59 protein-coding genes and 1 pseudogene (1 of these 60 cut by a window edge) are annotated in these 55,978 nt (G+C 58.4%); 32 read left to right on the top strand and 28 right to left on the bottom strand.

The window, feature by feature from the left end; all coding sequences use genetic code 11:
• Positions 1-53, top strand: partial view of a hypothetical protein gene (locus V8G57_RS14255; protein ID WP_342829967.1) — the 3' portion only. 148 nt of this gene lie to the left of the window's left edge; 53 of the gene's 201 nt are visible here — the last part of the coding sequence; its start codon lies off the left edge, out of view; the stop codon is at positions 51-53.
• Here V8G57_RS14255 and V8G57_RS14250 read toward each other — a convergent pair.
• Positions 50-796 carry an SDR family NAD(P)-dependent oxidoreductase gene (locus tag V8G57_RS14250; RefSeq protein ID WP_342829966.1) on the bottom strand — a complete coding sequence of 249 codons (747 nt, stop codon included), beginning with the start codon at positions 794-796 and terminating at the stop codon, positions 50-52. The genes V8G57_RS14255 and V8G57_RS14250 overlap by 4 nt on opposite strands.
• Positions 797-928: 132 nt before the next feature.
• On the opposite strand from V8G57_RS14250, the gene V8G57_RS14245 reads away from it, so the two are divergent.
• Positions 929-1,258, top strand: a complete 330-nt coding sequence (locus V8G57_RS14245; protein WP_342829964.1) for a helix-turn-helix domain-containing protein — start codon at positions 929-931, stop codon at positions 1,256-1,258.
• A 38-nt stretch (positions 1,259-1,296) separates the two neighbouring features.
• Here the strand turns inward: V8G57_RS14245 and V8G57_RS14240 are convergent, their stop codons facing one another.
• Entirely contained in the window at positions 1,297-2,205 is a 909-nt protein-coding gene (locus V8G57_RS14240) for a LysR family transcriptional regulator (RefSeq protein WP_342829962.1), read from the bottom strand.
• A 92-nt stretch (positions 2,206-2,297) separates the two neighbouring features.
• Between V8G57_RS14240 and V8G57_RS14235 the strand changes: the two genes are divergently transcribed.
• From V8G57_RS14235 to V8G57_RS14215, 5 genes are read left to right on the top strand one after another with little or no spacing between them, the layout of a single operon-like run.
• The gene (locus V8G57_RS14235; protein WP_342829960.1) at positions 2,298-3,533 is read left to right on the top strand and encodes an acyl-CoA dehydrogenase family protein; all 1,236 of its coding nucleotides are present in this window, start codon (positions 2,298-2,300) and stop codon (positions 3,531-3,533) included.
• Complete coding sequence (locus V8G57_RS14230) at positions 3,530-4,621, top strand: phosphotransferase family protein (protein ID WP_342829959.1); 1,092 nt, start codon at positions 3,530-3,532, stop codon at positions 4,619-4,621. The genes V8G57_RS14235 and V8G57_RS14230 overlap by 4 nt, the downstream gene beginning before the upstream one ends.
• A 30-nt stretch (positions 4,622-4,651) precedes the next feature.
• Entirely contained in the window at positions 4,652-5,374 is a 723-nt protein-coding gene (locus V8G57_RS14225) for a histidine phosphatase family protein (protein ID WP_342829958.1), read from the top strand.
• Positions 5,375-5,398: 24 nt separating this feature from the next.
• Positions 5,399-6,169, top strand: coding sequence for an SDR family oxidoreductase (locus V8G57_RS14220; RefSeq protein ID WP_342829956.1), 771 nt, complete (start codon positions 5,399-5,401; stop codon positions 6,167-6,169).
• Between the two features lie 22 nt (positions 6,170-6,191).
• Positions 6,192-7,028: an SDR family NAD(P)-dependent oxidoreductase gene (locus V8G57_RS14215; protein WP_342829955.1), complete on the top strand. Its 837-nt coding sequence runs from the start codon at positions 6,192-6,194 to the stop codon at positions 7,026-7,028.
• Positions 7,029-7,075: 47 nt separating this feature from the next.
• On the opposite strand, the gene amaB is transcribed toward V8G57_RS14215, so the two are convergent.
• From amaB to V8G57_RS14185, 6 genes are all read right to left on the bottom strand, one after another.
• Positions 7,076-8,596 carry an L-piperidine-6-carboxylate dehydrogenase gene (gene amaB, locus V8G57_RS14210; protein ID WP_092400693.1) on the bottom strand — a complete coding sequence of 507 codons (1,521 nt, stop codon included), beginning with the start codon at positions 8,594-8,596 and terminating at the stop codon, positions 7,076-7,078.
• 300 nt (positions 8,597-8,896) lie between these two features.
• The gene (gene gcvA / locus V8G57_RS14205; protein ID WP_144739316.1) at positions 8,897-9,781 is read right to left on the bottom strand and encodes a transcriptional regulator GcvA; all 885 of its coding nucleotides are present in this window, start codon (positions 9,779-9,781) and stop codon (positions 8,897-8,899) included.
• Between the two features lie 134 nt (positions 9,782-9,915).
• Positions 9,916-11,334 carry an FAD-binding oxidoreductase gene (locus tag V8G57_RS14200; protein ID WP_342829954.1) on the bottom strand — a complete coding sequence of 473 codons (1,419 nt, stop codon included), beginning with the start codon at positions 11,332-11,334 and terminating at the stop codon, positions 9,916-9,918.
• 8 nt (positions 11,335-11,342) lie between these two features.
• Positions 11,343-12,377 carry a DUF1338 domain-containing protein gene (locus V8G57_RS14195; protein WP_425458281.1) on the bottom strand — a complete coding sequence of 345 codons (1,035 nt, stop codon included), beginning with the start codon at positions 12,375-12,377 and terminating at the stop codon, positions 11,343-11,345.
• A gap of 166 nt (positions 12,378-12,543) precedes the next feature.
• The gene (ggt, locus tag V8G57_RS14190) at positions 12,544-14,295 is read right to left on the bottom strand and encodes a gamma-glutamyltransferase (protein ID WP_342830062.1); all 1,752 of its coding nucleotides are present in this window, start codon (positions 14,293-14,295) and stop codon (positions 12,544-12,546) included.
• Positions 14,292-14,633 (bottom strand): hypothetical protein, encoded by a 342-nt coding sequence (locus V8G57_RS14185; RefSeq protein WP_342829952.1) that lies wholly within the window; start codon positions 14,631-14,633, stop codon positions 14,292-14,294. The genes ggt and V8G57_RS14185 overlap by 4 nt, the downstream gene beginning before the upstream one ends.
• 99 nt (positions 14,634-14,732) lie before the next feature.
• Here V8G57_RS14185 and recA point away from each other — a divergent pair, with 99 nt between their 5' ends.
• From recA to V8G57_RS14125, 12 genes and pseudogenes are all read left to right on the top strand, one after another.
• Entirely contained in the window at positions 14,733-15,842 is a 1,110-nt protein-coding gene (recA, locus tag V8G57_RS14180; RefSeq protein WP_092400709.1) for a recombinase RecA, read from the top strand.
• A 125-nt stretch (positions 15,843-15,967) separates the two neighbouring features.
• Positions 15,968-16,426 (top strand): recombination regulator RecX, encoded by a 459-nt coding sequence (recX, locus tag V8G57_RS14175; protein ID WP_144739311.1) that lies wholly within the window; start codon positions 15,968-15,970, stop codon positions 16,424-16,426.
• Positions 16,427-16,670: 244 nt separating this feature from the next.
• Positions 16,671-17,297 carry a DUF2889 domain-containing protein gene (locus V8G57_RS14170; protein ID WP_342829951.1) on the top strand — a complete coding sequence of 209 codons (627 nt, stop codon included), beginning with the start codon at positions 16,671-16,673 and terminating at the stop codon, positions 17,295-17,297.
• A 14-nt stretch (positions 17,298-17,311) separates the two neighbouring features.
• Positions 17,312-18,484: pseudogene (gene sucC, locus V8G57_RS14165) on the top strand (ADP-forming succinate--CoA ligase subunit beta); the annotation flags it as partial.
• Positions 18,485-18,503: 19 nt separating this feature from the next.
• Positions 18,504-19,385, top strand: a complete 882-nt coding sequence (gene sucD, locus V8G57_RS14160; RefSeq protein WP_092355167.1) for a succinate--CoA ligase subunit alpha — start codon at positions 18,504-18,506, stop codon at positions 19,383-19,385.
• Positions 19,386-19,635: 250 nt separating this feature from the next.
• Entirely contained in the window at positions 19,636-20,400 is a 765-nt protein-coding gene (locus tag V8G57_RS14155) for a Stp1/IreP family PP2C-type Ser/Thr phosphatase (RefSeq protein WP_342830061.1), read from the top strand.
• A 229-nt stretch (positions 20,401-20,629) separates the two neighbouring features.
• Entirely contained in the window at positions 20,630-21,232 is a 603-nt protein-coding gene (locus tag V8G57_RS14150) for an FHA domain-containing protein (protein ID WP_342829950.1), read from the top strand.
• A 375-nt stretch (positions 21,233-21,607) separates the two neighbouring features.
• Positions 21,608-22,114, top strand: coding sequence for a pilin (locus V8G57_RS14145; protein ID WP_425458280.1), 507 nt, complete (start codon positions 21,608-21,610; stop codon positions 22,112-22,114).
• Positions 22,115-22,208: 94 nt separating this feature from the next.
• Positions 22,209-22,727, top strand: coding sequence for a pilin (locus tag V8G57_RS14140; RefSeq protein WP_342829948.1), 519 nt, complete (start codon positions 22,209-22,211; stop codon positions 22,725-22,727).
• 142 nt (positions 22,728-22,869) lie between these two features.
• Complete coding sequence (gene tfpZ / locus V8G57_RS14135) at positions 22,870-23,643, top strand: TfpX/TfpZ family type IV pilin accessory protein (RefSeq protein WP_342829947.1); 774 nt, start codon at positions 22,870-22,872, stop codon at positions 23,641-23,643.
• Positions 23,644-23,728: 85 nt separating this feature from the next.
• Positions 23,729-24,028, top strand: coding sequence for a hypothetical protein (locus tag V8G57_RS14130; RefSeq protein WP_342829946.1), 300 nt, complete (start codon positions 23,729-23,731; stop codon positions 24,026-24,028).
• Positions 24,029-24,096: 68 nt separating this feature from the next.
• The gene (locus tag V8G57_RS14125; RefSeq protein WP_342830060.1) at positions 24,097-26,139 is read left to right on the top strand and encodes an O-linked N-acetylglucosamine transferase, SPINDLY family protein; all 2,043 of its coding nucleotides are present in this window, start codon (positions 24,097-24,099) and stop codon (positions 26,137-26,139) included.
• A 3-nt stretch (positions 26,140-26,142) separates the two neighbouring features.
• Here V8G57_RS14125 and V8G57_RS14120 read toward each other — a convergent pair whose 3' ends face one another.
• Genes V8G57_RS14120 through V8G57_RS14075 form a run of 10 tightly spaced genes read right to left on the bottom strand, consistent with a single transcriptional unit; the run spans position 26,143 to position 34,216 of the window.
• Complete coding sequence (locus V8G57_RS14120; protein WP_342829944.1) at positions 26,143-26,766, bottom strand: LbetaH domain-containing protein; 624 nt, start codon at positions 26,764-26,766, stop codon at positions 26,143-26,145.
• Positions 26,756-27,904, bottom strand: coding sequence for an aromatic ring-hydroxylating oxygenase subunit alpha (locus tag V8G57_RS14115; RefSeq protein WP_342829942.1), 1,149 nt, complete (start codon positions 27,902-27,904; stop codon positions 26,756-26,758). The genes V8G57_RS14120 and V8G57_RS14115 overlap by 11 nt, the downstream gene beginning before the upstream one ends.
• Before the next feature lie 23 nt (positions 27,905-27,927).
• Positions 27,928-28,608 carry a DapH/DapD/GlmU-related protein gene (locus V8G57_RS14110; RefSeq protein WP_342829940.1) on the bottom strand — a complete coding sequence of 227 codons (681 nt, stop codon included), beginning with the start codon at positions 28,606-28,608 and terminating at the stop codon, positions 27,928-27,930.
• Positions 28,605-29,708, bottom strand: coding sequence for an aromatic ring-hydroxylating oxygenase subunit alpha (locus V8G57_RS14105; protein ID WP_342829938.1), 1,104 nt, complete (start codon positions 29,706-29,708; stop codon positions 28,605-28,607). Before V8G57_RS14105 ends, V8G57_RS14110 begins: the two co-directional genes overlap by 4 nt.
• A complete protein-coding gene (locus V8G57_RS14100) occupies positions 29,708-30,337 on the bottom strand; it encodes an LbetaH domain-containing protein (RefSeq protein ID WP_342829937.1) in 630 nt (209 codons plus the stop codon). The genes V8G57_RS14105 and V8G57_RS14100 overlap by 1 nt, the downstream gene beginning before the upstream one ends.
• Positions 30,338-30,346: 9 nt before the next feature.
• The gene (locus V8G57_RS14095) at positions 30,347-31,090 is read right to left on the bottom strand and encodes an SDR family NAD(P)-dependent oxidoreductase (RefSeq protein ID WP_342829936.1); all 744 of its coding nucleotides are present in this window, start codon (positions 31,088-31,090) and stop codon (positions 30,347-30,349) included.
• A 7-nt stretch (positions 31,091-31,097) separates the two neighbouring features.
• Positions 31,098-31,847 (bottom strand): SDR family NAD(P)-dependent oxidoreductase, encoded by a 750-nt coding sequence (locus V8G57_RS14090; RefSeq protein ID WP_342829935.1) that lies wholly within the window; start codon positions 31,845-31,847, stop codon positions 31,098-31,100.
• Positions 31,848-31,851: 4 nt separating this feature from the next.
• Positions 31,852-32,889, bottom strand: coding sequence for a ketoacyl-ACP synthase III (locus tag V8G57_RS14085; protein WP_342829934.1), 1,038 nt, complete (start codon positions 32,887-32,889; stop codon positions 31,852-31,854).
• Between the two features lie 6 nt (positions 32,890-32,895).
• Positions 32,896-33,120, bottom strand: coding sequence for an acyl carrier protein (locus V8G57_RS14080; RefSeq protein WP_342829933.1), 225 nt, complete (start codon positions 33,118-33,120; stop codon positions 32,896-32,898).
• Between the two features lie 7 nt (positions 33,121-33,127).
• A complete protein-coding gene (locus tag V8G57_RS14075) occupies positions 33,128-34,216 on the bottom strand; it encodes a DegT/DnrJ/EryC1/StrS family aminotransferase (protein ID WP_342829932.1) in 1,089 nt (362 codons plus the stop codon).
• A 397-nt stretch (positions 34,217-34,613) separates the two neighbouring features.
• Here V8G57_RS14075 and V8G57_RS14070 point away from each other — a divergent pair, with 397 nt between their 5' ends.
• A complete protein-coding gene (locus tag V8G57_RS14070) occupies positions 34,614-36,083 on the top strand; it encodes an O-antigen ligase family protein (RefSeq protein WP_342829931.1) in 1,470 nt (489 codons plus the stop codon).
• A gap of 18 nt (positions 36,084-36,101) precedes the next feature.
• On the opposite strand, the gene moaC is transcribed toward V8G57_RS14070, so the two are convergent.
• Positions 36,102-36,602 (bottom strand): cyclic pyranopterin monophosphate synthase MoaC, encoded by a 501-nt coding sequence (moaC, locus tag V8G57_RS14065; protein WP_342829930.1) that lies wholly within the window; start codon positions 36,600-36,602, stop codon positions 36,102-36,104.
• 161 nt (positions 36,603-36,763) lie between these two features.
• On the opposite strand from moaC, the gene V8G57_RS14060 reads away from it, so the two are divergent.
• Positions 36,764-38,239, top strand: a complete 1,476-nt coding sequence (locus V8G57_RS14060; protein ID WP_342829929.1) for a M48 family metalloprotease — start codon at positions 36,764-36,766, stop codon at positions 38,237-38,239.
• Positions 38,240-38,325: 86 nt separating this feature from the next.
• On the opposite strand, the gene V8G57_RS14055 is transcribed toward V8G57_RS14060, so the two are convergent.
• The 5 genes from V8G57_RS14055 to V8G57_RS14035 form a co-directional block, all read right to left on the bottom strand.
• Positions 38,326-38,916, bottom strand: a complete 591-nt coding sequence (locus tag V8G57_RS14055; protein WP_342829928.1) for a DUF2946 family protein — start codon at positions 38,914-38,916, stop codon at positions 38,326-38,328.
• Entirely contained in the window at positions 38,916-39,887 is a 972-nt protein-coding gene (locus V8G57_RS14050; protein WP_342829927.1) for a YheT family hydrolase, read from the bottom strand. Before V8G57_RS14050 ends, V8G57_RS14055 begins: the two co-directional genes overlap by 1 nt.
• Positions 39,888-39,909: 22 nt before the next feature.
• Complete coding sequence (locus tag V8G57_RS14045; RefSeq protein WP_092400743.1) at positions 39,910-40,341, bottom strand: YybH family protein; 432 nt, start codon at positions 40,339-40,341, stop codon at positions 39,910-39,912.
• A 95-nt stretch (positions 40,342-40,436) separates the two neighbouring features.
• Positions 40,437-40,649, bottom strand: coding sequence for a zinc-finger domain-containing protein (locus V8G57_RS14040; protein ID WP_092400746.1), 213 nt, complete (start codon positions 40,647-40,649; stop codon positions 40,437-40,439).
• A 56-nt stretch (positions 40,650-40,705) separates the two neighbouring features.
• Positions 40,706-41,632, bottom strand: coding sequence for a branched-chain amino acid transaminase (locus V8G57_RS14035; RefSeq protein WP_342829924.1), 927 nt, complete (start codon positions 41,630-41,632; stop codon positions 40,706-40,708).
• Positions 41,633-41,890: 258 nt separating this feature from the next.
• On the opposite strand from V8G57_RS14035, the gene V8G57_RS14030 reads away from it, so the two are divergent.
• The 9 genes from V8G57_RS14030 to msrA all read left to right on the top strand — a co-directional run bounded on the left by V8G57_RS14030 (position 41,891) and on the right by msrA (position 51,203).
• Positions 41,891-43,081, top strand: coding sequence for a phosphoglycerate kinase (locus V8G57_RS14030; RefSeq protein WP_342829922.1), 1,191 nt, complete (start codon positions 41,891-41,893; stop codon positions 43,079-43,081).
• A gap of 81 nt (positions 43,082-43,162) precedes the next feature.
• Positions 43,163-44,596, top strand: a complete 1,434-nt coding sequence (gene pyk / locus V8G57_RS14025; RefSeq protein ID WP_144742722.1) for a pyruvate kinase — start codon at positions 43,163-43,165, stop codon at positions 44,594-44,596.
• A gap of 100 nt (positions 44,597-44,696) precedes the next feature.
• Entirely contained in the window at positions 44,697-45,761 is a 1,065-nt protein-coding gene (gene fba / locus V8G57_RS14020; RefSeq protein WP_092400756.1) for a class II fructose-bisphosphate aldolase, read from the top strand.
• 107 nt (positions 45,762-45,868) lie between these two features.
• A complete protein-coding gene (locus V8G57_RS14015; protein WP_092400759.1) occupies positions 45,869-46,765 on the top strand; it encodes a phosphoribosylaminoimidazolesuccinocarboxamide synthase in 897 nt (298 codons plus the stop codon).
• A 2-nt stretch (positions 46,766-46,767) separates the two neighbouring features.
• The gene (gene purE / locus V8G57_RS14010; protein ID WP_342829918.1) at positions 46,768-47,274 is read left to right on the top strand and encodes a 5-(carboxyamino)imidazole ribonucleotide mutase; all 507 of its coding nucleotides are present in this window, start codon (positions 46,768-46,770) and stop codon (positions 47,272-47,274) included.
• Between the two features lie 5 nt (positions 47,275-47,279).
• Positions 47,280-48,485: a 5-(carboxyamino)imidazole ribonucleotide synthase gene (locus V8G57_RS14005; RefSeq protein ID WP_342829917.1), complete on the top strand. Its 1,206-nt coding sequence runs from the start codon at positions 47,280-47,282 to the stop codon at positions 48,483-48,485.
• Entirely contained in the window at positions 48,486-49,520 is a 1,035-nt protein-coding gene (locus V8G57_RS14000; RefSeq protein WP_342829916.1) for an L-threonylcarbamoyladenylate synthase, read from the top strand.
• Positions 49,521-49,795: 275 nt separating this feature from the next.
• Positions 49,796-50,512, top strand: coding sequence for an OmpW/AlkL family protein (locus tag V8G57_RS13995; RefSeq protein ID WP_092400765.1), 717 nt, complete (start codon positions 49,796-49,798; stop codon positions 50,510-50,512).
• Positions 50,513-50,669: 157 nt separating this feature from the next.
• Positions 50,670-51,203 carry a peptide-methionine (S)-S-oxide reductase MsrA gene (msrA, locus tag V8G57_RS13990; protein ID WP_342829915.1) on the top strand — a complete coding sequence of 178 codons (534 nt, stop codon included), beginning with the start codon at positions 50,670-50,672 and terminating at the stop codon, positions 51,201-51,203.
• Between the two features lie 43 nt (positions 51,204-51,246).
• Here msrA and V8G57_RS13985 read toward each other — a convergent pair whose 3' ends face one another.
• The 4 genes from V8G57_RS13985 to V8G57_RS13970 all read right to left on the bottom strand — a co-directional run bounded on the left by V8G57_RS13985 (position 51,247) and on the right by V8G57_RS13970 (position 53,926).
• Positions 51,247-52,461: a class I SAM-dependent methyltransferase gene (locus V8G57_RS13985; RefSeq protein WP_342829914.1), complete on the bottom strand. Its 1,215-nt coding sequence runs from the start codon at positions 52,459-52,461 to the stop codon at positions 51,247-51,249.
• A 63-nt stretch (positions 52,462-52,524) separates the two neighbouring features.
• Positions 52,525-53,178, bottom strand: a complete 654-nt coding sequence (pdxH, locus tag V8G57_RS13980) for a pyridoxamine 5'-phosphate oxidase (RefSeq protein ID WP_342829913.1) — start codon at positions 53,176-53,178, stop codon at positions 52,525-52,527.
• Entirely contained in the window at positions 53,175-53,717 is a 543-nt protein-coding gene (locus V8G57_RS13975; RefSeq protein WP_342829912.1) for a hemerythrin domain-containing protein, read from the bottom strand. Before V8G57_RS13975 ends, pdxH begins: the two co-directional genes overlap by 4 nt.
• Before the next feature lie 20 nt (positions 53,718-53,737).
• Positions 53,738-53,926, bottom strand: coding sequence for a hypothetical protein (locus V8G57_RS13970; protein WP_342829911.1), 189 nt, complete (start codon positions 53,924-53,926; stop codon positions 53,738-53,740).
• Here V8G57_RS13970 and tcdA point away from each other — a divergent pair.
• Positions 53,925-54,773: a tRNA cyclic N6-threonylcarbamoyladenosine(37) synthase TcdA gene (gene tcdA, locus V8G57_RS13965; protein WP_342829910.1), complete on the top strand. Its 849-nt coding sequence runs from the start codon at positions 53,925-53,927 to the stop codon at positions 54,771-54,773. The genes V8G57_RS13970 and tcdA overlap by 2 nt on opposite strands.
• Positions 54,774-55,084: 311 nt before the next feature.
• Entirely contained in the window at positions 55,085-55,789 is a 705-nt protein-coding gene (locus V8G57_RS13960) for an MgtC/SapB family protein (RefSeq protein ID WP_092400783.1), read from the top strand.
• Positions 55,790-55,978 lie beyond the last annotated feature (189 nt).

Genomic DNA, 55,978 nt, shown 5'->3' with positions numbered 1-55,978 from the left:
CAAATTCAAAAGCAACCGCAAATTCAAAAGCAACCGCAACCCCTCGCTGCTAGCGACAGGCCGGTCCCGCATCAATCACCAGTTCACTACCCGTAACAAAACGGCTTGCATCCGATGCCAGATACAAGATCGCTGCAGCCACGTCGGCAGCCGAACCTTGGCCCGTCAGCATCTGCAACTCCGCACGGTCCGCCAGGAGCTGGGTCAGGTCGTTTTGCTTGCGCCTGGCGGCAGCCAGCGCGGGCGGCCGCACTACGCCGGGATGGATGGAGTTGACACGGATATTCTGCATCGCGTAGCGCATTGCATTCATGTTGCCCATCCGCAGCGCCGTTTTCGCTGCGTGGTCGGCGGCTTCCTGCTGAGCGCCGTCCATGGCGCGCAGCGCCAGCACGTTGACGATGGAGCCGCCGCCTGCGCGTTCCATCGCGGGCGCCACGTGTTTGCTGCACAGGATGCTGCCGTTGACGTTAGCCTGCATGGACCGGTCATCGGCATCGACACCGGCGCTGTTGACCAGGATATCGATGCGGCCGAAGTGCGCCTCGACCGCCGCCATCACCCGTTGCACCGCGTCGTTGTCGCTGACGTCGACTTGCCAGAACCGGACCTTGTCTTTTTTACCGTCGAGCAGCCTGGCAATGATGCGTCCTTCCTGCTCTCGGTCATCTAGAATCGCCAAATGTGCACCAGCGGCCGACAGCGCGCAGGCGATGTGCAGAGCGATGCCGCCTGCAGCGCCGGTGACCAGGGCGACCTTGTTTTCGAGGGAAAAATAGGCGGTGAGTGGATTCATGCAGCCAGAATCATTGTCGGTTTTTACACGCCAATTAAAGCATTCTTTAGTGCACATTGCAACCATGCTTTAAATGATTGAAAGTATTCTTTACCGATGGTGAATAATTATGGGGCGCGACTCGCAGAAGCTTTGCACATAGCCCAAAAAGACAGGCAAGAGCTCGCGGACGGCATCGGCGTCAGCGTGCAGGCGATCGGGCAGGTGATTGCCGGCAAAACCAAGGCGCTCACGGCGGAAAATTCGGCGCTTGCCGCAAAATTCCTGGGCGTCGACATATTCTGGCTCGCCACCGGGGTGGGCAGCCCGAAGATCGTGGCCCAGGCTTCCGGCCAGTGGCCTTTCAGCATCAGCGTCGATTCCTTCCTTGCCATACCGGAGGAGGAACAGAACCGCATAGGCGAATACATCGAGTTCTGCGTCAAGAAGTGGCAAACGGCGCATCCGGCAAAAAGAACCTGAATCAAGGTCTCCGCCTCCGTCTCTCCCTCCCGCTGCGGTCAATCCGAGCGGGGAAACAATAATTCCAGCACCCCACGCAACCAGCGGTTGGCCGGATCGAGTTCGGCATTTTCATGCCAGTACAGGTACACATCCAGCGGCGGCGTAGGCAGCGGCAGCGGGTGGATTTTGTTCGGCAGGTTGATGTTGGCAATGTGCGCGTAGTGTTGCGGCATGGTGGTCAGCAGGTCGGACGTGCTGACCACCTGGCAGGCAGCGTAATAGTGCTGGCAGCGCAGGCCGACGTGGCGCTGGCGCCCGATGCGCGCCAGCTCCATATCCTCGACGCCGGGGCCGGTGCGGCGCGAGGAAACCAGGATGTGGGTTTGCGCCAGGTAGGTTTCCAGGTCCAGCCCATCGTCCAGCGCCGGATGATCCTGGCGCGCCACCACCACCAGCGTATCGCGCGACAGCGAAGCACTGCGGATTTCTCCGGGACGCTGCAGGAGGACGTCGACCGCGATGTCCAGCGTGCCGGCCGCCAGCTCCGATTCCAGCTGCCGCCGTTCCACCCGCACCGAATTGATCTCCACCATGGGCGCCTGGGTCTGCAGCAGCTGCATCAACGGCGGCAGCAGCCGTGCCTCCAGCACGCCCGGCAGGCCCAGGTTGAAGCTGCGCCGGCTGGTGGCGGGATCGAACTGGTTGCCGTGCTTGACGCTGACTTCCAGCGTTTGCAGCGCCTGCCGCACCGGGCCGATCAGCGAGCGCGTCATCGGCGTCGGCAGCATCTTGCTGCCCTGGCGGATAAACAAGGGATCGCCCAGCAGCTCGCGCAAACGCGCCAGGGCGTGGCTGACGGCCGGCTGGGTCAGGCTGAGCGCCTTTGCCGCACGGGTGATATTACCTTCCGCGTAGATGGTGTCGAGCACCACGAACAGGTTCAGGTCGATCCGGCTAATATGCATGAGATTAATTATTCTCTATATAAATCATTCATTTGATGAATTATAGCGGTTGCGGCAAACTCCTTGGAACGATTACACAGTTGAGGAACGCCATGGATTTCGCCTACTCCCCCCGAGCCCGCCAATATATGGAACGGCTCAATGCTTTCATGAACGAACATGTGCTGCCGGCCGAAGCCGAATATTTCAGCCAGCTCAAGCGCGGCCCGCTGCCGTGGAATGTGCCGCCGGTGATGCTGGCCTTGAAAGCCAAGGCCAAGGAGGCGGGTCTATGGAACCTGTTCCTGCCGGACGAAGAGTTTGGCGCGGGACTGAGCAATACCGATTACGCGCCGCTGGCGGAAATCATGGGCCGTTCGTTCATCGCGCCGGAAGTCTTCAACTGCAACGCGCCCGATACCGGCAACATGGAAGTGCTGGCCAAGTACGGTTCGCCGGCGCAGCAGGAGCAATGGCTCAAGCCGCTGCTGGCTGGCGACTGCCGCTCGGCGTTCTGCATGACCGAACCGGACGTTGCCTCCAGCGACGCCACCAACATGCGCGCTACCGCGATTGTCGAGGGCGGCGAAGTGCTGCTCAACGGCCGCAAATGGTGGAGCACCGGCATCGGCCATCCCAACTGCAGGTTCGTGATCTTCATGGGCCTGACCTACCAGGACGGCCCCAAGCATGCGCGCCATTCGATGGTGATCGTGCCGATGGCGACGCCCGGTGTGAAGATCGAACGCATGCTGCCTGTATTTGGCGCCCTGGATGAACCTTACGGCCATGGCGAGGTCAGTTTCACCAATGTGCGCGTGCCGCTGGCCAACATCATCGCCGGGCCGGGGCGCGGTTTTGAAATCGCCCAGGGCCGTCTGGGGCCGGGCCGGATCCATCACTGCATGCGGGCGCTGGGCGCGGCCGAAGTGGCGCTGGAAATGCTGTGCAAACGGGCTTTGACGCGCAGCGCTTTCGGCAAGCCGCTGGCCGATCTCGGCGGCAATGCCGACATCATCGCCAATGCCCGCATGGCGATCGAACAATCGCGGTTGCTTACCCTGAAAGCGGCATGGATGATGGATACGGTCGGCGCCAAGGCAGCGATGAGCGAAATCTCGCAAATCAAGGTAGTGGCGCCCAGCGTGGCGCAGCTGGTGATCGACCAGGCGATCCAGATCCACGGCGGCGCCGGCGTCTGCGACGACTTGCCGCTGACGGCCCTCTTTGCCTACGCCCGGGTGCTGCGCCTGGCGGACGGGCCCGACGAAGTGCACCGCGCCCTGATCGCCAAGCTGGAACTGAAAGCACAGGCAGCCAAAGCGCTTGCACAAGGAGAGCCGGCATGACGCTGATCGACCAGGCCGGCGCGGTGCGCAGCGGCGAGGAGCTGGATGTGGCAAAGATCGCCGCCTTCCTGAAAGGCGTCGACGGCAGCTTGCAAGGCACGCCGGCCGTGAGCCAGTTCCCGGGCGGCGCCTCGAACCTGACTTACCTGCTGACTTATCGGCTGAGTGGCGCCGACCGCGAACTGATCCTGCGCCGGCCGCCGTTCGGCGCCAAGGCCAAGTCGGCGCACGACATGCTGCGCGAAGCCAATATCATGGCCGAACTGAAGCCCGTCTACCCATACGTGCCAAAGGTGTTTGCGACCTGCCAGGACCGGGCGGTGATGGACAGCGATTTTTATGTGATGGAACGGCTGCGCGGCATCATCCTGCGCGACAAGCTGCCTGCGGGCCTGGTGCTGAGCGAAGCCGGCACGCGCCAGCTGTGCCTGAATGTCATCGACAAGATGATCGCCTTGCACCAGGTCGACTACCAGGCCGCCGGCCTGGCGCACCTGGGCAAGGGCGAGGGCTACGTACAGCGCCAGATCAGCGGCTGGAGCGAGCGTTACCGCAAGGCGCGCACCGACGACGCCGTCGATTTCGAAGCGGTGATGCGCTGGCTCAACGACAAGATGCCGGCCGCCGACGTTGCTACCTGCCTGATCCACAACGACTTCCGCTTCGACAATGTAGTACTTAATGCTGACAATTCGCCAGACAACCCGCTGCATGTGATCGGCGTCCTGGACTGGGAAATGGCGACCCTCGGCGATCCGCTGATGGATCTCGGCAATACCCTGGCCTACTGGGTGCAGGCTGACGACGAGCCGCAGTTCAAGCAGATGCGGCGCCAGCCGACGCACCTGCCGGGCATGCTGACGCGCAAGGAAGTAATCGCCTATTACGGTGAAAAAACCGGCTACCGCACCGACCATTTCGATTTCTACGAAATCTACGGACTGTTCCGCCTGGCCGTGATCGTGCAGCAAATCTACTATCGATTCCATTACGGGCAAACCAAGAATCCGCAATTTGCCTTCTTTGTCCACGTTACCAATTACCTGGAGCAGCGATGCAAGAACCTGATTGCGCAATCGAGCATTTGACCGAGAACACGTCATTGGAGTGCGCTTAAGATGGGCTCTATCTATCTGGTGCGCCATGGCCAGGCCAGTTTCGGCGCCGCCGACTACGACCAATTGTCGGAACTGGGTTTGCGGCAGTCCGCCTTGTTAGGAAAGTGGCTGGCCCAGACCGGCCAGGAAATTCCCTTGCTGGTGACCGGCAGCCACCGCCGGCAGCTGCAGAGCAGCGCGGCCTGCCTGGCGGCCATGTCGCCGGACGCTGCGCGGCCGGAGCTGCAAGTGCTGGAAGATCCGGGATTCGATGAGTTCGATCACAAACAAATATTGTTGCGCTTCATGCCGCGCTTTGCCGACAGCCTGTTTTCCGCCTACCTGGAGCAGCAAGAGCATCCCGAACGCGCCTTCCAGAGGGTGTTCGTGAACGCGGTGGCGCGCTGGATCAGCGGCGAACATGACGCCGAATACAGCGAACCGTGGCCGGTGTTCAAGGAACGCTGCAACGCCGCCCTGGCGCGTCTCCTGGCGCAGCTCGGCAAGGGACAGACGGCCTGGGTGTTTACTTCCGGTGGCCCGATCAGCGTGATCTGCCAGCAGCTGCTGGCGATCCCGGACCGGCAGATTTTCGATTTGAACTGGTCGCTGGTCAATACCGGCGTGACCAAGCTGTTGTACCGCTCGGGGCGCGACGGCCCGGAGCGTGTCAGCCTGAGTTACCTGAATAATTTTTCGCATCTCGTCAGTGCGCGCGACCCGGCCTTGGTGAGTTATCGCTAAGTCAACCAATTAAACGGAGACAATATGAGCAGCACAACCATTTTTGACTTGAAGGACAAGATTGCTCTGGTGACGGGCGCCAGCCGCGGCATCGGCGAGGCCATCGCCAAGCTCCTGGCACAGCAGGGCGCGCACGTGATCGTGTCCAGCCGCAAGGCGGAGGCATGCGAGAAAGTCGTGGCGGAAATCAAGGCGGCGGGCGGCTCGGCCGAAACCATCGCTTGCCACATCGGTGAAATGGCGCAGATCGAAACGCTGTTCCAGGCCATCGCCAGCAAACATGGGCGGCTCGATATCCTGGTGAACAACGCCGCCGCCAATCCGCATTTCGGACCGATCACCGAGACCGACGTGGGCGCTTTCCAGAAAACCGTCGACGTCAATATCCGCGGCTATTTTTTCATGTCGTCCTACGGCGCCAAGCTGATGGCGCAGAACGGCGGCGGCGCGATCGTCAATGTCGCCTCGGTCAACGGCGTCACGCCAGGCGTGTTCCAGGGCATCTATTCGATCACCAAGGCGGCAGTGATTTCGATGACCAAGTCCTTCGCCAAGGAGTGCGCCGCCGGCGGCGTGCGCGTCAATGCCTTGTTGCCGGGTTTCACCGAAACCAAGTTTGCCGCCGCCCTGATCGACAACCCGGCGATCCTGAAACAGGCGCTGCAGCATATCCCGATGAACCGCGTCGCCCAGCCGGCGGAGATGGCGGGCGCCGTGCTGTACCTGGTGTCGCCCGCGGCTAGCTACACCACCGGGGTCTGCCTGAATGTCGACGGCGGCTATCTGCTCAACTGATACGGAAGCGACAGGAAACCATATGAAGAATCTGCAAGGCAAGGTCGCCGTCATTACCGGCGCTGCTGAAGGCATAGGCAAAGGGATCGCGGCGCGGGCCGCGGCCGAGGGAATGAAACTGGTGCTGGCCGATATCAACGCCGCCAAGCTGGAAACAACGGTGGCCGGCTTCAAAGCCATGGGCGTGGAAGTGATCGGCGTGCCCACCGACGTCGCTAGGGAAGAGCAGGTCAATGCCCTGGCGGACCAGGCATTCGCCAGGTTCGGCAACGTGCATTTGCTGGTGAATAACGCCGGCGTCGCGGTAGCCAAGCCGGCCTGGGAAACCACCCAGAAAGATTGGGACTGGGTCATGGGCGTCAATTTTTATGGCGTCAGCCATGCCTTGCGCGCCTTTATCCCGCGCATGTTGAAGAACGGCGAGGACGGCCATATCGTCAACACGGCTTCCATGGCCGGTCTGACTTCACAGCCAAGCCTGGCCAGCTATAACGCCAGCAAGCATGCCGTGGTGACGCTGTCGGAGGGTTTGCATCACGACTTGACGCTGCGCCAGTCAAGCATCAAGGTTTCGGTGCTGTGTCCGGGCTGGGTCAAGACCGGCATCGGGCATTCAGAACGCAACCGCGAAAACGGCGGCGACAGCGGTCCGACCGATGCGGTGGCGGCCAAGGTCGGCATGTCGGTATTGAACGCGGTGGAGAACGGGATTGCGGTGACGCAGGTGGCTGATGATGTGTTTGATGCGATCGCTGCGGGGCGCTTTTATATCCTGACGCATCCAGAGATGAAGCAGGCGATCCAGGTGCGCATGGAAGATATCTTGCAGCAGCGGGCGCCGACTTTGCTGAAGATCTGACGGCAAGGCAGGGCGGGCTGGGCCGCCCTGCAATACTGCTTAGTCGCTTAGTTGATGTCGAACTTGACGCCTTGCGCCAGCGGCAAGGTACGGCTGTAGTTGATCGTGTTGGTGGCGCGGCGCATGTAGGTTTTCCACGAATCAGAACCGGATTCGCGGCCGCCGCCGGTTTCCTTTTCGCCGCCGAAAGCGCCGCCGATTTCCGCGCCGCTGGTGCCGATGTTGACATTGGCCAGGCCGCAGTCGCTGCCGCTGGCAGACATGAAGGCTTCCGCTTCACGCACGTCGTTGGTGAAGATGGCCGACGACAGGCCCTGCGGCACGGCGTTGTTGAGACGCACCGCATCCTCGAAATCATCGTAAGGCAGCACATACAAGATAGGCGCGAAGGTTTCGTGATGCACGATGTCGCTTTGCCGCGGCATGCGCACCAGCGCCGGACGGACATAGAATGCGTTGCCGTTGTCGCCGACCTGGACCCGCTCGCCGCCGGTCACCACGCCGCCTTCGGCCTTGGCTTGCACCAGCGCGCTTTGCATGGCTTCGAAAGAGTGCTGGTCAACCAGGGGACCGACCAGCGTATCGGCTGCCAGCGGATCGCCGACCTTGACGCTGGCGTAGATGCGTTCGATGCGGTCGACCACATCCTGGTAAATGCTGCTATGGACAAACAGCCGGCGCAAGCTGGTGCAGCGCTGGCCGGCGGTGCCGACGGCGGAAAAGGTAATGGCGCGCAGCGCCAGGCTGAGATCGGCGGTAGGGGTGACGATCATGCCGTTGTTGCCGCCCAGTTCCAGCAGGCTGCGGCCCAGGCGCTCGGCGACCGTGGTGGCGACCTTGCGGCCCATGCGCACGCTGCCGGTGGCGCTGACCAGCGGCACCAGCGGCGAAGCGGACAGTGCGGCGCCGATTTCAGCGCGGCCCAGCAGCACCTGGCACAGGTCGGCCGGCAGCAGGTCCGGACGCTGTTGCGAAAAGCGTGCTGCGGCTTTCTCGAACAAGGCATGCACGGCGAGCGCAACCACTGGCGTTTTTTCCGACGGCTTCCAGATCACGGCATTGCCGCAGACCAGCGCCAGCGCCGCATTCCAGGCCCATACCGCAACCGGGAAATTGAACGCGGTGATGACGCCGCAGACGCCCAGCGGATGCCAGGTTTCCATCATGCGGTGGCCTGGACGCTCGGAAGCGATGGTCAGGCCGTACAGCTGGCGCGACAGGCCGACCGCGAAATCGCAGATGTCGATCATTTCCTGCACTTCGCCTATGCCTTCGGACAGGATCTTGCCGGACTCCAGCGTCACCAGCTTGCCCAGCGGTTCGCGGTGTTCGCGCAATACTTCGCCCAGGATGCGCACCAGCTCGCCGCGCACCGGCGCCGGCACCACGCGCCATTTTTCGTAGGCTTGATGGGCGTTCTTGATGGCGCTTTCCGCTTCCGCCGCGGTGTGCGCGCGCAGCGAGGCAATCGCTGCGCCGTCGCGCGGTGAGCGCGAATGGAGGTCGTCGCCGGCATGCGCGGAAAAATCGAAGCCGAGTTCAGCGAAGATGGTGGAGATTTGCGTCATTGGAAGGCCTTTGTTCCGAAGTCAATCTGGTCGCCCTGGAATGGGCGAGGGGTAGCATCGAGTATAAGGAATAAACTGAGATTTCTTAAAATCAAAAAAGATCAGAACATCATTACCTTTGATCATGCTGGTGCAGTGCTTCGCAAGTAATGAAACTTCATAAACGGCGTCTTTTCGCGCCATGCGTCGTTGCAAATCCTCGCGATAGTCTCGCTATCGCTCCGGTTTGCGCCTAGCCTGGCACGAAAACCCACCATTTCTGAAGCTCCATTACTTGCGAACCACTGCACCGAGCGCTGCTCAGGCTTCCGCCAATTCGCCCAGTATCCATTCCTGGAATTTGATCACGGCCGCCTTGCTGGCGTTTTTTTCGGGATAGGTCAGGTAATAGGATTGCGGGCTTTTGACGGCGAACGGGAAAGGCACGTGCAGCTGGCCGAGGGCGATTTCGGTTTCCACCAGGAATTTCGGCATCAACGCCACGCCGAGACCGGCGGCGGCGGCCTGGATCACCATCGACAGTTGTTCGAAACGCGGACCTGAGAGGGCGTCCGGGCAAGCCACGCCGACATGGTTGAACCAGTCGTGCCAGGCTTGCGGTCGGGTGGTGTGTTGCAACAACGTCATTTCCGGCAAGTCTTCGATGCGCTTGATTTTGCGGCTCAGTTCCAGGCTGCACACCGGCAGCACTTCCTCGCCCATCAGCCGCACCATGACCGCGCCCGGCCAGTTCGGCTCGCCGAAGTGGATTGCGGCGTCGACCGCGCGGCTGTTGAAATCGAAGGGCAGCACCTCGGTGCTCAGGTTGAGGATCACATCGGGGTGGGCGGCGGTGAACTTGGCCAGGCGCGGAATCAGCCACTTGACGCCGAAAGTCGGCAATGTTGCCAGATTGAGCACGCCGCCGGAATTCTTGTGCGCCATCACCTGGAAGGTCGCCATCTCGATTTCCTTGAGGATGGCGGCGACCTGGACCGCATATTCGGCGCCAGCCGCGGTCAGTATCAGGCGGCGATTGATGCGCTCGAACAGTTTTACGCCCAGGTAATCCTCCAGGATGGCGGCCTGGCGGCTGACCGCGCCCTGGGTCATGTGCAGCTCGTTGGCGGCTTTGGTGAAGGACAGGTGGCGCGCGGCCGTATCGAACGCGATCAGGCAGGACGTGGAGGGGATGAATCTGCGCATTTTTCTTGGTGCCGAGTAGGTATGTGCTGCCGTGCTTGCTGCTGAGCAGGCACTATACCAAACGCGGCGGCGCTTTTCAGCATTACCTGCAATGCCGATGTCAGCCTGGCTGCGCGGGGAGTCAGGCATGAGCGTTATGGCGCCGGACCGAAGCGCGTTACTCCCAGCAACCGGGCCGGGTCGAATACGGTTTGCATCCTGGCGGCCAGCGCCTGCGATTCGGCCACCGTGTAGCGTTCGTAAAACTGCTGGTTGAACGGTCCTACGCCGTGCTCGGCGCTGAAGCTGCCGCGGTACTTGTGCACCGCCAGGTCGTAGATTTCCTGGCGCAGGGCGTCGATGCGCTGCGGCGGGAAGTCGTCCGCCAGCCGCTGCGGCAGCACCAGGTTGAAATGCAGGCCGCCGTCGCCCCAATGGCCGAAGTCGAATACCCGGACCCCCGGATAGCGGTGTTCCAGCAGCGCGATGGCTTCATCCCGGAAGGCGCCCAGTCTTGAACGCGGCACGGCGATGTCGAAGGCGATTACCTTGCCTTCCTGGCGCACGCTGTCGGTAATGGCGTGGCGCATGCGCCACAGCACCTCGGGTTTGTCGATCACGGCATCCAGGATCAGGTCGCCGAAACAGGCTTCCAGCCAGGCGCCGAATATTTTCTCCAGGTCAAAGTCGGCGCTGCGCGGCCGCGCGCTGCTCAGTTCGATCAGGAAAGCGTAGGGCGGCAGCGGCTCGAACGGCGCCTGGATGGCGGGGATATGCTGCAGCACGGACTGCATGGCATTGTGCGAGATGCCCTCGAATGCGCTCAGGAAATCCGAGAAATTGCGTTCGGCGTCGCGCAGCAGCGAGGCAGCGGCCTGCAGCGAGGCGGGCACTACCAGGGCGGTGGCGCATTGCTGCGGCAGCGGATGCACTTGCAGCACCGCTTGCGTGATGATGCCGTAGGCGCCGCCGCTGCCGATGAAGTTCTGTTTCCAGTCAGGGCCGGTATTGTTTTTCCTGAGGCGGTTGGTCAGGTCAAGGCGCTGGCCGGGCGGATCGATCAGCAGCGCTTCCAGTCCCAGTACGTTGTGCCGCACGTCGCCGTAGCGGATCAGGCGCGCGCCGCCGGTGTTGGCGGCCAGCATGCCGCCCAGGGAAGGGTCGGCGGCAAGGTCGATCGGGAAACAGAGCTCGTGCTGCCTGAGCGCCTGGTTCAGGTCCGACAGGCGGGTGCCGGCATAAGCCTGCACCACGCGATCGACCGGATCGATGTCTATCACGCCCTTGATGCGCTCCATGCTGAGCACCACGTCCAGGCCGGAGCGATCAGGCGATGACGCTCCTACCAGGCCGGTATTCGCGCCCTGGGCCACGATGCGGATTTTTTCGCTGGCGCACAGGCGCATCAGCTCGGCCGCTTCTTCGACGTTGGCCGGACGTGCGATGCACAGGCTGCGGCCGTCGCCGTAACGCGCGCCCTTTTCGTAGGGCTGGCGCTGGTCGGCGGCGACCAGGCAGCCTTGCGGCCCCAGCAGGTCGCTGATCCGTTGCTGGAGCTGGATTGAATCGCTCATGTCAGTTTTCAGCAGGATGCGGCGTCGGCCGAGGCGGTCATTTTGAAGATGCCCTGGGCGTTGCCGCTGTCAAAAGTCAGGTCCAGCTTTTCGCTCTGGGTTTCTGCATCGAGGTAGCGGTCGCGTGAAATGAATTCGTAAAACGATCCCGGCACTTTCATCTCGACCATGGCGCCATTCTCGTCGCGCATCAGGCGCGTGACGGTGCTGGCGCGGAAAGCGGTCTGCCGCACCCGGCCGTTCCTGGAAACCTCGATCTTTTCCTTGATGGCGCGGCCCAGCGCGCGCTGCGCATCGGCGACTTGCTCCACATTGGCGACGCGGTCGGTGGCGTGGTTGAAGGCGTTGCCTTCGGTCGAAATCCAGGCCATTTCGGCCGATTCCGCCAGCAAGACCTGGTATTCGGCGACGCTGGGCAGCGCATGCTGGCGGTCGAAGCAGGCGACCAGCACCGGCAGCAAGGCCAGGGCATCGGCGAGCGGCAAGGCCTTGTCGTTGCCGAGCTGCTGCAACAGCTGAGCCGAGTGCGCATCGACAGGGTCTTGCGAGGTCGACAAGACTTTATTGACGGTGGCCTGGAATTCGCTGGAAAAATGGTGCGGATGCAGTTCGCTCAGGAAGAACTGGGCGATTTCTTCGGCATCGTCTTCGTGCGCGTAAGCGCGGCCGGTCATGCTGATCCGTTGCAGGGGGTAGATGCCGTTCACCTGGTAGCCCAGCGGCCGCAGGATACGGGTGAACGCCGCTTCGCCGGACGGCAGGGTGCCGGTGCTGATGCCCAGCACAGTGCGCAAGGCGCCGTGGTCGAAGCGGATCTTGTTACCCGCGCGCACCGAGTCCTGCACATAGTCGTTCCCTTGCGGGACGGCTTTCAGCAGTTTCTCGAACAGCAGCATGTTCAGCGCCTGCGCTATTTCGATGCGGGAAACCGTGTCGGCGCGCGGCCGCAGCGTGCTGGCCGGGATTTGCAGCAGGTCGGATAGCTGGTTGGCATGCTCGGCGCCCAGCAGCGACGTCAGCATATATTGCAGATTAGTGGGCAGGTTGGTGGAGGACATGCGCGCTCTTTATCGGGGGAGGATAGGCGCAGTGTAAATTTGATTTGGGGCGGGATAAAACGATTAATACTGATGCATCAATGCTTTTTTCTCATGACCAGGCGAAAAAAAACGGGTGCAAAGCACCCGTTTTCGGATCAAGCCGGTAATTTTAGTAACCGATAGCAGCACCGGCAGGGCGGCGGGTATCGTTGGCGCCGTAATACAGGCCCGGACGGACAACGCCCGATACGCCTGCATCGTTGCCCGAACTGGCGCCGGCGACGCCGGCTGCGCCCGGCAGGCCGATCATGATCAGCTCAGCCGCGCCCCAAGGGGTTTGCTCCTTCATCTTGTAGCCCATGCCGTCCAGGATTTTCAGGGTGTCGGGCGACAGGCCGCGGGTTTCGTAATACACCTCGTCCGGCAGCCATTGATGATGGATGCGCGGCGCATCGACCGCTTCTTGCGGCGCCATGCCGTAGTCGATCACGTTCAAGGCCGTTTCCAGGGTAATGGTGATGATGCGCGAACCGCCGGGCGAGCCAAGCACCATGTAGGTCTTGCCATCCTTGGTGACCAGGGTCGGCGCCATCGACGACAGCGGACGCTTGCCCGGCGCGATCGAGTTGGTGGCGCCTTGCACCAGGCCGAACAGGTTTTGCACGCCGGCCTTGACGGTGAAATCGTCCATTTCATCGTTGAGGAAGAAGCCGGTGCCCGGCGCGATCACCACGGCGCCGAAGCGGCCGTTGATGGTGTAGGTGGTGGACACCGCATTGCCGTCCTTGTCGACGATCGAATAGTGCGTGGTTTCAGGCTTTTCATGCGGCGCCATGCCCGGCTGTACTTCCACCGATGGCGTGGCTTTGTCGGCCGCGATTTTCGCGCGGATGGATGCCGCATATTCCTTGCTCAGCAAACGGTCGAGCGGATTCTTGACGAAGGCCGGGTCGCCGAGGAAGGTATTGCGGTCCATGTAGGAATGGCGCATTGCTTCGGTCATGTAGTGCACCGCCGAGGCCGAATGGAAACCGAGCGCCTTCATGTCGTAACCCTCGAGGATGTTGAGGATCTGGCACATGGTGGCGCCGCCCGAGCTGGGCGGCGGCGCGGAGACGAACACGTAGCCGCGGTAAGTGCACGACAGCGGCGCGCTTTCGCTGATCTTGTAGCCGGCAAAGTCGGCCGCGGTGATGATGCCGCCGCCAGCCTTGGATGCACGTTCCACTGCGGCCGGGATCGCGCCTTTATAGAAAGCGTCGGGGCCGTTGCGCGAGATCGCTTCCAGCGTCTTGGCCAGGTCCTTTTGCACCAGGCGGTCGCCCGGCTGCAACGGCGTGCCGTCGCGGCGCAGGAACAGGCGCGCTGCTTCCGGGTCTTTCTTGAACTGGGCGATGGTGGTGTCGAGGATGTCGGTGTCGCCGCGGTTCAGGATATAACCGTCGCGCGCCAGCTTGATCGCCGGCTGCATCACCTGGGCGCGGGTCAGCTTGCCGTATTGGCGCTGCGCGGTGTCAAGGCCGAGCACGGTGCCCGGCACGCCTGCCGCCAGGTAGCCGAACAGGCTGGCGTTGGTGATCGCCTTGCCGTTGGCGTCCAGGTACATATTGGCGCTGGCCGCGGCTGGCGCGGTTTCACGGAAGTTGATGAAGGTGTCGCGGCCGTCGGCCAGGTGGATGGTCATGAAGCCGCCGCCGCCGATATTGCCGCAGCAAGGGTTGACCACCGCTTGCGCATAACCGACCGCTACCGCCGCATCGATCGCATTGCCGCCCATCTTCAGGATATCGACGCCGACCTGCGAAGCCAGGTGCTGGGACGTCACCACCATGCCGTTCTTCGCTTCGACCGCAGGCGCGGAGGCTGCCTGCACCGAGCCTAGCAGGCCCAGCAGCAGCGCCGAGGCCGCCAACGGTTTCATCCAATATGTAATACGCATACCTTCTCCCTGTTATTAGTGGGCAAGCCGCTTGCCCTTACCTCGAAATATGACGCATTGTCCGGCGGCGGAGCGGCTGCCGGCACGGAAATGCGCGTCACGATTATTGCATCCTCTTGCGTATCCGGCATGCTTTTTACTTTTCCGGATGACGATATGCGCAATAAGCATAAAATGCGCCCGATGCATCCGGGCCGACACAACAAAATTTGCGATAAGTTCGCACCTAAAGCGTGATTCCAGTCGATGAATTTTGGGCGGTGTGCATCCCTGGCAGCGATATCTGCACATACAATATGCACCAGGTTTTCAAAAAACATGCGACAGTGCTTGCATAAATCACTGTTTTTTTATACAGTACTACCTGAAGTTTCAGATCAGGTCCCGAATTACTCACCATTTTTGCCGAAAGAACAACCATGGACGATAAAAAATCCGCACCCAATCCGGATAAAAGCAAGGCCCTTGCCGCGGCCTTGGCGCAGATCGAGAAACAGTTCGGCAAAGGTTCGGTCATGCGCATGGAAGACGGCGCCGTGGTCGAAGAAGTGCAGGTTGTCTCGACCGGTTCGCTCGGCCTGGATATCGCGCTGGGCGTCGGCGGTTTGCCGCGCGGCCGGGTGGTCGAGATATACGGTCCGGAATCGTCCGGTAAAACCACACTGACGCTGCAGACCATCGCCGAAATGCAAAAGCTGGGCGGCACCTGCGCATTCATCGATGCGGAACATGCGCTGGACGTCGGTTATGCGCAGAAGCTGGGCATCAACCTGTCCGAGCTGCTGATCTCGCAGCCGGACACCGGTGAGCAGGCGCTGGAAATCACCGACGCGCTGGTGCGCTCGGGCGGCGTCGACCTGATCGTGGTCGACTCGGTGGCTGCACTGACGCCGCGCGCTGAAATCGAAGGCGACATGGGCGATTCCCTGCCCGGCCTGCAAGCGCGCCTGATGTCGCAAGCGCTGCGCAAGCTGACCGGCAGCATCAACCGCACCAACACGCTGGTGATCTTCATCAACCAGATACGCATGAAGATCGGCGTCATGTTCGGCAATCCTGAAACCACCACCGGCGGCAACGCTTTGAAGTTCTACGCTTCGGTGCGCCTGGACATCCGCCGCACCGGCTCGATCAAGTCGGGCGATGAAGTGATCGGCAACGAAACCAAGGTCAAGGTCGTCAAGAACAAGATCGCGCCGCCGTTCAAGGAAGCGCATTTCGATATCCTGTATGGCGAAGGCACATCGCGCGAAGGTGAAATCCTCGATCTCGGCTCCGACGCCAAGATCGTCGAGAAGTCGGGCGCCTGGTACAGCTACAACGGCGAACGCATCGGCCAAGGCAAGGACAATGCCCGTACCTACCTGAAAGAACGGCCAGAGCTGGCGCGTGAGATCGAGAACAAGGTGCGTGCTTCGCTGGGCGTGCCGCTGCTGGGCGAGATCAAGTCGGACAGTAGCGACAAGGCAGCCGAAAAAGCCGCAGCCAAGGCAAGCAAGGCTGCTGCCAAGGCAGAAGAGCCGGTCTGATAGCTCTCGCTGCATAGCGATATAAGCCGGCCCGGTTCGGCAAACGCCTTTCATACATATCCGCCAAACGGATTGTTGAAAGGCGTTTTTGTTTCAGACATGTATTCGGATTACAGGAAGCTGCCATGGCAAAACTGCAGATCAGCCTCAAGGCCAGGGCGCTGCGCTATCTGTCGGCGCGCGAACACAGCCGCTTGGAGCTGGCGCGCAAGCTGGCGCGTTATGCGCAGGAAGGCGACGATATCGAAGCCTTGCTGGATACGCTGGAAGCCGCAAAACTGCTGTCCCAGGCGCGTTTTTCCGAATCGCTGATCCACCGCCGCGCCCACCGTTTCGGCAACAGCCGCATTCTTTCGGAGCTGCAAAGCCACGGCATTGATGCCGAAGCGCTGGTGGATATCAAGGCCGGCCTGGCCAGCGGCGAAGTCGCCCGCGCGCGCGAAGTCTGGCGCAAGAAATTCAACCAGCCGGCGGCCGATGCCGCCGAGCGCGCCAAGCAAATGCGGTTCCTGCTGCAACGCGGGTTTTCTCATCGCGCAATCCAGGCCGCGGTGAAGGGCGGCGATGACGATGAGGATTATTGAGGCAGGAAAGCAGGCAACCTTGATTGCCCGGAACCTGGGAAAACTGCGGTCTCCAAACCATCGTTTTCACTCCCATTTTTAGCGATGACCCCCGTCCCGGGGGCTTTCGATGGCTGTTTTGCAATTGTCGATCTAAATCGCTAAGGTGCGTAAGCTGTGCTACACTTTTGGGGTTTTTTGCAAACCGCAGGAGCGGCAGTTACCATAGAAACTGTGGTAACGACACGCAAATCAGTCCACCATTATGTCTCTGACACCTTCCATTTCCCGCCGAGCGTTAAAGCACACCCGCGCGATTCACATCGACGCGTTCGTACGTGACGACGGCCTGTGGGAAATCGATGCGCATGTTACCGATACCAAACCCTTCGATCTTTCTTTGCCATCCGGCAATTTGCCGGCAGGCCAACCGCTGCACAGCCTGTGGCTGCGGCTGACGCTCGATCGCCAGTTCGTCATTGTCGACGCCGAGGCGGATTCCGAAGCGGTGCCGTATCGCGGCCATTGCAATACCATCGAACCTGATTACAAGAAATTGATCGGCTTGAGCCTGGTCAAGGGCTTCCGCCACACTCTGAGAGAGAATATCGGCGGCGCGCTAGGCTGTACGCATCTGACCGAGCTGGCGCAGATACTGCCGACCGCGGCGTTGCAGGCTTTCGGCGGCGAGATCAATCGCGCTGCCGACCAGAAGCCGCCCCAGCTCGATCGTTGCCATGCATTACGCAGTGAAGGCGCAGTTGTCGCCAAATATTATCCGAAGTGGGCAATCAGCCCTCCAGCAGGAATCGGCACCGAATCTGTTTTAGAAACGTCGCATGTAGAATCGCCGCAATCGCATTTATCCAACCAAGCAATTTCATTTAATTAAGTGTCAGAAGGGAAGCTCGCATGAAAATCCATGAGTATCAGGGTAAAGAAATTCTCCGCCAGTTCGGAGTGACAACACCGCGTGGCATCCCGTGCCTGAACGTCGATGACGCGGTCAAGGCAGCTGAAACCCTCGGCGGTTCGGTTTGGGTCGTCAAAGCCCAGATCCACGCCGGCGGTCGCGGCAAGGGTGGCGGCGTCAAGGTTGCCAAGTCGCTGGAACAGGTGCGCGAATACGCCAGCCAGATCCTCGGCATGCAGCTGGTGACACACCAGACCGGCCCGGAAGGCCAGAAAGTCCGTCGCCTGCTGATCGAAGAAGGCGCTGACATCAAGCAAGAACTGTACGTCAGCATGGTTACCGACCGCGTCAGCCAGCGCGTGGTGCTGATGGCTTCCAGCGAAGGCGGCATGGACATCGAAGAAGTCGCAGCCAGCCATCCGGAAAAGATCCACCAGGTCGTCATCGATCCGGCTACCGGCCTGACCGATGCCGAGGCTGACAGCATCAGCACCCTGATCGGCGTTCCTGCCGGTTCGATCGCCGATGCGCGCGTCCAGTTGCAAGGTCTGTACAAGGCTTACTGGGATACCGATTGCTCGCTGGCTGAAATCAACCCGCTGATCGTCACCGGTTCTGGCAAGGTCATCGCCCTGGACGCCAAGTTCAACTTCGACGCCAACGCCCTGTTCCGCCATCCTGAAATCGTCGCTTACCGCGACCTGGACGAAGAAGATCCAGCCGAAATCGAAGCTTCCAAGTTCGACCTGGCTTACATCTCGCTCGACGGTAATATCGGCTGCCTGGTGAACGGCGCCGGCCTGGCCATGGCGACCATGGACACCATCAAGCTGTTCGGCGGCGAACCAGCCAACTTCCTCGACGTCGGCGGCGGCGCAACGGCTGAAAAAGTCACCGAAGCATTCAAGATCATGTTGAAGAACCCAGGCTTGAAAGCCATCCTGGTCAACATCTTCGGCGGCATCATGCGCTGCGACGTGATCGCTGAAGGCGTCATCACTGCATCCAAGGCCGTTTCGCTGCAAGTGCCGCTGGTGGTCCGCATGAAGGGCACCAACGAAGAAATCGGCAAGAAAATGCTGGCCGACTCCGGCCTGCCGATCATCGCGGCGGACAGCATGGAAGAAGCGGCGCAGAAGGTTGTTGCTGCGGCCAACGGTAAGTAACAAATAACAAGGAACAGATATGTCGATCCTGATCAACAAAGACACTAAAGTCGTCACCCAAGGTATTACCGGCAAGACCGGCCAATTCCACACCCGCGGCTGCCGCGACTACGCAAACGGCAAGAACGCTTTTGTCGCAGGCGTGAACCCGAAAAAAGCCGGCGAAGACTTCGAAGGCATCCCGATTTTCGCTAACGTTTCCGAAGCCAAGGCCGCCACCGGCGCCAACGTCTCGGTGATCTACGTACCGCCGGCAGGCGCTGCCGCAGCCATCTGGGAAGCGGTTGAAGCCGAGCTCGACCTGGCCATCTGCATCACCGAAGGCATCCCGGTACGCGACATGCTGGCGCTGAAAGACCGCATGGCAAAAGCCGGCAGCAAGACCTTGCTGCTCGGACCAAACTGCCCGGGCCTGATCACGCCGGATGAAATCAAGATCGGCATCATGCCGGGCCATATCCACAAGAAGGGCCGTATCGGCGTGGTTTCGCGTTCCGGTACCCTGACTTATGAAGCAGTCGGCCAGCTGACCGCACTGGGCCTGGGCCAATCGTCGGCAGTCGGCATCGGCGGCGATCCGATCAACGGCTTGAAGCACATCGACATCATGAAGATGTTCAACGACGATCCTGAAACCGATGCCGTCATCATGATCGGTGAAATCGGCGGTCCGGACGAAGCCAATGCAGCTTACTGGATCAAGGACAACATGAAGAAGCCAGTGGTCAGCTTCATCGCCGGTGTTACCGCTCCTCCGGGCAAGCGCATGGGCCATGCCGGCGCGCTGATCTCGGGCGGCGCCGATACTGCGCAAGCCAAGCTGGACATCATGGAAGCGTGTGGCATCACCGTGACCAAGAATCCATCGGAAATGGCGCGTCTGCTGAAGGCGATGCTGTAATCGCCGCCTGACAGGCAAAATAGGGCGGGTGCTTATCGTATAGACGATTACCTGCCTGACCATGAAAAGGGAGCTTCGGCTCCCTTTTTTATTCTCGTGCACAATCAAGGTCTGGCTGCGGGTGTAGCATCCAGGAGCAGGGGCGGCGCCGACTTTGCAATTTATCTTGCCGTCCCCAGCAGAACCAAGGAAAATACTTGTAACTAGGCAATCACCTGATCTGCCATAACTTTTTATCGTGTCTCGACATATGCCGCTTGAGTTTGCCGCCAAAACGGATATTGGTATGGTGCGAGTACAGAACGAAGACACCGTCGTGGTCGACGATGTCTTGCAGCTGGCGATCCTGGCCGACGGCATGGGCGGCTACAACGCCGGAGAAGTCGCCAGCAGCATCGCCACCGTCGCCATCCAGGAAGAAATCGAAAGCCAGCTGCAGGAGTACCGCCGCCTGCAGAAGCCGGAAGACGAGCTGCCGGTGCGCCTGTGGCTGATGCAGGCTGTGCGCCAGGCCAACAGCACCATCATCAACGCCGCCCGCCGCGAGCCGGAATACCGCGGCATGGGCACCACCCTGGTGGTGGCCTGGTTCGAGCCGCAAGGCAGCCTTGCCATCGCCCATGTCGGCGATTCGCGCGCGTATCGCATCCGCGACGGTTTGCTGGAACAGCTCACGCGCGACCACTCCCTGCTGCAGGAACAGATCGACGCCGGCCTGATCCGCGCCGAAGATGCGCAATTCGCCAACAACCGCAACATTGTCACGCGCGCCGTCGGCATCGATTACCAGCTGGTGGTGGAAGTCCACCAGCACCAGGTGCAGCCCGGCGATCTTTACCTGCTGTGTTCGGATGGATTGTCGGACCGGATCGGCGACAATGATATCTTCAATATTGTCAGCGACGCCCAGGGCGACCTGAAGATGGCATGCACCATGCTTATCAATGCCGCGAACCAATCAGGTGGACAGGATAATGTGTCGGTGATCCTGGTCAGAGTGCCGGAGAACGAATAAGCGTGTTGCGATTGCCGGTGAAAATTGAAGGCAAGCGCGATATGCGGGCCCGCGATATAAATCCCGAAATTTGAGTATCATTGCCCCGAAACAACATTAAACTGGGGGTTTGCTGAAGTATGCAAGACCGATGTATGAGCAACGCCAATACCAGTAGCTGCGGACGTGGCCGGATCTGCAGCATGGTTTTAAATTAACTTACAAATAGCGTTTCCCGAGAGAGATAGGAATGGCGAAGATCATCCTGACCAAAGGCGGCACCGTGATACAAGAGATGACGCTCACCAAAGAGCGCACCACCATCGGCCGCCGCGCCCACAATGACATGGTCATTGATAACCTTGCCATCAGCGGCGAACACGCGGTCATCATCACTATCTACAACGATTCGTTCCTGGAAGACCTCAACAGCACCAACGGCACCCAGGTCAACGGCCATCCGGTCACCAAGCATTTCCTGCAGCATAACGATGTGATCCAGATGGCCAGGTACAAATTGCTGTACCAGGTGGATACGGATGAGGAAATCAAGGACAACCGGCCGAAGATGTTTCCGGTGCCGCGGCCGGATGCGACCATTACCGTGCTGGATGGGCCTAGTGCTGGCAAGGAAATGCTGTTGACCAAGGTCCTCACTACCATCGGCCGTCCTGGCATCCAGGTTGCGATTGTCACGCGCCGTCCTCATGGTTACGAACTGACCCATGTCGAAGGGCAGACTTATACCCGGGTCAATGACACGCCATTAAATGCCGGAGCCCGGCCGCTCAAGGATGAGGATGTGATTGATATTGCCGGGACTTTGATGAAGTTTTCCTGGAAGACTGCTTAACCCCCTCAGTTCTGCCAGGCGCCGGCTGCGCGTCTGGCTTCTCACCTCCGCGAATCTCTTTCGCGCATCTGTAATTTAAGACTATCGCCAATTTCCCATCTGTCGAGAATCGATAACACTGGTTTGTCATCTTGTTAGTGTGTTGATTGCTGGCCGTTGAGGACTTGGGGCAGGACAAATTGCTGCAAGAGTGAAGATGGCATTTTCATAGTTTCTTCATGACAAAATTTGTCAGCGCAACATCGAAAATCTGCCAAATTTCCTCACTTTTCCAGATGCAAATCCGGGAAATCGCGGGATTTTCCACTGGCACAGACATTGCTCTAAGTCATAGGCAGTGAAACCCCTTTTTATCAACCGGAGAAACACATGAAAATGATGCAACGCGCTCAGCGCGGTTTTACCCTGATCGAATTGATGATCGTTGTGGCAATTATCGGTATTCTGGCAGCGATTGCTTTGCCTGCTTACCAAGATTACACAGTTCGCGCTAAGGTTAGTGAAGGTCTGGTCCTTGCTGACACCGTCAAACTGGCTGTTTCCGAGACTTTCCAATCTAATGGCGTTGTTCCAGGAACCAATACAGCTGCTGGCTATACGTTCTCTGGTTCTAAGTATGTGTCCGATATCGAAGTCAGTGGTGCTGGTGTCATCACAATTACATACCAAACAGCTGCTGGCGGTATTACAGCTTTGTCAGGCGCTAATACGCTTGTATTGACTCCTTTCGTTAATAAAAACGCTTTGGTAGCAGGCACTAGCGGCACAATTGATTGGGCTTGTGCTTCGTCGACAAACACAGCGGCAACTGCTCACGGCTTTGCAAGCGGCGTTAATGCCGGTACTCTGCTGCCAAAATACGCACCTGCAGAGTGCCGTTAATATTTGTAGTGTGGCTGCAAGTGGTAATTCGTTAAAAAAGGCGCTGCGGCGCCTTTTTTACTAGATGATTAGATTGGCGAGACGAGGTAATTATATGAATTATTTCAATTTCCGGCGACGAAACCAGCTCGGTTTTACATTGATTGAATTAATGATAGTTGTTGCTATTATTGGTATTCTTGCCTCCGTTGCTTTACCTGCTTATCAGGACTTTACCGTTCGCACGAAAATTAGTGAAGGGCTGGTCTTGGCCGACGATGCAAAGATAGCGGTCGTTAGTGCATTTCAATCTACCGGTTTGGTCCCGACGCAAAATTCAGATACTACATATGGTGGTACAACTACCAAATATGTATCGAGCGTGCAAATTGGTGCCGGAGGTGTGATCACGATTAGTTACAACTACGCGCCGACAGGCATCACCGCTCTGTCAAGTACCACCAATATAATTTTACTAACACCAAACGTTAATAATTTGCCATTGACGGCCAATGCCAGCGGATCAATTGACTGGGCATGTACGTCGGCAACCAAGGCCGCTGCATCTGCGCATTTGCTGGTCGCGAATCTCGGCACCGTACCTCCAAAATATGCACCTGCAGAATGCCGTTGAAGATTTGAACAGCTACGTGAATTTCCCCGATAGCAGCGTCAAATTCAAATGATCCAAGTAATGTTTTCTATTGCTTGCCATATGCAGTCATAGTCAAACTGAAATACGCATTCATAAATAACTCATTGCTCCAAGGAAGTATATGCAGCAAACAATCAAAAAGCGTTTGCAGGCTTTTGCCATACACTTAGCAATTAGTGCACTGATCGGCGCATTTATATTTGCCCTGATTTATTTTGTCTGGTTTCCTTCGCCGTACTTCCTGCTTACCAATGGTCGCGAATTGTTTTTATTGTTGCTGGGATGCGATGTAGTGCTGGGGCCGCTGCTGACCCTGGTTATCTTCAATATCCTGAAGTCGCGACGTGAATTGCGACGCGATTTGATGCTGATCGCTTTCATCCAGCTCGCTGCGTTGGGCTATGGCTTGCATGTGATTTTTGAGGTTCGACCTCTGTATGTCGTTTTTTATGGCGATCAGTTCAATGTGGTGGCGGCGGACGAAGTGACCACAGATCCAAAGTTGAGCGGGACGCCCAAATTGTCGCTGCGCTCGTTGCTAGGGCCGCAGATTGTCGGAGCGAAAATGCCCGATAATAAGGACGAACGCCAGGCGATCCTTTGGTCGTCCGTCGGTGGCGGAGCTGATATTTTTGGCATGCCAAAATACTTTGTGCCTTATCAGCAAATGAAAGACGCAGTGCGCCAGAAGGCTGTTACAGCCCAAGGCTTTGCAGAGCAAAATAAGATCGCTGCATTCAATCTGGCACGCCTTGAGGCCGATTACCGTGCGCAACGCAATCCGGTCGGGTTTGTACCAGTAGTGGTACAGAGCAGATTCAAGTATGCTGCTGGCGTAGTGTCGTTGGCAACAGGGGAGTTGCTGCAAGTGGAGCCGGTAGAAGAGAAAAAATAGCGTATTTGTTTGCCATGGGCAAAAAGAGCTTGCAAGACAGGTGAGCTGGATAGCCAATTAATCGGATTTTTGCGGGAGAAAATGGATGTGGTTCAGCTGGTTTGATGCACGTGAGGAAAAGCAGTTTGGGCAGTCGCTTGCTGCAATCCTGATCGAGAGGCTTTCCCTTGAAGGGCCAGCTCGCAATAACAGGTTAATGGGCAAGAAGCATGATGCGATGCTGCATAACATGATGCAGCAGATAAGCAGCTTCACGCGCGACCGCAAGATGAATACCTACAAGAAAGCCCAGGTCGGCAATGCATTCAAATGGGCATTGAAAGACAAGGGATATGATTCCGAATATGTGGATCAGTTAACCAATTGGCTGATGTTGAAGATCTAGCCTATCCTTGATTTGTTGCAAGCAGCGGCTTGTGCAAACAGGTTTTGCGCAAGTCAAATTTGGCAGAAATGATCGCATATCTGATTGCGTTCGCTGAATCAATAACAATTCTTGAAGAACTACGTTCAAGATTCGCAGCCCTCCGATTTTTCCTCGAGCTCATGTTCAAATCCTTTAAAAATCTGTTTTCCTCGACCGAAAAGAAAGCCGCAGTCGCGGTGCCGCCAGCCGGTGCCGCGGTCGGGCAGGACATAGGCGCTGCCCGTACGGCGCATCTGGTGCGGGGCACCTCGTTTCTTGGCAAGGGAGATGTCCGCAACGCAGAAATGTGCTACCGGCAGGCGTTGGCGATCGACCCGGCGCATGTGTCCCCCTATATAGCTCTGGGATATGTGCTTAGAGAACAGCGGAAATTTGATGAGGCGAATGAAATACTGACGCAAGCGATAGAGCTTGACCCGAAAAATGTCGATGGTCTTTACATGTTGGGGACAATCGCTAAAGAGAACGGCGACAAGAGCGGCGCAATCGATAATTTCAAGAAGGCGCTCGCCGTCAAGCCGGATTTTGAGCCGATATACTGTGACTTGTGTTTGCTGATGTTTGAACAGGGCCAGCACGATGCCGCCAAAGACCTCCTCAGAAAAGGGACTGCAATTTTCCCGCAGAATCCCGACATCCATCACTACCTGGGAAATTTATATTCCATGGAGGGCAATCAAGATGCGGCGATTGCCTCCTATAAGAAAACCTTGGCTATTAAACCGGAGTTTGCGGAAGCGCTCAGCAATCTCGGCAACGCGCTGCAGGCAGGAGGGCAGGTCGAAGATGCCGTGGCCAGCTATCGGGCCGCACACGCCCTCAGGCCCGATTACGTTCCGGCTTTCACCAGCATGCTGTTGGCAATGCAGTACCACGCCGCATATACACAAACGGAAGTGTTTGCCGAGCACCGGCGTTTCGCGCAATTGTATGAGTCGCCGCTGAAATCGCGTTGGCCGCGGCATCGGAATACGCGTGACCCGAACAAGCGGCTCAAGATCGGTTATGTGTCCGGAGATTTTCGCAATCATTCCGTAGCGTTTTTCATTGAGCCTGTACTGAATACGCACGACAAGTCGCAGTTTGAAATCTTCGCTTATTACAATTATGTGATACACGATGACGTCACCAAGCGCCTGAGCCTGAAGATGGACCATTGGCTGTCTTGTGCCGGCATGTCGGACGACCAGCTTGCCGAGCGTATCGCCGCTGACGGGATCGATATTTTGGTCGATCTGTCCGGTCACACCGGCTACAACCGCCTGCTCACCTTTGCGCGCAAACCCGCACCGGTGCAAATGACCTGGATCGGCTATCAAGCTACCACCGGGTTGACGGCCATGGACTATCGCATTACCGACGCGTCGATGGATCCGCCAGGGACCACCGAACAATTTCATACGGAAACGTTATTGCGGATCCCCGCGTCGGCGCAATTCCAGCCGTCAGTCGATTGTCCGCCGGTCAACCCTTTGCCCGCCCTGACATCTAAGCAATTCACGCTGGGTTGCCTCAATAATCTGGCAAAAATCAACCAGGAAACTGTGCACCTTTGGGGGCGCATCCTGAACGCTCTGCCGCATGCCAAGCTTATGCTGGGGAACGCGACCGGGCCGCAAGCGAAGCAGCGTCTGGTCGACATGTTTGCACAGGAAAATATCGCGGCTGATCGATTGATTATCCAGCCAAAGATGTCTTTAGCGAATTACCTGAAGTTACATCACCAAATCGACCTGGCGCTGGATACTTTTCCGTATAACGGCGGCACAACCACCCTGCATTCTCTGAGCATGGGAGTGCCGGTGATCGCTTTGTCGGGCGATACGCCGGTATCTCGTGCCGGTGTTTCCATTCTTGCAGGGGCGGGTTTGCCCGAGTTCCGTACATACAGTGAAGATGAATATGTGGCGAGGGCGATAGAAGTTGCTCAAGACCTGCCAAAGTTGAATGAGATCAGGCAATCGCTGCGTGAGCGGGCGGCGCCGTTATTCACTTCGGCTCCCGAGCAGGTAACCCGGCCGCTTGAAGATGCCTATCGCACGGCCTGGAGAAAATGGTGCAGCAATTGATTGTCACAGTTCGACGATATTGATCGATGTGTCGAACGAAGCATGCAGAAAAGTCTTGGCCGCGATATTTTTCGTTATTTTTCCTGCGACGTCGACCACACAAAATTTACCTACCTCGATAGCATCGCCAATGATCACTCCTAAGCCGAGCGTGGCGTTGGCGCCGATTTTTGCAGCGCGGCCAATTACCACGCCTGCTTCAATCCACGCTGAATTACCTATTCGGCAAGCGCTGCCGATATTGGCGCCGCTGCCGATCACGGTATTGAAGCCGATCTGGCAATCATGACCTACGATGGCGCCTGCGCCAATCATGACATTCTCCCCGAGGCTGGCCGTATTGGCTACCAGCGCGCCTGGGCAAACCAGCGCGGGCATCGAGAAGCCGCGTTCTTTTAATTTTGCCATCAGCTCGAAGCGGCGGAAATTCAGGAATTGATCGTCGTATGCGGCAAAGGCGGTGGCGCCGTCGACCACCAGGTTGTCCAGCACGCTTAGATCGAATACATAGGCGGCATCCTGATCTAGCCTGACCGGCCTTAAATCGAGGCCGGGATCCACTTCGCGCCAGGCTGCCATGGCCCAGTCAAGGAGGGCGCCGCTGCCTATCACATATTTAGAGCGCAATTTTTCCCTCCATCACGTCGAGATACCAACGCTCAATGCTGCCGTTTGCGAATTCGTAGTCACCGAGTCGGGCCGACGGTGCGCCAGGGTGCAACTGTTTTTGTATGTTCTGCATGACATCGATATCTTCCCGCAACACCCGTTCCGCTCCCATCATGTGTGCATGTAACACAGCGGGCGAGGCGGCATAGCGGCGTTTCTTTTTTGCAGTCACGTAGTGAACCATCATATCGGTGCGGTCCGGGGAAACAGGAATATGGTGCTCGATGATGAAAGAGTAACCGCCGCCGGAAGCGATATGTAAATTGGGGAAGGCCAGCCAGTTGTAATACCAGTCTTTGCTGCCATATCGTTCGACATTGTCATGCCAGGAAAACGGCAGCACTTCTTTCATCGGGGTATCCGGGCCGCCGTTGCTAAAACTGCGTAATCTGGACATCGTCGTGCTGCGGTCATTTGCGGTCGATTCCTCCAGGTTTTTAAAGGCGGCAAGCCCGGCTTCGTCAATGTTGACCTCGAATTTCACCTTTTGGTACAGGGAGCGTGCGTGCACATAACGGGGATGGTGGGCGTCGCGCAGGTTTTCATAAGCGAGCTTCCAATTGGCCTGCATTTTAAAGGTCGTCAACATTACTTCGCCGTCGAAAGCGTCGGAACATTCTTGTAATGATGTAAGGAAGTCGGCACCGAACTGCTCGCCGATAGGAATGGGATTGCTGGATAGATTGATAAATACAAGATTGCCAATTGTCTCCAGCGCAAAGCGCTGCAAGTGCAGGCAGGCACGCTCTTCCGGAGGGTAGCGAAAGGCCTCGGCTTCGAACGGGATGTTATCCGGTGCTCCGTCCTTACCGTAGCCCCATCCATGATAGGAACATACCAGTGGCCGCACGCCGTTGGCCAGTGTTTGCACCGGATTCTGCCGATGCACGCAAAGATTTTCAAAGGCGCGCAACTCGCCGTTAAAGTTCTGCACCACGATCGGCAACCCGCATAACGTACGCGTGATAAAAGCATTATGTTGCGACAGCATCATTTTGAGGCCGATGAACTGCCAGAGCGGTTTGAAAAACAATTCGCGCTCGCGCTCGAACCAGCCTTGGTCGATATAAGCTTGCGGGGGCATACGTGAAAGCATTTACTTTCCTTATTTCTTACTTTTTATCCGGTCGAGCGGACGGTGTTGCCAAATATATGCACAGGGAACGCGAACAACGGATCTATAAATGTGCCATCCGGCAGCGAGGTCGCATAGGCGCCTGGCACATCGATCACGCAATGGCGGCCCAGCGTGACATTGGCCGCGATTTTCACATCAGCGCCGACGATGGAGTGCATGCCGATGCGTGCGTGGTTGCCGAGCGCTGCGCCAAGTCCGATCCATGCATTGTTGCCGATCTGCACGTTGGCATCGATACGTGTACCGGCAGCGATGAAGGTATTGTTGCCGACGCGTACGCCGGAGCTGACGATTGCACCGGCACCGATCCAGCAGTTTTCTCCGAGCTGTACATCAGGTTCTACCATCGCGTCTGGATGTATCAGCGTCGCGCATTTGAATCCTCTCAACCGGACGCAGGCATAGGCATCCAGCCGGGCATGGTTCAGCGCGTTATGGTCTACGGCAGCGAATACCCGTACCTTGGCTGGGTCCATTCCAGCAAGATATGCAGTAACATCGGAAGAAATTGTGTCGGTTGAGGTTAGCGGCATAGTCAGCAGATCGTACTCGGCCACGTCCAGGCCGTGCTTGTTTCCGAGACGGGTCCATGCGGCCTGCGCAGCGTCAAAAATGCTGCCGCATCCGATCAAGGCCAGCTGCATATTTTCTCCGGCGCTCAAGCTTTATCTCCCATTAACCGCAGATACACGTCAGCGACGCGTCGCAGCTGTGTTTCATAGGTACCGTGGCAAGCAGGCCGCCCGCCGGCATGCAGTCGAGCCTGAAGTGCTTCCAACAGCACCAGGTCTTCATCCAGGACGCGTTTTTCGCCTTTAAGGTGACCCCACAAAATGGCGGGCAATGCAGCGATCCGCTGTTTTTCTTTGGCGGTCATCAATGTGAACCTGACTTCGGTACGGTCGGCGGCGACCGGATCGAATTGCTGTATCAGAAAAACCAGACCCCCTACCGAAATGAAATTCACATTCGGATAAATAAAATAATTGTGATAAGTATCCTCTGGTCCGTATTGCTCGACCATGGCATGCCAGGGCCATGGCTGAACGCTCATCGCCATGGTGGAGCAAAAGCTCAAACTGGATAATTCGCTGTCGTCGACCGAAGTCTCAGATGCGATTTCTGCCGGTTGCGCGGCGACGTTCTTTATCAAAGGCCGGAATGTGCGCGGGTGGACGTAGGCAACATGGTTTGCATCCAGTACATTCTCGAAATTGAGTTTCCAGTTGTAGCGCGCCGGGACGCAAGTGTGGATTGCCTGCGAAGAGAAGTGGCTGGAAATGTCGGCCAGTTGTTCTCGAAATTCTTTGGTAAATTGTTGTTCGATCGGTATCGGGGTTTCGTGGACATTAACGAATACCAGATTGCCGATTACCTCTATGGCGAACTCTCGCAGGCACAAGCTGGAACGTTCTTCTGAGGTAAAACGGTACAAGGTTTGTTCATCAGGGATGGTCTTGGCGCGTCCGTCTGCATCGTAAGTCCAGCCGTGGTAACGGCAGGCGAGCCGGCGTTGACCGTATTCTTCGAACTGCAATGGCATCTGGCGGTGCGCACATTGATTTTCAAATGCCTTGAGCACGCCGGAAAGATTCTGGATCACGATCGGTATTCCCCCAATCGTTCGTGTCAGGAATGCGTCCGGTTCAGCGAGCAGCGTACGCAGCCCGGCGAATATCCAGAGTTTGCTAAAGATATGGGTTTGCTCGCGTTCGAAAACAGCAGGGTCGATATAGTGGCTGGCTTGAAGTTCCGAAAGCATTATTTGAACCTGAAGCGCTTTGCCGGATTGCCAAAAACGGTAATCCCGGCTGGTACATTGCCGATGACGACGCTGCCGGCGCCAATAGTTGCGCCATCGCCGATCTTGACCTTGGGCAAAATGGTTGCGTGCGGATGTATTACAACGTCTTCCCCAATCTGGGCGCCGCCGCCGATAAAGACGAAGCTGCTGACTGTGGAGTAGGAACCCACCGTAACATCGTAGCCGATGATTGCATTCGACAAGACAGTCACGAAGCTGCCAAGCTTCGCATCGGCGCCGATCGATACATGACGCTCGAACACACAGCCGATGCCCATGCTGGCGCGGTCGGCCAGATGCAGATCCGGCATCAGGTTCATGAATTCCGCTCCCTGCTCCCGCAGAGGGGTGGAGTACTGGCGTTTCATTGCCGGCTTGCCAAGTGCACAAACGAAGAGATCGGGAGCTTGATAGCGATAAGTCAGCGGATCGCCGACCACTGGCAGGCCGGGGACCGGCATGAGATCGGAGCGGCCGTCTAGAAATCCTCTGACTACCCATTCTTTTCCGTGTGCCGGATCGGACTTTGCAACCACTGCCGTATTGCGGCCAAAGCCGCCCGCACTAATGATATAGACGTTTCTCATTCCTGGACCTTAGGTAAACGGGATGCCGCCGTCCAGGTTGAAACTGGTGCCGGTGATCTTGCGGCTTGCGTCCGACAGGAAATAAACCGTGGCATAAGCTACATCCTCAGGACGACCAATACCGAGTGGGTACATCTTGTCTTTTTCATCCAGCCAGGCGCGAATTTTATTCACTAACGGCGTATCGACCAGCCCTGGCGATAATGAGTTGACCCGGATTCCCCGCTTGGCGACTTCTAACGCCAGGCAGCGCATCAAACCGATCAAGGCCGCCTTGGAAGCTGAATAAGGACCGACGCCAACCGTACCCGTGTGGGCGGCGATCGAGGTCATGAATAGAATGGAAGCCCCGTCGCGAATGTTTTTCTTGTACAGCAATCGCTGCGTTAACAAGACAGGGGCGTTAAAATTTGCTGAAAATACCCGGTCCAGAAATGTCTCGCTGACCATTCTGATCGGTATTACTCCATCGATGCCTGCGCCATGCACTACACCATCGACTTCCCCTGCCTGATCAACTAAAGCGTATAACTGCTCCTGATCTGTCAGGTCGGCACATATGGCACTATGGCCACTGCCCGAGAGGGCCGAAAGCGTTTCATTGAGACGTGTTTCGTCGCGCCCGCTAATCACTAGCCGCGCGCCCACCAGTGCGCACTGGATTGCTACTTCGCGGCCAATGCCGCTCGATGCGCCAGTAATAAGAATGGTCTTGTTTCGAAGATGAAAAGGGTTGTTGGTTATCATGTTCATGACCGGTCTATCCCCTGGCTCGAAGAGAGAGACCGCCGTCAATCACCAGGCTGCTGCGCGTTACCCAGCGGCTCGCCGGTGCAAGAAGATAGGCGATGCCGTTCGCAATATCAGTCGCTTCAATTGCGCCAAGGGGAACGAGATCGACCTTGCTCTCTATTGAAGACACACCTTGGAGTTTTTCAAGCATCGGGGTGTCTACGTAGCCGGGAGAAATGCAATTCGCGCGTATTCCCTGTTTGGCATGTTCCAGTGCAATGGTGCGTACCGTTGCGGTCAATGCTGCCTTGACACCGGAGTAGATGCCTGTGGCGATAGGTGAAAAGTGCTCTGCACGTGCGGTGACAAAAACCAGGGAGGCGTCATTGTTGATTTTTTTCTTGGACAGTAAGCGCTGTGTCAGCATTACAGGTGCTTCGTAATTCACAGAAAACATCGCGTGCAGGTGCTGTTCAGACACCATCCGCATGGGGACTAAGGCTGCTACGCCTGCGCTAAACACGCAGCCGTCGAGCGGCGGTACGGCATCCACCAAAGCGTGCCGTGCTTCGGCATTGGTCAGGTCGCCGGGAATGATCGTATGGCCAGTACCAGACAGGGAGGTCAAAGTGGCGTTCAGGCGGTCCATGTCACGCCCGCAAAGCACTACAGTCGCACCAAGCTCCGAGCACAACAGGGCCGCAGCGCGACCGATACCGGAAGACGCCCCCGTCACCAGAATAATCTTGTTCTGGAGGCTGAAAGGTGAATCGTTCATACGCTCATACTTCGATTAATTCAGGAAATTTCGCTTTCTCCAGATCCACGATACAGCTCCCCCAGGATAATCCGATACCAAAGCCGGATAACAGTACGCGTTTGGGCCCATCCTGCAGCGACTCGCGGATGCGCGCGGTCATGGTTACCGGTATGGATGCCCCGCTGGTGTTGCCGAAGTCATGCAGGGTTGAGGGAACTTTCTCGGGCGGCAAGCCTAGTTTTTTGCGTATGGTCTCATTGATCATGCGATTGGCTTGATGGAAGAGGAAGTAGTCGATTTGGTCCGACGACTGTCCGGCATATTCGAGCAGGCGGTTTACCGCTGGAGGCACCTGCTGTGTTGAAAAGCTCAGCACTGCTGGACCGTCCAGAATCAATTCGTCAGGACGCCGCAATACTCCGTCCTCATCCTTGTACGGAATCAAGTGCTGAATGTCCACAGGCTCGCGATGACCTCCTACGGGCATAATGATTGCGCGGTAACCGCTGCCGTCGCTGTTCAGGTCGAAGTGCATGGGCGGGGCGCCCGGAATGTATTCAAGAGCGGTGGCCGTACCAGCATCAGAAAACAGCGGATCGATGACCGTCGCAGCCTTATCGCCGACCAATACCAGGCCTTTCTTGATGGTGCCGGCTGAGATCATGCAACCCAGGATATATAGCGCGAACGGATAGCCAGAGCAACCAAGATTGACATCGAACGCGACGGTAGCCTTGGTCAGCTGCAAGCGGTCCTGAAGAATGATTGCCGTGGCAGGAATTAAATAATCGGGTGACTGTGAAACGATAATCAATGCATCGACTTCTTCGCGTTTCCAGCTGAGTTCGTCTAGCAGGCGCTCGGCAGCAACGAAAGCAAGATCAGAGAAACATTGCCATTCCGGGCACATGCGGCGCTGAAATATGCCGATGTTGCGCACCAGCCGTTCGCGGCCAGATCGCATCTGGGGCGGGCAATCGTCGACGTTCGAAATGATGCGCTTGGGAACGCAGGTCGTCATCCCTGCATATCTGACATTGTTTAGCGTTGATTGAGTCATGGAATGTCAGCAGACAAGTGCGTAAATATCATTGATGGCGCGGCACGTGACAAGATTATCCCCGGTAATGGTCTTGCTATATTCCATGTCGCACATGACGATAACGCCCAAGGCTGCCAGCGAATCCCATTCAGGCAGGCTGAGCAGTTCGGTAGTCGCGGTGATCTCCACCGGTTTCTGAAAATCCACTGCGTTACTAAATTTCTCAATAAACTGCTCGATCGTATCCATATGGCTCTCAGGTGGTTTGATGTAAAGATGGTGTGTGTGAAACAGCGCGCTGGACAGCAGTTGCGACCAGTTCAATCTGTGTATCGCTCATGTTTAGGAAAAATGGCAAGCCGATAAGGTCGGTGGCGACTTTTTCGGCATCGGGAACCGGTAATACTACTATCTTTCCAATTTCGGGAGCATGTCGATGCAGCAAAGGCTGGTACCAACGCCGAGTGGCAATCCCCTGTTCCTGGCAAAGAGTTTCAAGGTTCGTGCGTGCAGCTTCCGATCCTAATCGAAGGCAAAAGGAAGTGGGGGCTGTCGGTGCCGGACCTGTTTGCCATGTCAGAACTTCACCACAGGTTTTTTCCAGGACCGCACGATAACGCTGGTACAAGCGCTGGCGCTGGATGGCTTGCTCGTCCCAACTATCCAAGCTAGCCAAGGCCACCGCAGCATGAAATTCCGACAGCTTTGCATTTGTCCCGGCGGACGACAGGTAGCCGACCGGCACGCCGGCATCGGGCGTCAGGTTAATACCGAAATTGCTTTTTTGGCAAACAAGCATATTGATCGATGCATCGCCGGAGACGATAAACCCGCCTTCTCCTGCGGGCAGCGATTTGGTGGCATGCATGCTGAAGACAACCGGGACGTCGGCGGCGTCAACCCATTGGTTGCCGAAGGCTGCAGCCGCATCTATCACGATGCGCACGCCGGTTTGTTTTTGAAACTCGCTCCAGCGTTTGGTGTCTTGGGGGTAGCCGAACGTTGCAACTACAACCGCGGCGCGGGCGCCGGTAGCCTTGACAGCCGCCGCAGCGATTTCGGGCGTCAAGAGCCAGTTGTCCGGATCGATGTCAGCAACAACCGGGACATAGCCGGCACGGATGACGGCGGTAATGGTTGCTACAAAGGTAAGCGCCGGGACCAGAACCGGGGAGCCTGCGGGCAAATTCAATGAATTTAAGGTTAGTTCAATGCCTAGGGTAGCGTTACTTACCGTCGTAACGTACATCTGGTGTTCGGTATGCGACGCAAATCGCTGCCTGAGGCGCGATTCCAGTTCCCTGACCAGCGGGCCGAAATTGGTGTAATGGCGTGCCTCGTCCATGCGTCCCAGATAAGGCCACAGTGCCGACCGATCTGGCACCATGGGTACCAGCAGCGGCACGCGAATTGGGGGTACATTCATCATTTAATTAAGTAGACAAGACTTTGTTAGTGTTTCGAATGCCCGGAGTTCGCCGCGATTGCCGTAATTTAGGGTGCCAATGAATTAGTGCTGCAGTATACCTGTAGCTTTGTGGCAATTTCCCATAAAATTCGTCAGGTGTTGCATAAAATTTTCATTGCAAGCGACAATTTCCGTCATACAGTTCATTGCGGCCTAGCCTGGTGTGCTTTTCGCGCACGGAGTTTTGGATAAGGCAAGCAAGTTCTGGGCCGAAAGTGCCGCAGATATATGACGCGCCACAAATAATGGTTGATTAAACACAAGCGGCGATCTCATGGTGCTTCGGTTCCCCTCGGTAGTCCTTTTCCCCTCGATATTGGTTGTCTTCGCTGCTGCAATCAGTCCATTGTGGCCATTTTCCATCGCAGATGGCGGCGGTTTCCATGACAATCAGCGGATTATAGAGATTTCGTGTTTGGTGCTGACCGCCCTGTTTGGCGCAACCCTCCTGATCCGCTTCGGGCGCGAGGACCTGCGGCAAATATTTGATCGCCGGATAACCTTTTTCCTGTTCTGGTTTTTCTTGCTTGGCCTGGCATCCAGTGTTTTTGCATATTCTCCCCGCCATGCTCTATTTGAATGGGCCGGTTTCCTGCTGTTGCTTACAATGTCCGCCCTGATCGCATCGGAAATCCGCGCCAAAGGCCAGGCCTGGCTGGACAAGATATTGTTGTTCTGCGGGTTGGGAGCTGCGGTTTATATTGTTATAGAAGCAGTTGTCTATATTGTCGCGATCAATGCGGGCGGGCAGCCATCGAATTCATTTCTTATATATGGCTTCGACAATTACCGGTTTCTCAATCACGTTCAAACCGTGACCTTGCCATTGCTTGGCCTGCTCATATGCCGTAGCGCCAATGGCAAGCAAAAAATATTTGCGTGGGGCGTTGCGTCCGCATGGTGGGCGTTGCTTTTCGTTCCGGCCGGGCGCGGCACGTTGCTTGGCCTGGCGGCTGGAGTATGCGCGGCCTGGTTTTGTTTGCGCGGCGATGCGAAACCCTGGTGCCGGGTAATGTTATGGTCGGGGCTGGCCGGCCTGGGAATATATGTTCTGTTTTACGTACTGATCCCGCTATCGCTAGGGCTGCATCCGTTCGGATTTCTATCCTCCGTGATCGAGCGCACCATAGAGAATCCGGATTCCAGCCGCTGGTCGTTGTGGGTGCGCGCCTGGCAAATCACGCTTGCCCATCCCTGGCTCGGGGCGGGACCTTTGCATTTTGCCCACTTCGGGCGCGACGTGCAGCTCGGCGCACATCCTCACAATTGGGTGCTGCAGATTGCCTGCGAGTGGGGCATCCCAGCCTTGCTTGCGCTGGTCGCTGCGATTGTGCTTGGCTTTAAAAAACTGCTGGCTGCGCGCCAGTATCTGCTCCCGACCGACGTCAGAAACCATCTGACGTTAGCCGCGTGGCTGACCACCGGGGTCGCAATCCTGGTGGATGGTTTGGTGTCTGGTTTGATCGTGATGCCTACCAGCCAGTTGTGGATTGCGGTGTACATCGGTTGCTGCTGGGGTTGGGTCGCCTCGCTCACGCCATCGCAACACGATTCTACGTTGCGCTTGCCCATGGCTGTCCGATTCAGCGGCTTGGCGGGCCTGGTAATGTTGATCTATTTTCTCGGCAATGGCATGTGGCCGGAAATCCGCAACCTGTCTTTGCACGAAGAGCAAAATTTACAAAAAGAGCGCTACGCTCATCCGGTACCGCGCCCGCGGATTTGGCGTGCGGGATATTTTTGACGGCGGGGATGCATTTGGCTAGGCCTCTGCGATCCAGTCCCCCGATTTGCCGCCATGTTTCTCCATGACCCGCACATCGGTAATCACCATCCCCCGGTCGACAGCCTTGCACATGTCGTAGATCGTCAGCAATCCAATCTGCACCGCCGTCAACGCTTCCATCTCCACCCCTGTCTTGCCCACGGTCTCGGCCTGCGCATTGCAGGTAATGCTGCTTGCCGCATCATCAATACTGAAATCGACCGTCACCCGCGTCAGCGCCAGCGGATGGCACAGCGGGATCAGGTCGCTGGTGCGTTTGGTGGCCATGATGGCGGCGATGCGGGCGATGCCTAGCACGTCTCCTTTTTTTGCAGTGCCGGACTGGATCAGCGCCAGTGTTTCTGCTTTCATGCGGATGCAGCCGCTGGCGAGGGCGATGCGGTGGGTGTCGTTTTTGCTGCCGACATCGACCATGTGAGCCTGGCCGCCCTGGTCAAAATGGGTCAGCTTGGCGGATGCAGGGGTTTTATTGGTCATGGCGGTATTTTCTGTAGATGATGCGGCGCATCGCAGGTCGAATCCTTGGGGAAGCCGGTACTTGCCGAAGGTGGAACAATGGTCCTCTGCTAGTATCATAGCATCGTGATTTTGACACTATCCAGTACTCGATGAATCGATCATTGCAATTGCCCTGGCGAATGTTGGTTGCTGCGCTCATCAGCGCATGCTGCGTACTGCCGCCGCAGCCGGCATTGGCGGTACAAAACCTGCCTACCCTGGGCGACACTTCACGCGAATCGCTGTCGCCGCTGATGGAACGCAAGCTGGGCGAGGAAGTGATGCACGACATCCGGCGCGATCCCGATTACCTGAACGATGCGCCGCTGCTGGAGTACCTGAACAACTTCGGCTGGACCCTGGTTAACGCCCGGCCCGAGGTGCGCGGCGAGGCCGGGTTCGATTTTTTCTTCTTTGCGGTGCGCGACCCGGTCTTGAATGCGTTTGCCTTGCCGGGCGGTTTTATCGGCGTGCATTCCGGCCTGCTGCTGGCGGCGCAGAGCGAATCCGAACTGGCTTCGGTGCTGGCGCATGAAATCGGCCATGTGGCGCAACGCCATATCGCGCGCATGGTGGGCAGCCAGAAGCAGGATTCGATGATCGCCCTGGCGTCCATGCTGCTGGGGGCGCTGGCGATGCGCGGCAGCGGCGATGCGGGTGCGGCGGTGATGATGGGCGGCACCGGCCTAGCGATGCAGCGGCAGCTGAATTTCAGCCGCGACGCCGAGCGCGAGGCGGACCGGATCGGACTGTCGATCCTGGATGCGGGCGGCTTCGAGACCAGCGGCATGGTGGCTTTTTTCGGGCGCATGCAGACGGCTTCCCGCAACTATTCGGATGTGGTGCCGCCGTATCTGCTGACGCACCCGCTGACTACCGAGCGGATTGCCGACATCGATGCCCGGATCCGCGAACAGCGCTACCGGCAGCGCGCCGATGGCCTGGATTTCCAGTTGATGCGGGCCCGCGTGCGGGTGTTGCAAGACGATACCGAGCAGGGCCGGCGCGAGGCCCAGATCGTGTTTGACGCGCAGCTGCAGCTGAATACCAAGCAGCAGATCGTTGCCGCTAAATACGGCATGGCTTTCCTGGCGTTCAAGCAGGAGGCATATGGCAAAGCGGAGGATTTGCTGCAGCAGGCTGTGGCGGCCGCCTTGCCGGCGAAGCAGAGCCTGATGCTGACCGACCTGGGCGTTGAGATCATGCTGGTTACCAATCGCGAGACGGAAGCCTTGAAGCTGGTGCAGCAGGGGCAGGCTCAGTATCCCTTGTCGCGCGGGCTGGCGCATCAGTATGCGCGGGTGCTGATTGCTTCCAAGCGCTTGGACGATGCTATCAAATATCTGCGCGAGCAGGCCCGGCTGTATCGCCAGGATGCGGATGTGCAGGATTTGCTGGCCAAGGCTTATTCGGCGCAGGGCAAGCGGGCGTTGCAGCATATGGCTTTGGCGGAGTCTTATGTGTTGACCGGAAGTGTGCCGGCGGCGCTGGACCAGTTGCGGATTGCGCGGAATTCGGGGGATGCGGGGTTTTATGACCAGTCCATGATTGATGCGCGGGAGAGGGAGTTGCAGGAACGTTGGAAAGAGGAATTGAAGGCATCTAAGGAACGTTAGTGCCGAGGTGGTTGCCCCGTGGTCCGTTAAATAGGGTCAGAGTTGAATTGTTGACCGGTCAATAATTCGACTCTGACCCTATTTAATTATGTCTGGCGGGGGTGTTGGGTAAAACCGAAGTGCGCTGCGATATCTTCTGTGGCGATATGCGTGACGGGTAATTCTTTACCTGAGTTTTGCCAGGTCAGGGGTTGATGCGGTGTTGCGATCCAGTCGAGCAGGGTTTCGTCGCTGACGATGTTTCCGTCCATGCGCAAAGCGGCCAGGCATTGCGCCAGGTCGCGGTCGTCGACTGCGGCAACCTGGCCTGGGGCGACCAGCAGCAGCCTGCCTTGTTCGGTCAGCATGGCGGATTCGATGGCCGTCATTGCTGCGCCGGTCTGCAGGACAAAACCCAATGCGGGATCGGTATGGACGATATAGGGCGTCAACGCCAGGTCGACGTAGACCCGTTGCGGGCCGTTCTGGAAATACCAGCAGCCTTGTTCGTCCGCGGCGTAATTGCGGTTGATGAAGCCCACCAGCGCGGTGTGCATGATCTTGTCGCCGGGCAGGCCTTGGCGCTGCGCCTGCTCGTCGCGCATGCGCCAGGCGCCGCGCGCGTCCAGTCCCAGCCAGCCGTAGCAGTGCGGGACGTTGGGCCATTTCAGCATGGCTTGGGCGACGACTTGATCCATTAGTTATCCTGCAAAAAACGCAGCATGCGCTGCGGCAGCCAGTCGAGCCGGCCGGGCGGGCCGCCGGTGGCGAAGCCGACGTGGCCGCCTTGCTCAGGATACTCCAGCGTGACGCTGGCGGCGGCCTTGGGCGGCAAGTGCTGCGGCGGCAGGAAAGGGTCGTTGCGCGCGTTGAGCACCAGCGTCGGCACCGTGATGTCGTTGATCACCAGCTTGGCGCTGGCGCGGTGCCAGTAGTCGTCGGTGTCGCGGAAGCCGTGCAGCGGCGCGGTGACGATATTGTCGAATTCGTACAGGTTGCGCGCGCGCAGCATTTTTTCGCGGTCGAACAGGCGCGGGAATTGCTGCAGCTTGTCGAGCGACTTGCTTTTCATGGTGCGCAGGAAAGAGCGCGTGTAGACCATGTTGAAACCGCGCGACAAGGCAGCGCCGCCGCCGGCCAGGTCCAGCGGCGCGGAAATCGCGCAGGCGGCATCGATGATTTCCGCCTGGTGCTGGGACTCGCCGAGCCAGCGCAGCAGCGCGTTGCCGCCCAGCGAAACACCGGTCGCGTAGATTTTTCCGAACTGCCTGGCAGTGCGGCCGGCGACCAGGCGCCGCAATATCCAGTCGACTTCTTCGGCGTCGCCGGAATGGTAAAAGCGCGGCGCCTGGTTGATTTCGCCGGAACAGCCGCGGAAGTGCGGCACCGCGCCAGACCAGCCCAGCGTCGCCAGCTGCGCCATCAGGGCGCGGCTGTAGTGGCTGTCGGAAGAACCTTCCAGGCCGTGGAACAGGACTACCAGCGGCTGCCCGGGCCGGCCGTCGACAAAATCGATATCGATGAAATCGCCGTCGGGCGTATCCCAGCGTTCGCGCCTGAACGCGACTGCCGGCTTGCTGATGCAGGTGGCTGGGTAAATGGTTTGCAGGTGGCCGCCCGGCAGCCATAGCGGCGCGGGATAGGAGTCAGGTGAGGCAGCAGCGGGCATACGACTTTCTGTGTTGTTCGGTTCAATGCAAGGTGGCGCTGGATGTGCTTTCTTCCGGCGCCGCGCCCGGCGCTACCGAAGCATGGTGCAGCACGATGCGCCAGCCGCGCGGGGTCTTCATGTAGATATTGGTCGCCAGGATGTGCATCTCGCGGTCGGATTCGCTGGCTTGGCGCAGCTCCTCCACCAGGTTATGGATGCTGGTCGACATATTATGCGTCACGTGCAGCTGGCGCGCATGGATGTGCACGCCGCCGCGTTCGAACAGGCTCTCGAAAGCCGCCCGGATCGCTGCATGGCCATGCAGCCGCGGCGCGTTCGGGTGGATGCAGACGATTTCGTCGTCGTCCGCCCATAGCGCCATCATGGCCTCGATATCGGCGCGGCTCATGGCGTCGTAAAAAGCGGTTTCGGTTTCTTCGGCTGAGCCATGCATGAATTTGACGTGCGGCATATTGCCTCCGTGCTCAAACTATTGAACGAATTGTCACCATGTTTTACTGCCATCAAAAAAGGGAGCCAGGCTCCCTTTTTGCTATCAGTGCCCCTTCAGTGGCCCTTGACCACCGCACCCGGTTTCAACCGGTACTGCGTGCCGCAGTAGGGGCATTTGGCGTTGCCGCTGCTGTCGAGATTGAGGAACACCCGCGGATGCGAGGACCAGGTCGGCATCAGCGGGTTAGGGCAATGCGCCGGCAGGTCCTTGCCGTCGAGTTCAACCGGGGTTTGCGTGTTTGCTGCCGAATTTGCTGCTGTAGTCATCTGTTTCTCCAAATTTGCTTCTGCTTTATCTGCAACTGACTGCTGTCGACGCTGGCTTATTTCCCGACCACGGTAAGCCAGTGCCGGTATTTGTCAGACTTGCCTGCCACCACATCGAAAAACATGGTTTGCATCTTTTCGGTGATCGGGCCGCGCTTGCCTTCGCCGATGCTGCGGTTGTCGAGTTCGCGGATGGGCGTGATTTCCGCCGCGGTGCCGGTGAAAAAAGCTTCATCGCTGCAATACACTTCATCGCGGGTGATGCGCTTCTCGATCACTTCGATGCCGCTGTCGCGCGCCATGGTCAGCACCGCGTCGCGCGTGATGCCGTCAAGGCAGGACGCCAGGTCAGGGGTGTAGATCTTGCCGTTCTTGACGATGAAGACGTTTTCGCCGGAACCCTCCGACACATAGCCGTCGGTGTCCAGCAGCAAAGCCTCGTCGTAGCCGTCGGTCAGCGCTTCCTGGTTGGCCAGGATCGAATTGATGTAATAGCCGCTGGCCTTGGCGCGTACCAGCGATACATTGACGTGGTGGCGGCTGAACGAGGAAGTCTTGACGCGTATGCCTTTGGCCAGGCCGTCTTCGCCCAGGTAGGCGCCCCACGGCCAGGCCGCGATGGCGACGTGCACGGTATTGCCCTTGGCGGCGATGCCGAGCTTTTCCGAGCCGATCCAGATCAGCGGCCGCATGTAGCAGGACTCCAGCTGGTTTTCGCGCACCACCTGGATTTGCGCGTCGATCAGGGTTTGCAGGTCGTAAGGCACTTGCATCTGGAAGATCTTGGCCGAGTTCAGCAAGCGCTGGGTATGTTCCTTCAGGCGGAAAATCGCCGGGCCCTGCTCAGTCTTGTAGGCGCGCACGCCCTCGAAGACCGCCATGCCGTAGTGCAGCGAATGCGTCAGGACGTGGATATTGGCATCGCGCCAGTCGATCAGCTTGCCGTCTTTCCAGATCTTGCCGTCGCGGTCATCCATGGACATGTTCAAACCTCCAGTAAATAAAAATTGCCTGATATGCAATGAGATTGCGGCGTTTGCCGGCCTGTCATCGCTCACTGCCGATCTTTGGCGGATTCTTGGGTATAAAGCGACATTTTAACGGATTCGCCGGAGCCTACTCTGCAGAATATTGGGCTCGTTATATGTCTTTTGAGAACCGGTATGTGCGTAAAACGGTGTTTTGCCAGAGGCTGCTGGAGTAAAATAGCGACTTTTCCTCACTGATATTGCCTGATCGACATGAAATTCAATCGACTAAGCGACTTGATCGCGCAACACCAGCTGCAAGGCAAGCGCGTGTTCATCCGTGCCGACCTCAACGTGCCGCAAGACGCGGCAGGCAATATTACTGAAGATACGCGCGTGCGCGCTTCGGTGCCGGCGATCCGCCAGGCGCTGGACGCCGGCGCGGCGGTGATGGTGACTTCGCACCTGGGACGTCCTGTCGAAGGCGAATTCAAGCCGGAAGATTCGCTGGCGCCTATCGCCAAGCGCCTGGCGGAATTGCTGGGCCAGCCGGTGGAGCTGCGCCAAAACTGGGTGGACGGCGTGGACGTGGCGCCGGGCCAGGTGGTGCTGCTGGAAAACTGCCGCGTCAACAAGGGCGAGAAAAAGAACAGCGACGAGCTGGCGCAAAAGATCGCCAAGCTCTGCGATATTTATGTCAACGACGCTTTCGGCACTGCCCACCGGGCCGAAGCGACTACCCATGGCGTCGCCAAGTTTGCGCCGGTTGCCTGCGCCGGCCCGCTGCTGGCAGCCGAGCTGGACGCCCTGGGCAAGGCCCTGAACCAGCCGGCGCGGCCGCTGGTGGCGATCGTCGCCGGTTCCAAGGTGTCGAGCAAGCTGACCATATTGAAAGCGCTGGCCGACAAGGTCGACAACCTGATCGTCGGCGGCGGCATCGCCAACACCTTCCTGCTGGCAAGCGGCCTGAAGATCGGCAAGTCGCTGGCGGAACCGGACTTGGTTGAAGAAGCCAAGGCGATTATCGAGATGATGGCCAAGCGCGGCGCTTCGGTGCCGATCCCGGTCGACGTCGTGTGCGCCAAGGAATTTTCGCCGACGGCGGCAGCGCAGGTGAAAGATGTCGGCGATGTGGCTGACGATGACCTGATCCTGGATATCGGTCCGAAAACCGCGGCAACCCTGGCCGCCCAAATCGCCCAGGCCGGCACGGTGGTCTGGAACGGCCCGGTTGGCGTGTTCGAGTTCGACCAGTTCGGCGAAGGCACCAAGACCCTGGCGCTGGCGATTGCCGGCTCCAAGGCTTTCTCGATTGCCGGCGGCGGCGATACGCTGGCAGCGATCGCCAAATACAAGATTACCGACAAGATCGGCTACATCTCCACCGGCGGCGGCGCTTTCCTGGAGTTTTTGGAAGGCAAGACCCTGCCCGCGGTCGAGATACTGCTGCAGCGCGCCAGTTAAGTTTTGCCCGGAAATGGGACAACTGGTTGGATTGCAACCAACTGCCCTGGGGTTTGTCCATGTCGTACTGAAAGGTTGTCCATGCAAAGAGCTACCAAGATCGTCGCCACTATCGGACCTGCATCGAGCGATGCTGACACACTGGCGCGGATGTTCGTCGCCGGGGTCGACGTGGTGCGCCTGAATTTTTCGCATGGCAAGGCGCAGGACCATATCGACCGCGCCAAGCTGGTGCGGGAAATCGCTGCAGCCTGCGGCAAGCAGGTCGCCATCATGGCCGACTTGCAGGGACCGAAGATCCGGGTCGGCAAGTTCGAGCAGGGCAAGATCGAATTGAAGAACGGCGCAAAATTCATTCTCGACGCCGATTGCGCCATGGGCAACCAGGACCGCGCCGGCCTCGACTACAAGGCCCTGCCGCGCGACCTGAGGCCGGCTGACGTATTGTTGCTCAACGACGGCCTGATCGTGCTGACGGTAGAAAAAATCATCGGCAACGAGATCCACACCATCGTCAAGATCGGCGGCGAACTGTCCAACAACAAGGGTATCAACCGCCAGGGCGGCGGCTTGTCGGCGCCGGCGCTGACGGCCAAGGACATGGAAGACATCAAGACCGCCATGAGTTTCCAGGCCGATTATGTGGCGGTGTCCTTCCCGAAAAACGCGACTGACATGGAAATGGCGCGCCAGCTGGCCAATGTGGCCGGCGAGCCCTACGACCACAAGCCGATGATGATCGCCAAGATCGAACGCGCAGAAGCGATCCCGGTGCTGCAAGAGATTCTCGATGCGTCTGACGGCATCATGGTGGCCCGCGGCGACCTGGCGGTGGAAGTCGGCAACGCCGCCGTGCCGGCGCTGCAGAAACGCATGATCAAGATGGCGCGCATTTCCAACAAGCTGACCATCACCGCGACCCAGATGATGGAATCGATGATCGTCAATGCGGTGCCGACCCGGGCCGAAGTGTCCGACGTCGCCAACGCCGTGCTGGACGGCACTGACGCCGTGATGACTTCCGCCGAAACCGCGTCCGGCAAATATCCGGTAGAGACGGTGGAAGCCATGTCGGCGATCTGCCTGGAAGCCGAGAAATCGGAAGATTGCAAGCTTGACGCCGATTTCCTGAATGTCCAGTTCACCCGCGTCGACCAGTCGATCGCCTATGGCGCCTTGTTTACCGCCCACCATTTGCGCGTCAAGGCAATTGCCGCGCTGACCGAATCCGGCTCGACGCCGCTGTGGATGAGCCGGCACAACATCGATATTCCCATTTTTGCAATCACCCCAAGCATCGCTACCCAGCGCAAGGCCGCCTTGTACCGCAATGTCCAGACTTTCGAACTGGCCAAGTCGGGCGACCGCGAAGAAGTGCTGAAGGCTGCGCAGAATTTGCTGCTGGCTAACGGCGTCGTGCAACTTGGCGACCTGGTGGTTGTCACATGGGGTGAGCCGATGGGACAGATCGGCGGCACCAATGCGCTGAAGATCATGAAGATCGGCGAGTATTGAATTCGTTGGAGCAGAATCGGCACGCGGCGCCGCAATGCGCAATGCGTAGCGCGCGGCCTGAACGCTGTTCCATTACAGGTTTTTATTATCGGAGTACATCATGCCTCTAGTATCCATGCGTCAATTGCTGGACCACGCAGCTGAAAACAGCTATGGCCTGCCTGCTTTCAACGTCAACAACCTGGAACAAGTCACTGCCATCATGCAGGCCGCCGATGAAGTCGGCGCGCCGGTCATCATGCAGGCTTCCGCCGGCGCCCGCAAATATGCCGGCGAGGCATTCCTGCGCCACCTGATCGAAGCGGCGGTCGAAGCTTTCCCGCACATCCCGGTTGTGATGCACCAGGACCACGGCCAGTCGCCGGCGGTGTGCATGGCGGCGATCAAGTCCGGTTTCACTTCGGTGATGATGGACGGTTCGCTGATGGAAGACGGCAAGTCGGTCGCCAGCTACGAATACAACGTCGAAGTATCGCGTAAGGTGGTGGAGTTCTCGCACGCGATCGGCGTCACCGTGGAAGCGGAGCTGGGCGTGCTCGGTTCGCTGGAAACCATGATGGGCGACAAGGAAGACGGCCACGGCGCGGACGGCAAGATGACCCGCGAACAGCTGTTGACAGACGTTTCGCAAGCAGCCGATTTCGTCAAGCAGACCCAGTGCGATGCGCTGGCGATTGCGATCGGCACTTCGCACGGCGCTTACAAGTTCTCGCGCAAGCCGACCGGCGACATCCTGGCGATCGAACGCATCAAGGAAATCCATACCCGCATTCCTAACACCCACCTGGTGATGCACGGTTCGTCGTCGGTGCCGCAGGAACTGCTGGCGGAAATCCGCGAGTTCGGCGGCGACATGAAGGAAACCTACGGCGTGCCGGTGGAAGAAATCCAGGAAGGGATCCGCCACGGCGTGCGCAAGATCAATATCGATACCGACATCCGCCTGGCGATGACTGGCGCGATCCGCCGTTACCTGATCGAGAATCCAAGCAAGTTCGATCCGCGCGATTACCTCAAGCCGGCGCGCGAAGCTGCCAAGGCCGTGGTGAAAGCCCGTTTCCTGGCGTTCGGCTGCGAAGGCCAGGCCGCCAAGATCAAGCCGGTTTCGCTGGAAAAGATCGCGGAGAAATACAAGAAGGGCGAACTGGCGCAGATCGTTCAGTAATAAATAGTGTGGTACCGGCGCCAGGCAAGGCTTGGCGCAATAACTTACCAGGCGCAGGACGATGCTTGCATCGTTCTCTGCCTGGTTTTCTGACTTTTGGAATAACCATGACAAGCCTCTACCAATCCACCATTACCTCATTGCCATTGCTGGGCCGCGGCAAGGTGCGCGAAAACTATGCCGTCGGTGAAGACAAGATCCTGATTGTCACTTCCGACCGCTTGTCGGCTTTCGACGTCATCATGAACCAGCCGATCCCGGGCAAAGGCAAGGTCTTGAACCGCATGTCCGATTTCTGGTTCGACAAGCTGGCGGCGATCGTGCCTAACCACCTGACCGGGATTGCGCCGGAATCGGTGGTAGCGGGCGATGAAGTGGAGCAGGTGCGAGGCCGCGCGGTGGTGGCGAAGCGCCTGCAGCCGATCATGGTCGAGGCGGTGGTGCGTGGTTATATCATCGGTTCCGGCTGGAAGGATTACCAGGCTACCGGCGCCATCTGCGGCATCAGCCTGCCGGCGGGTTTGCAGCAGGCCGCCAAGCTGGCCGAGCCGATCTTCACTCCGGCGGCCAAGGCCGAGATGGGCGAGCATGACGAGAACATCAGCTTTGCCGACATGGAAGCGCGCATCGGCAAGGAACTGGCCGAGAAGATCCGCAGCGTCAGCATCGAACTGTACAAGACCGCAGCCGACTACGCGGCGACGCGCGGCATCATCATCGCCGACACCAAGTTTGAATTCGGTCTCGACAAGGACGGCGTCCTGCATCTGATGGATGAAGTGCTGACCGCCGATTCTTCGCGTTTCTGGCCGGCCGCCAGCTACCAGGTCGGCATTTCGCCGCCATCGTTCGACAAGCAGTTCGTGCGCGATTACCTGGAAACCGTGACCAGCTGGAACAAGACCGCGCCGGCGCCGACGCTGCCGGATGACGTCATCGAAAAAACCGGCGCCAAATACCGCGAAGCCCTGTTCAGCCTGACCGGCGAAACGCTGAAGGATTGATGATGAGCAAGGATACTGTGGACCAGCCGCTGATTGGCATCGTCATGGGATCATCCTCGGACTGGGACGTGATGCAGCACGCCGTCGCCATCCTCACCGAGTTTGGGGTTGCGCACGAGGCGCAAGTGATTTCGGCGCACCGCATGCCGGACCAGATGTTTGCCTACGCAGAAAGCGCGCGCGAGCGCGGCCTGCGCGCCATCATCGCGGGCGCAGGCGGCGCTGCCCACCTGCCGGGCATGATCGCCGCCAAGACCATCGTGCCGGTGCTGGGCGTGCCGGTGCCGTCCAAGTACCTGCGCGGCGAGGATTCCTTGCTGTCCATCGTGCAGATGCCGAAAGGCATTCCGGTCGCCACCTATGCCATCGGCGAGGCCGGCGCGGCCAACGCTGCCCTGTCGGCGATCGCCATGCTGGCCACTACCGACGATGCGCTCGCCGCCAAGCTGCTGGCGTTCCGCGCCAGGCAGACGCAAATTGCCCTTGATATGAAATTGCCCCCGGTATGAGCGGTATGGAAGACAAAGCGCACGATTCGACAGATCCTATTATCCCCGCCACGACGCCGGCGACCTGGCTGGGCGTGATGGGCGGCGGCCAGCTGGGCCGCATGTTCACCCACGAAGCGCAAGCCATGGGTTACAAGGTGGCGGTGCTGGAACCGGAGCAGGATTGCCCGACCGGCCACGTCGCCGACCGCCATTTCCTTGCCGACTACAACGATGAAGTCGCCTTGACCGAGATGGCCAGCCTGTGCGCGGCGGTGACCACTGAATTTGAAAACGTTGCTGCCGACAGCCTGGCGATCCTGGCGCGCAACAGTTTTGTCGCGCCTGCCGCCGCCTGCGTTTCGGTAGCCCAGGACCGCATGGTGGAAAAGCGTTTCTTTACCGAGTGCGCCAAGACGTCGACGGTACTCCCTGCGCCGCATCACCTGATTGAATCCTCCGCGGATATCGAGACTATTCCTGCCGACTTGTTGCCCGGCATCCTGAAAACCGTGCGGCTCGGTTACGACGGCAAGGGCCAGGCGCGGGTGCGTAGCCTGGACGAGGTGCGCCAGGCGTTTGCCGGCATGAAAGGCGTTGCCTGCGTGCTGGAAAAGATGCTGCCGCTGGCCTACGAGGTTTCGGTGCTGGTGGTGCGCGGGCTGGACGGCAAGGCTGCCGTCTATCCAATCGCTGAAAACGTGCATCGCGACGGCATCCTGTTTACCACCACGGTTCCGGGCCCGAATGTCTGCGACGAAACCGCCAGGCGCGCCCAGCATGCGGCACTGGCTATCATCGGGCAGCTCGCCTATGTCGGTGTCCTGTGCATTGAATTTTTTGTCTTGCAAGACGGTTCGCTGGTAGTCAACGAAATGGCGCCGCGTCCGCACAACAGCGGCCACTACACCATGGATGCCTGCGTCACCAGCCAGTTCGCGCAGCAAGTCCGGGCCATGGCGCGCATGCCTCTGGGCGATACCCGCCAGCATTCGCCGGCAGTGATGCTGAATATCCTGGGCGACGTCTGGTTCGAGGGCGACAGCCAGCAGGCGCGCGAACCGGCGTGGGACCGGATCCTGGCTCTGCCGGCGGCGCATCTGCATTTGTACGGCAAGGCGCAGGCGCGCCGTGCGCGCAAGATGGGGCATATCACTTTCATCGCAGCGACCATGGCTGAAGCCCAGCAGCAACTGGCGCAAGCCTGCGATATCCTCGGCATCGCGGCGTAAATGAAAGACTCGATCATCGATCAGCAAGCAATCCGGCTGGCCGCGCGCAAGCTGGAGGCGGGCGCATTGGTCGCGTTTCCTACCGAAACGGTGTACGGGCTGGGCGCCGATGCCGAAAATGCGGCGGCGGTGGCCAGCATTTATGCCGCCAAAGGACGTCCGTCCAATCATCCGGTGATCGTCCATGTCGCGCCGGAAGCTGATATCGCTTATTGGGTGGAGTCGGTGCCGCCGCAGGCGCAAGCGCTGATCGCCGCTTTTTGGCCGGGGCCGCTGACGCTGATCTTGCCGCGCGCTGCGCACATACCGGACCAGGTTTCAGGCGGCCAGAGCTCGATCGGTTTGCGCTGCCCGTCGCATCCGGTGGCGCAGGCTTTGCTGCGTGAGTTCAAAAGCGGCAAGGGCGGCATTGCCGGCCCGTCGGCAAACAAGTTCGGCCATGTCAGCCCGACCACGGCGCAGCACGTGCGCGATGAATTCGACGCCGACGGCGATAGTCCGATTGCTTGTATCCTGGATGGCGGCCAGAGCGAGGTCGGCATCGAGTCGACCATCATCGATTTGTCGCGCCTGGCTTCGCATGGACCGGTGCTGCTGCGGCCCGGCCATATCAGCGCCGCGCAAATCGGCGCGGTGCTGGGAGTCGCGGTACAAGCCGCTGACGCCGCCGCTCCGCGCGCTTCAGGCACGCTGGAATCACACTATGCGCCGCGCACCCCGGTGCTGCTGGTGCCCTCGGCGCAGCTGGCGGCCACGCTACAGCAGATGCGCCAGGCCGGACAGAGCCTGGCACTGATCAGCTATTCCACGCTGGCCAAGGAGATTCCGCCTTTGGCCGCGCAATTTCCCATGGCCGCTTCAGCCCCGGCATATGCCCACGATCTTTATGCCGCGCTGCGCAACATGGATCACGCAGCGGCCGACCTGATCGTGGTTGAAGCACCGCCATCCGACCCGGACTGGCAGGGCATCAATGACCGTTTACGCCGTGCCGCGCACGACTCATCTGCCGTCCTGGCAGGTTTCAAAAAATAATTTGAGGTAAAAAAGCTACAACTATAGTCAAATGATTCTAAAGCTGGCATAGTGTAAAAAAAAGAATAGCACGCGCGTTCTTTTTGATGAAAAAAAGCATAGGAAAAGATAACTGGAAGTCACGGATGCGCCAGTTCTGGTAAATGCAGTCGAATAAGAGAGCGTTGTCTGGCCGCGCCAGAACTGAAAAACGCCAAAAAAAAATGGGTTTGTACTGTATTCGCTGCAGGCAAAAAACCCGCTACTAAAAATGAAGTGTAACTTGGAGAAGACATATGAAAAAACAATTCAACGTATTGCCAAAACTGGCGGCCCTGTCCGTACTGGCAGCATTCGCGGCTCCCGCCATGGCGCAGCAGGCCGGCGACAATGTCGTCAACGTCGGCTGGGCGCACCTCGGGCTGAACCAGTCCAGTGAGCCGTTGAAGCTCGGGACCTTCACGGTGCCAAATAGCGGTGCGCATGTTTCCAACGCTGACACTGCCATCCTGCAGTTGACCCATTTCTTTACCGACAATATTGCCGTAACGGCGGACTTGGGCATTCCGCCGAAATTCAAGCTGAGCGGCGCGGGTTCCCTGAATAGCCTCGGCCAGCTTGGCACAGCCACGCAATGGAGCCCGGCGATCGTGGCGAAATACTTCTTCGGCGACGCTAACAGCCAATTCCGTCCTTTTGTCGGCGCCGGCGCTACATACGTCTGGTATTCGAACATCAAGCTGACCAGCAGCCTGACCGGACTTCTGGGCGGCGGCGATGCTGGCGCTTCCACCAGCGCCGATTTGAGCAGTTCTTTCGCGCCGGTCGGGACGGTTGGTATGACCTATAATTTCGACAAGAACTGGTCCGCCAGCTTCTCCCTGTCGTATGTCCCGCTGGACACCAAGGCTGACCTGAGTACTCGCCACAGCGATGGAACAACGACCCACGCCACTACCAAAATCACTCTGAATCCTTTGGTGTCGATACTGACAGTCGGCTACAAGTTCTAAATCGCCGGATAAGGTTTGTACCAAATGCCCTGCATAGCCAGGGCATTTTTTTGCCTGCACGGATTACATATGAGATTCTGTATATCTACGTCGACAAGCGGCGGCAGATTGCGTTAAAGTGAAAGTGTTAATGGAAAGTAACCAGGGAGTAGCGGCCATGACCAAGGAAGTTGCAGTTTTAGGGGGCGGATGCTTCTGGTGCCTGGAGGCGGTTTACCAGGAAATAAAGGGCGTGCAGCAAGTCGAATCGGGATATACCGGCGGCGAGGTAGCCAACCCAAGCTATGAGCAGGTCTGCGAAGGCACTACCGGCCATGCCGAAGTAGTCGCAGTGACATTCGACACCGACCAGATCAGCTTCCGCGAGCTGCTGGAAATCTTCTTTACGATCCACGACCCGACTACCCTGAACCGGCAGGGCAACGACGTCGGCACGCAATACCGTTCCGCGATTTATTACCAGTCGCCGCAGCAGGAGGCCGAGGCCAAGAAAGTGATGGCGGAAATGGCGAATGTCTGGGACGCGCCCATCGTCACTGAGTTAAGCCCTGCCGAGACCTATTACAAGGCTGAGGATTACCACCAGAATTACTTCCGCCAGCATCCGCTGCAAGGCTATTGCGCATTCGTGGTGGCGCCCAAAGTGGCAAAGCTGCGCAAGATCTTCATCGACAAGGTTGTCTCCGGCTGAAGATTGACTCACTGTTCCAGGCGGAACAGTGGGTAGCCGCAGATTATTGCGTGGCTTGGTAAATGTAATCGCGCGACCATGGCAGTGTGTTCGCGCTACGGCCGGCCTTGCGGCACACCACCTGGTACAGCGACATCCAGTCGCGTTCGAAACCGTAGGAACTGCCGGCCAGGTAAATGCGCCAGATGCGGAAACGGCGGTCGTCCACGGCTTTCCTGACTTCTTCGGCGCGCGCTTCCAGGTTGTCCGCCCAGATGCCGCAGGTCTTGGCGTAGTGGCGCCGCAGGTTTTCCACATCGAATACTTCCAGCCCGCCTTCCTGCATGGTCTTCAGCACCAGGCCGATATGCGGCAGCTCGCCGTGCGGGAATACGTATTTCTCGATGAATTCGCCGCCGCCGTATGGCGATTCGCCGTTGTCGATGTCGGTGGTGGTGATGCCATGGTTCATGGCGATGCCGTCGTCCGCCAGCAAGCTGCGGATGCGCGAGAAATACATCGGCAGGTTATTCAGGCCGACATGCTCGAACATGCCGACGCTGGTGATCCTGTCGAAACTGCCGGTGATGTCGCGATAGTCCTGCAGGCGGATTTCTATCCGGTCTTCCAGGCCGGCCTGCTTTACCCTTTCCTTGGCCAGTGCATACTGGTTTTCCGAGAGCGTGATGCCGACGCATCTGGCGCCGAATTTCTGCGCCGCGCGCAATACCAGGGCGCCCCAGCCGCAGCCGATATCGAGCAAGGTGTGGCCCGGCTGGAGCTGGATCTTGGTCAGGATGTGATCGATTTTCTTGAGCTGCGCAGTGGCCAGGTCTTCATCGCCGTTTTCAAAATAGGCGCAGGAATAGACCATGTTCTGGTCCAGCCACAGCTTGTAAAAATCGTTGGAGACGTCGTAGTGGTAGCGGATCGCTTCCGCGTCTTTTTCCTTGTTGTGGCGGAAGGTGCGGGTGATGCGGGAGAATTTTCCATCCGCTTTCAGCGTATTGGCCGCCAGCGCGTTGCCGACAGCGATGATTTCCCTGATTTTTCCTTCGACTTCGATCTTGCCTTCAACGTATGCCTCGCCGAGATTGGCGAGGGATGGCGTCAGCAGGTAAGTGAGGGCGGAGACATGCGGTACGCGTACCGTAACCTCCGGCGCCGCATAGGTGCCAAAGTCAAACTTCTGGCCGTTCCACAATTCCAGCCGCAACGGTATTGCGGCGCGGTGGCGGACTTCATTTACCCAGTTCTCAAGCTTCTTTTCCCAGAACACGATTTCTCCTCCGGTGATTAAATACTTGTACCAAGCGGGCCGGCGTTGACCGATGACGCAGAACTAAGGTTGAAGGCGTTGCCGCTGCCAGTTGCCATCCGCGTCCAGGGTATACAGAATCCGGTCGTGCAAGCGAGACCGCCGTCCTTGCCAAAATTCTACCGTATCCGGCAAAAGTCTGTAGCCGCCCCAATGATTTGGCCGCGGCGGATGATCGCCGAATTCTTGTTCGGCTTTCACATATTCGGCCTCGAGCAGGTCGCGGCTGCTGATCGGCTGGCTTTGCGCCGATGCGATCGCACCGAGGCGGCTGCGCAGCGGGCGGCTATGGAAGTAAGCGTCGCTCTCGTTTTCAGAGACGCGTTCGACCCTGCCTTCGATGCGTACCTGGCGTTCCAGCGCTACCCAGTGAAACAACAGTGCGCCGTAGGGATGCGCCAGAAGTTCATGGCCCTTGCGGCTTTCGAAATTGGTAAACCAGGTGAAGCCGCGTTCATCAAATTGCTTGATCAGCACGATGCGCGACGATGGCCTGCCGTTTGGCCCCACCGTCGCCAGGCTCATCGCATTCGCTTCCGGCACTTCCGCCTGGATCGCCTCGTCAAACCATTTTCCGAATTGCGTGATGGGATCGGCGGCGCTGTCTGCTTCCGACAGGCTGGCCTGGCTGTAGTCGATCCTGAGATCTGCGATGGATTGGTCTTTGCTTTGGCTCATGCGCTAATACCTCGACGTTGCTGCATTGCTGCTCCTAGTTGCTGCATCTGCTGTTCATTGAAAATGCGTTTTGCCATGGGGGCGATCCAGGTTTCTTCCTTTTCCATGTGGCTGGCGTAGATGGTGGAAAACTGCTGCACATCTTGCGCCGACAGCAAGGGGACTGCGGCTTCGCCGTCGGCTATATGCGTCAGTTGCAGGTTCAGGGAATGCCAGAGGCTGTCCATCTGCTGATGTTCGGCCAGGATTTCCGGCGTCAGTTTTTGCAGCACGGCGGCGTCTTCGCCGGTTGCGGTGGCGGTCAGCATCGGCAGCAGGTCATGCTCTTCATCTGCATGATGATGCGGAGCTGCCTGGTTGAAATAGCGCATGATGCTGTGCGCCGCCTGCTGTGCCTGAGCGTCGCTGCCGTGTTGCGGCACGTGGTCGAGCAGGTTCTGCAGCGTGGCCAGCTGCTGGCGTATCTTGTCGTGGCAGTGCTTGAGGACGGCTATCGGCTGGCTGAAATCCGGCGCCGTGCTGATCAGTGCGTTTGGCATAATGATGTGTATCTCGTGGGTTAAGCTGGGACGCCATGGGCGAATGGATGCTTATCTGTCAACTTGTCGATAAATGGCAATGTACTCATATTAAAGCACTTCAAAATAAATCCGTCTTGCAGAGCCGGTAAAATAGCGCCAATAGCAATATCCGGCCATCCTTGGATATTTTGGCGATTGCCCGTGCATTTTTTTTTGTCTCCAGCCATGTCTTCATCCGTTGCATCAAGCGCTCCAGGCGCATCCGCCCCCATTGCCATCGACCTCGACGAGATCGACTTCGACCGGCGTTTCGGCGGCATCGCGCGCCTGTACGGCGCCGCTGCGCTGGCGCGCTTCCTGCAGGCGCATGTCTGCGTGATAGGCGTCGGCGGCGTCGGTTCCTGGGCGATCGAGGCGCTGGCGCGCAGTGCGATCGGCAACCTGACCATGATCGACCTGGATAACCTGGCTGAGTCCAACATCAACCGCCAGATCCATGCGCTGACCGATACGCTCGGCCAGGCCAAGGTGAGTGCGCTGGCGGCGCGCATCGCCCAGATCAACCCCTATTGCCACGTGACCGAAGTGGAGGATTTCATTACGGCAGACAATTTACCGGAAATGATAGGGGAGCAGCGCTACGATTACGTGATCGACGCCATCGACAATGTGCGCGCCAAGGCGGCCTTGATCGCCTATTGCCGCGACCGGGGAATTCGCCTGATCACGATCGGCAGCGCCGGCGGGCAGGTTGACCCGACCTGCATCGAAGTGCGCGATCTTGCCAAGACCGAGCAGGAACCGCTGCTGGCCAAGGTACGCAAACGCCTGCGTTCCGAATACCGTTTCCCGCGCGGCGATAAAGTACGTTTCGGCATCGATGCAGTGTTTTCCACCGAGCCCTTAAGCGCGCCGCTCAGCGAAGAGGCGTGCGCCGTCGATGCCGCGCCCGGTGTTACAGGGCTGAATTGCGCAGGCTACGGCTCGGCAGTTGTGGTCACCGCCACCTTTGGCCTGGTCGCGGCCGCCCACGTCTTGCGCAAGCTGGCGGCGGACGCAGAGCCTGTTGCTTGACTTGCCCATGGCGCCTGCATAGAATCCCGTGGACTATCCTTGTAGGAGATCCGGTTTTGGACAGTTGTCCCAGTATTCGTGGATGGGCGCGCAGCCCGATGCAACTCACCTGTTTTTAGTCGTCCATTGTTGCAGCCGTTGAATTGACGCGTTGTCGCATCCCGGGCGATCTCGCATCGCCGCCGATCCCGTCCATTATTTGTTTGAGTTGCCCGCCGGCCTTCAGTGCATGATCCAATGCACGGAGCGGCGTTGCGCATCCATGGAATGTCGCCGCCCGGCGTGGCGACGCACACAGAAAGGCAGTGAAGATGGATTGGAAAATATTTACCCTGCGCGTATTGCTGGCCCTGACCTTAGGTTCGCTGATCGGCGCGGAGCGTCAAATGCGCCAGCGCATGGCCGGTTTGCGGACCAATGCGCTGGTATCGATCGGCGCATCGCTGTTCGTCATGGTGTCGGCATTCGAATCGGATCCGCAAGGTGCGACCCGGATTGCATCATATGTGGTGTCCGGCATCGGTTTCCTTGGCGCCGGCGTCATCATGCGTGAAGGGATCAATGTGCGCGGGCTGAATACCGCGGCGACGTTATGGTGTTCGGCAGCGGTCGGCGTGCTGTGCGGGCTTGGCCACGCGCTGGAAGCCGCCATTGGCGCGGCAGCGATCCTGGGGGCCAATGTCCTGTTACGGGGTGTCTCTAATATGATCAACCAGCGTGACCTGCACAGCGCGACGGAAATCGAGCAGGTGTATCGCCTCTCTGTAGTATGCCGGCCGGAAGATGAGGTGCAGGTGCGCACCTTGATGCTGCATATGCTCAATGGCATGCCGCACCTGGTGGTGCAGTCGCTGCATAGCGAGGACATGGCTTCCGGCACCCAGCTGGAAGTGCGGGCGGACCTGATTACTTCACCCAGCAATCATCTGCAGCTGGAGCAGATAGTGAGCCGGATCAGCCTGGAAAAGGGCGTGAGCGCCGCCCGCTGGGCGGTGCTGAACTCGGTCGATGCTTGATGGACTGGCCGTTGCCAGTGTTTGTCGGAGCAGGTCTGGATTAGGGTAAAAAAGGATAAATAGAAATATTTTAAAGAAAGAGCGAAAAAGTACTTGCTGGGGTGAGGAAGGGTTGCTATAGTTCGCCTCCCGTTGAGAACGACGCGAAATGAACGAAGCAGCTGAGGTAGGAAAGAGGCTGATTTGTGA

The sequence above is a fragment of the Collimonas rhizosphaerae genome (assembly GCF_038896935.1).
In the GTDB taxonomy this organism is placed as follows: domain Bacteria; phylum Pseudomonadota; class Gammaproteobacteria; order Burkholderiales; family Burkholderiaceae_D; genus Collimonas; species Collimonas rhizosphaerae.
Note: the sequence above shows the minus strand (reverse complement) of the source record. Positions and strands in the feature narration are given on the sequence as shown.

Coding starts and splice junctions, on each gene's coding strand:
- V8G57_RS14250 (WP_342829966.1), bottom strand. CDS start 796: ATGAATCCACTCACCGCCTATTTTTCCCTCGAAAACAAGGTCGCCCTG.
- V8G57_RS14240 (WP_342829962.1), bottom strand. CDS start 2,205: ATGCATATTAGCCGGATCGACCTGAACCTGTTCGTGGTGCTCGACACC.
- V8G57_RS14235 (WP_342829960.1), top strand. CDS start 2,298: ATGGATTTCGCCTACTCCCCCCGAGCCCGCCAATATATGGAACGGCTC.
- V8G57_RS14230 (WP_342829959.1), top strand. CDS start 3,530: ATGACGCTGATCGACCAGGCCGGCGCGGTGCGCAGCGGCGAGGAGCTG.
- V8G57_RS14225 (WP_342829958.1), top strand. CDS start 4,652: ATGGGCTCTATCTATCTGGTGCGCCATGGCCAGGCCAGTTTCGGCGCC.
- V8G57_RS14220 (WP_342829956.1), top strand. CDS start 5,399: ATGAGCAGCACAACCATTTTTGACTTGAAGGACAAGATTGCTCTGGTG.
- V8G57_RS14215 (WP_342829955.1), top strand. CDS start 6,192: ATGAAGAATCTGCAAGGCAAGGTCGCCGTCATTACCGGCGCTGCTGAA.
- amaB (WP_092400693.1), bottom strand. CDS start 8,596: ATGACGCAAATCTCCACCATCTTCGCTGAACTCGGCTTCGATTTTTCC.
- gcvA (WP_144739316.1), bottom strand. CDS start 9,781: ATGCGCAGATTCATCCCCTCCACGTCCTGCCTGATCGCGTTCGATACG.
- V8G57_RS14200 (WP_342829954.1), bottom strand. CDS start 11,334: ATGAGCGATTCAATCCAGCTCCAGCAACGGATCAGCGACCTGCTGGGG.
- ggt (WP_342830062.1), bottom strand. CDS start 14,295: ATGAAACCGTTGGCGGCCTCGGCGCTGCTGCTGGGCCTGCTAGGCTCG.
- V8G57_RS14185 (WP_342829952.1), bottom strand. CDS start 14,633: ATGTTTTTTGAAAACCTGGTGCATATTGTATGTGCAGATATCGCTGCC.
- recA (WP_092400709.1), top strand. CDS start 14,733: ATGGACGATAAAAAATCCGCACCCAATCCGGATAAAAGCAAGGCCCTT.
- recX (WP_144739311.1), top strand. CDS start 15,968: ATGGCAAAACTGCAGATCAGCCTCAAGGCCAGGGCGCTGCGCTATCTG.
- V8G57_RS14170 (WP_342829951.1), top strand. CDS start 16,671: ATGTCTCTGACACCTTCCATTTCCCGCCGAGCGTTAAAGCACACCCGC.
- sucD (WP_092355167.1), top strand. CDS start 18,504: ATGTCGATCCTGATCAACAAAGACACTAAAGTCGTCACCCAAGGTATT.
- V8G57_RS14155 (WP_342830061.1), top strand. CDS start 19,636: ATGCCGCTTGAGTTTGCCGCCAAAACGGATATTGGTATGGTGCGAGTA.
- V8G57_RS14150 (WP_342829950.1), top strand. CDS start 20,630: ATGGCGAAGATCATCCTGACCAAAGGCGGCACCGTGATACAAGAGATG.
- V8G57_RS14145 (WP_425458280.1), top strand. CDS start 21,608: ATGATGCAACGCGCTCAGCGCGGTTTTACCCTGATCGAATTGATGATC.
- V8G57_RS14140 (WP_342829948.1), top strand. CDS start 22,209: ATGAATTATTTCAATTTCCGGCGACGAAACCAGCTCGGTTTTACATTG.
- tfpZ (WP_342829947.1), top strand. CDS start 22,870: ATGCAGCAAACAATCAAAAAGCGTTTGCAGGCTTTTGCCATACACTTA.
- V8G57_RS14130 (WP_342829946.1), top strand. CDS start 23,729: ATGTGGTTCAGCTGGTTTGATGCACGTGAGGAAAAGCAGTTTGGGCAG.
- V8G57_RS14125 (WP_342830060.1), top strand. CDS start 24,097: ATGATCGCATATCTGATTGCGTTCGCTGAATCAATAACAATTCTTGAA.
- V8G57_RS14115 (WP_342829942.1), bottom strand. CDS start 27,904: ATGCTTTCACGTATGCCCCCGCAAGCTTATATCGACCAAGGCTGGTTC.
- V8G57_RS14105 (WP_342829938.1), bottom strand. CDS start 29,708: ATGCTTTCGGAACTTCAAGCCAGCCACTATATCGACCCTGCTGTTTTC.
- V8G57_RS14100 (WP_342829937.1), bottom strand. CDS start 30,337: ATGAGAAACGTCTATATCATTAGTGCGGGCGGCTTTGGCCGCAATACG.
- V8G57_RS14095 (WP_342829936.1), bottom strand. CDS start 31,090: ATGAACATGATAACCAACAACCCTTTTCATCTTCGAAACAAGACCATT.
- V8G57_RS14090 (WP_342829935.1), bottom strand. CDS start 31,847: ATGAACGATTCACCTTTCAGCCTCCAGAACAAGATTATTCTGGTGACG.
- V8G57_RS14085 (WP_342829934.1), bottom strand. CDS start 32,889: ATGACTCAATCAACGCTAAACAATGTCAGATATGCAGGGATGACGACC.
- V8G57_RS14080 (WP_342829933.1), bottom strand. CDS start 33,120: ATGGATACGATCGAGCAGTTTATTGAGAAATTTAGTAACGCAGTGGAT.
- V8G57_RS14075 (WP_342829932.1), bottom strand. CDS start 34,216: ATGGACGAGGCACGCCATTACACCAATTTCGGCCCGCTGGTCAGGGAA.
- V8G57_RS14070 (WP_342829931.1), top strand. CDS start 34,614: ATGGTGCTTCGGTTCCCCTCGGTAGTCCTTTTCCCCTCGATATTGGTT.
- moaC (WP_342829930.1), bottom strand. CDS start 36,602: ATGACCAATAAAACCCCTGCATCCGCCAAGCTGACCCATTTTGACCAG.
- V8G57_RS14060 (WP_342829929.1), top strand. CDS start 36,764: ATGTTGGTTGCTGCGCTCATCAGCGCATGCTGCGTACTGCCGCCGCAG.
- V8G57_RS14055 (WP_342829928.1), bottom strand. CDS start 38,916: ATGGATCAAGTCGTCGCCCAAGCCATGCTGAAATGGCCCAACGTCCCG.
- V8G57_RS14050 (WP_342829927.1), bottom strand. CDS start 39,887: ATGCCCGCTGCTGCCTCACCTGACTCCTATCCCGCGCCGCTATGGCTG.
- V8G57_RS14045 (WP_092400743.1), bottom strand. CDS start 40,341: ATGCCGCACGTCAAATTCATGCATGGCTCAGCCGAAGAAACCGAAACC.
- V8G57_RS14040 (WP_092400746.1), bottom strand. CDS start 40,649: ATGACTACAGCAGCAAATTCGGCAGCAAACACGCAAACCCCGGTTGAA.
- V8G57_RS14035 (WP_342829924.1), bottom strand. CDS start 41,632: ATGTCCATGGATGACCGCGACGGCAAGATCTGGAAAGACGGCAAGCTG.
- V8G57_RS14030 (WP_342829922.1), top strand. CDS start 41,891: ATGAAATTCAATCGACTAAGCGACTTGATCGCGCAACACCAGCTGCAA.
- pyk (WP_144742722.1), top strand. CDS start 43,163: ATGCAAAGAGCTACCAAGATCGTCGCCACTATCGGACCTGCATCGAGC.
- fba (WP_092400756.1), top strand. CDS start 44,697: ATGCCTCTAGTATCCATGCGTCAATTGCTGGACCACGCAGCTGAAAAC.
- V8G57_RS14015 (WP_092400759.1), top strand. CDS start 45,869: ATGACAAGCCTCTACCAATCCACCATTACCTCATTGCCATTGCTGGGC.
- purE (WP_342829918.1), top strand. CDS start 46,768: ATGAGCAAGGATACTGTGGACCAGCCGCTGATTGGCATCGTCATGGGA.
- V8G57_RS14005 (WP_342829917.1), top strand. CDS start 47,280: ATGGAAGACAAAGCGCACGATTCGACAGATCCTATTATCCCCGCCACG.
- V8G57_RS14000 (WP_342829916.1), top strand. CDS start 48,486: ATGAAAGACTCGATCATCGATCAGCAAGCAATCCGGCTGGCCGCGCGC.
- V8G57_RS13995 (WP_092400765.1), top strand. CDS start 49,796: ATGAAAAAACAATTCAACGTATTGCCAAAACTGGCGGCCCTGTCCGTA.
- msrA (WP_342829915.1), top strand. CDS start 50,670: ATGACCAAGGAAGTTGCAGTTTTAGGGGGCGGATGCTTCTGGTGCCTG.
- pdxH (WP_342829913.1), bottom strand. CDS start 53,178: ATGAGCCAAAGCAAAGACCAATCCATCGCAGATCTCAGGATCGACTAC.
- V8G57_RS13975 (WP_342829912.1), bottom strand. CDS start 53,717: ATGCCAAACGCACTGATCAGCACGGCGCCGGATTTCAGCCAGCCGATA.
- tcdA (WP_342829910.1), top strand. CDS start 53,925: ATGTCTTCATCCGTTGCATCAAGCGCTCCAGGCGCATCCGCCCCCATT.
- V8G57_RS13970 (WP_342829911.1), bottom strand. CDS start 53,926: ATGGCTGGAGACAAAAAAAAATGCACGGGCAATCGCCAAAATATCCAA.
- V8G57_RS13960 (WP_092400783.1), top strand. CDS start 55,085: ATGGATTGGAAAATATTTACCCTGCGCGTATTGCTGGCCCTGACCTTA.